Genomic DNA, 55,628 nt, shown 5'->3' on the forward strand with positions numbered 1-55,628 from the left:
CTCCACCTTGGCGGCATTGACTTCTCCGGGCATGATCGTGGTTCTGGTGGGGGCGCCTATCGTGGGAGCTATTCTGGGTATCCTGCTGGCCAGGGGAATGTTCCGCAAGCACTTTGAGAAGGCGGGGATTCTGTAACATGGAGGAGGCGCAGCGCTGTTTGGTGTTCGACCCCAGGGTGGGGCTTGCTCTGCTGGTCTTCGCCAATCTGGCAGCCTTTAGTGAGCAGCCCTTTTGGATGGAAATGACATGGATCGGTTTTCTCCTGCTCCTGATGCTGCTCCATCACTGCTTTGCTATGGCGGGGAAAAGCCTCTTGATTTTCGGGGGAATCCTGTGCCTGCAATACTGGATTCTGCCGGCCGCGCCGGGATGGGCTGCTACCAGCTTCTCTATTTTTGCCAACTATGCCCGCCGGATGATGCCCTGCCTGATGATCGGCTTTCTGATGCTTCGCCGGACGCCTATGCCTTATTTGGTGGCTGGAATGCGGAAGATCCATTTTCCTCAGAGGCTGATCGTAGCCGTCTCGGTGACGCTGCGGTACTTTCCCGCCATTCGGGAAGAGACAGGCTATATCCGGGATGCGATGCGGTTGCGGGGCATCCGGGGATTGGCAAAACTGGAGGGGATCATGGTTCCCCTGATGGTCTCCGCCACCGGCACCGCGGAGGAGCTGTCCGCGGCGGCAGTGACACGAGGGATCGAGGACCCGGCGCCTAAGACCAGTCTGGTGGAGCTGCGGGCCTCGCCGGTGGACGGCGCCGCGTTCCTTGTGGGCGTGGGGTTGACCGCTGCCCTCCTGGCGGTCAAATTGGGGGTGTTTCCATGGTAAAGCTGCAGGATGTATCCTTTTCCTATACAAAAGATGCGGGCACCCTCACCCATGTGGATCTGACCATCAAACCGGGCGAGTGTGTCCTGCTCTGCGGCGCTTCCGGCTGCGGAAAAACCACCATCACCAAGCTGGTCAACGGCTTGATCCCGGCATTTACGGAGGCCTGCACGCTGACCGGACAGGTCCTGCTCCACGGCGCGCCGGTGCGGGAACAGCCTCTTTACCAGCTGGCCCGGCAGGTGGGGTCTGTTTTCCAGAACCCCAAAAGTCAGTTTTTCAATCTGGATTCCGACAGCGAGCTGGCTTTTGGCCTGGAAAACCAGGGTGTGGCCCGGGGCGAGATCCTCCGTCGGCTGGATGATACCACCGACCGCCTGCATCTGAAGCGGTTGAGGGGGCGGAACATCTTTGCCATGTCGGGCGGAGAAAAGCAGCTGCTGGCCTTTGCCTCGGTCTATGCCATGGGGCCGAAGCTCTACATTCTGGATGAGCCTACGGCCAATTTGGATCGGGAAACCATCGAAAGACTCCATGATCAAATCGCATACCTGAAACGTCAGGGGCACACCATTCTCATTGCGGAGCATCGGTTGTACTTTCTGGCGGATCTCATAGATCGGGCTGTCTATCTGCGGGACGGGATCGTGGAGCGGATCTGGAGCGGAGCAGAATTCCGGCGGCTGGCTGAGACAGAACGGATCGCTCTGGGTCTTCGCACGCTCACGCCTACTCAGGTGACTCTACCGGCCGCCCGCGCTGCGGGGGAACAGAATGGATTGTCTGTGGAGGGCCTGTACTGCCGGTACAAGCGGGAGCCGCCGGTATTTCAAAACCTTTCCTTCTCCGCCCGCCCGGGGGAGGTGCTTGCCATCACAGGCGACAACGGCGTTGGAAAGAGTACTCTTTCCCGCTGCCTGTGCGGCCTGATGCCGGAGAGTGCCGGAACGATCCGCCTCAACGGCCGCGTCCTTGGTCCGAAGCAGCGGCAGCGGATCGCCTACTGCGTCATGCAGGATGTGAACCATCAGCTCTTTTCCGACAGTGTGTGGGGAGAGTGTCGGCTGGCTGCGGAAGGGCTCTCCGACCAGCGCATTCAGGAGGTATTGGACCGACTCCATTTGCTTGCGTTCCGGGAAAAGCACCCTATGGCCCTCTCCGGCGGGCAGAAGCAGCGTTTGGCGGTGGCTACCGCCATGCTGTCCCAAAAGCCGCTGCTGGTATTCGACGAGCCCACCAGTGGTCTGGACTATGCAAGAATGCAGGAAGTGGCCTGTTGCGCACGGGAACTGGCGGACGGGGGGCGGGTGGTTCTGGTGGTGACACATGACCGCGAATTTCTCCAGTGCGCCTGTGATCGAGTCCTGGAACTTTGAGAAAGGAGCTGAGCCGCAGTGGCATTGTTACAGGACAGCCAGCCGGATCTGCGCCTCTTGGCCAAGAGCGGTGGGTGCAGCGTTTATCAGCTGCGAAATGAGAGCGGCGAGGGAACCATGACCGTCTACGAGGTGTTCCCCGGCGCTACCATCCTGTATAACGATTTCCACATGGCCTATTGCGACTCCTCTTTTGAGACCCGGCAGGATCTCCTCTGCATCGACTATTGCCGGGAGGGCCGGATGGAATACGCTGTGGGCAACGACGCGTTCTCCTATGTGGAGGCAGGTGACCTGAAAGTGGATCGCCGCCTGAAGCACAAAGGATACTTTTCTCTCCCGTTGTCCCACTATCATGGCATCTCCATGTGCTTTGACCTGTCCATGGCACCCGTGGAACTGGCTCGTCTGGCGGGAGACTATCCTTTGGATCTGGCCGCCATTCAGCGGAAATTCTGCCCGGATGCCCGGCCGCAGGTCATTCATGGCGCACCCTCGGTGGATCACATTTTCCAGGAGCTTTGTGCCGTACCGGAGCGGATCAAAATGCCCTACTTCCGGGTAAAGATTCTGGAGCTGCTGCTGTATCTCGACGCCCTGGAATTGGGAAGCGGAACGGAAAAACCGTATTTTTACCGTTCCCAGGTAGAAACGGTAAAGGCCATCCGCTCCTATCTGGTGGAGCATCTGGAGCAGCATATCACATTGGAGGCTCTGTCCAGACAGTACCAGATACCTTTGACCACCATGAAGGCCTGCTTCAAAAGTGTATATGGCAGTCCGGTGAACACCTATATGCGGGCACTGCGGATGGATCGGGCGGCTCTGCTGCTTCGAAAAGAACCGGAGGCCAGCGTTACAGAGATCGCCGGAGCGGTGGGCTATGATAGCGCAAGCAAATTTGCCGCGGCTTTCCGGGCGGTGAAGGGACAAACTCCGTTGGAATATCGACGGGGAGGCGGGAACCCCGTTCTCTCTTTTCCTGACGAAACGGAGTGATGCCGGCCGGGCGGAGCGGCAAGCACGGGTAAGAACCGATACAATAGGGCATGGTGAGAGATGTCTCACCATGCCCTATTTTTTGAAAGGAGTGGTTTTGTGAAACAACGCAGCTGGCTGGCCATCCTGCTCTCCTTTGCCGGTCCCTGCCGGGGAAAGCTGGTCTTGTCTGTTATATGCGCAATTATCAGCGTGGTGGGGGGCTTTGTGCCGTATCTGGGGGTCTATGAGATCCTTCGCCTGTTTATCCATCAGTCGGCCTCCGGAACGGAGCTTCTCCGATGGGCTGGAGTGTGTCTGGCGGGATATACGGTCAAGGTGGCTTTTTACGCCTTTTCTACTATGCTGGCTCATGTGTCTGCCTACACCATTTTGGAGGGCCTGCGCCGTCAAGTGGCCCATAAGCTGATGCACGCCCCCTTGGGGAGTGTGCTGTCGAAGCCCGTCGGTTCCCTCAAAAGCACCATCGTGGATCGGATCGAGGACATTGAGCCGCCGCTGGCCCACATGATACCGGAATTGAGTTCCAATGTGCTGCTGCCCATCGTGGTGGTGATCGCCCTCTTTGCCATGGATTGGCGGATGGGCCTTGCCTCCCTTGCCACGATTCCGGCCGCGCTGATCCCCATGGCGGCGGGCCTGCGGACTTACAACGAAAAATATGCCGCCTATATGTCGGCCAATGCTCAGGTCAACAGCATTATTGTCGAGTATGTGGAGGGCATCGAGGTGGTAAAGGCCTTCAACCAGAGCGGTGCCTCCTATGAGAAATTCGTCCGGGCAGTGACCAGTTTTCGTGACTTCACGCTGGATTGGTTCCGCTGCACCTGGAAGTCCATGAACCTGTGCCTGTCTATCCTGCCTACCACGCTGCTGGCCACCCTGCCAGTTGGGATCGCCCTGTATCAGACCGGCGTCCTGGACCCGGCCCGGCTGGCTCTGTGCTTGATGCTGGTGCTGGGTATCGTGTCCCCGCTGGTGCAGGCTGCAGCCTTTCTCAATTCCATGAAGAGCATGGAATTTGCCGTCCGGGACACTCGGCATCTGCTGGATCTGGAGGAGCTGCCCGAGGCGTCCGAGCCCGCCCGCCTCTCCGGCAGCGGTATCACTTTGCGGGATGTGTCCTTCTCGTATAGCGGGAAAGAAGAGGACACTGTGCTGCGTCACATTGATCTGGAACTTCCCGCCGGTACCTTCACCGCTCTGGTGGGTCCCTCCGGCGGCGGCAAATCTACGGCAGCCCGGCTTATCGCCCGGTTCTGGGATGTGACGGATGGCCGCATTGCCATAGGCGGTGTGGATATTCGGAATCTCACACTGAAGCAGCTGGCGGATCAGGTCAGTTTCGTGACACAGGACAATTTCCTCTTTGACTGCTCTCTGAAAGAAAACATTCGATTGGGGAAGCCGGACGCCACGGAGGAGGAAGTTTGGGCGGCTGCCCGGGCCGCTCAGTGTGAGGAATTTTTAGAACGGCTGGAGCATGGATGGGATACCCCAGCGGGTGAAGCGGGCAAGCAGCTCTCCGGTGGGGAGCGGCAGCGGATCGCCATCGCCCGCGCGATTCTGAAGGACGCCCCCATTGTCATTCTGGACGAGGCCACCGCCTTTACCGATCCGGAGAATGAGGACAAGATCCAGCGTTCCCTGATGGCGCTCTCCCAGGGGAAAACGCTGCTGGTTATTGCCCACCGGCTGAGCACGATTCAGAACGCCGACCAGATCGTGGTGCTGGAGAAAGGCCGTATTGTGGACAAAGGCACACAGCCGGAGCTGCTCAGCCGATGCCCGCTATATCAAAAGCTATGGCAGGCCCATGTGGGTGCCCAGAATTGGGCAGTTGGAAAGGAGGCTTGACGATGTTTCAGAGTATGAATCGGATTCTGCGTTGGACAAAGGGGTACCACAGACGGCTGTATCTCGGAAGCCTCTGTTCGTTTCTTGCCACCTGGGCCGCCGCCGGGCCGGTGATGCTGGCGGCCTGGGCCCTTGGGCTGGTCATCGAGAGTGCCCAGGAGGGGACGGCGCTGGACGCCAGGCTCCCCTGGCTGTGCCTGGGCGGGATCATCCTGCTGATCGTTCTGCGCTTCGTGTGTGCTTACTGGAAAAACCGGCTCCAGGAGAGTATCGGAACAGAGCGAGCGGCGCAGCAGCGACTGGAACTGGGTGACCTGCTCAAACGGGTTTCCCTGGGGTATTTCTCCAAGAATAACCTGGGCGACATTCTGGCTGCTCTGACCACGGAGCTGAGCACCCTGGAGCTGCAGAGCATGAAGATGGTAGATGCGGTCATCAACGGCTATCTGCAGGTTCTGGTCATCGTTTTGTGCATGGCTTTCTTCTGCCCGGAGGCGGCGCTGGTGGCAGTAGTGGGCGTGCTGCTGTCCGCCTTTGCCCTCCGCGGCATCGGGCGGCAGAGTGCCCGCACCGCTCCGGTGGGACATCGGGCCCAAGAGGCATTGTCCGGGGCGGCCATTGAATACATTCACGGCCTGTCCGTGGTCAAATCCTTCGGACAGGAGGGGGTGTCCTCCCAGCGGTTTTTTGAGGTGTGCCGGGCCAATAAGGACATCCGGATCAAAAACGAGTTTGGCTTTGTGCCCTGGAACTGTCTGCACCTCATTTCCCTGAAGGCCGCAGCTGTTGGCCTGGTGCTCACCGCCGGCTGGCAGACTATGAACGGAACCTTGGAGCTGCCGGTGCTCCTGATGGCTGCCATGTTTTCCTTCACGATCTTCGGCAGTGTGGAGTCCATCAACGACGCCGCCCACATCCTTTCTGTCACGGACTCGGTGCTGGACCGTCTGGAAGAACTGGAGGGAACGGAACTGCCGGATCAGGATGGGAAAGACATCTCTTTGGAGCATTACGACATCTGCTTCGACCATGTCTCCTTCGGTTACGGAACACGGGAGGTGATCCACGATGTTTCCTTCCGGTTGCCGCAGAACAGTGCCACCGCCATTGTAGGGCCGTCCGGCAGCGGGAAGAGCACCCTCTGCGCGCTGCTGGCCCGGTTTTATGATGTGGATCAGGGACGCATCATCGTGGGCGGCCATGACATCCGGGAGATGACCTGCGACAGCCTCCTGCGCAACATTGCCATGGTATTTCAGAATGTGTATCTGTTCCACGACACCATCCGCAATAACATCCGCTTCGGCCGCCCGGACGCCGCTGAGGAGGAAGTGATCGCCGCGGCCAAAGCGGCCCGCTGCCATGACTTCATCATGGCGCTGCCCCAAGGGTACGACACCATGGTGGGAGAAGGCGGCTCCAACCTCTCCGGCGGAGAAAAGCAGCGCATTTCCATTGCCCGGTGTCTGCTGAAGGACGCCCCCATCATCATTCTCGATGAGGCCACCGCCAGCGTGGACCCGGAGAATGAGCATGAGATCCAGGAGGCGCTCTCTGCTCTGGTGCGGGGAAAGACTATCATCACCATCGCCCACCGTCTGGCTACGATCCAAAACGCAGACCGGATTTTAGTGGTGGAGGATGGCCGCATTGCTCAGCATGGCACCCATCAGGAGCTGATGAGCCAAGAGGGAACTTACCGGAACTTTATCGAGATCCGACAGCGGGCTGAGGGCTGGCGGATATAAAATAAGTATGTGGGGAGGCAGATCTGCCTCCCCACATACTGTTTTGGGATGATTCTTTGGATTTTGGCTTTGTATCACTTTCGCTTTGCCATTTTCCTGTACTCCAGCGGGAGCAGGCCGGTGCTTCTTCGAAACAGTTCCGCAAACCGGCTGGATGTAGAATATCCTATCGTTTGAGCAATCTGACCAATTTGCAGATCGGTATGAGCCAGCAGATATTCTGCCTGACTCATGCGGCGCTGCTGTATATACTCTGTGATCGTGCAGCCATAGACCTTCTTGAAGCTGCTTTTGAGCTTTGTCGTACCCATGCAGGCAATTTGTGCCAGGCGTTCTATGGGCACTTCACCAGCGTAATGATCACTCAGATAGGCCGCTACGGTTTGAATCCGTTCCAAATCCTGAGAAACCAGTTTGTGATCTGAAACTGAACGCTTTTTTTGATATTCAACCACCAGAGAGAGCGCCTCGGCTACCTTGCTCTCATAATAGAGTTTAGCTGCAATTCCGGTTCCACGGTAGCTCTGTAGTTCTGATAGAAGCCGGTACATTTCCGGGAAATCTGTTGTTTGGTCGATTTCCCGAAAAGCCTCGATGGGATTCCGATATTCTTCCGGATACTGTTTTTTCAGATAGTCTTCATAATATGCGGGGGTGATCTCGATGCCTATGGATCGAACCGGTATATTTTTGTGGACGATTACTTGATATGGCTTGTATCCGCCCACATAGGTCTTGATACATCCGGCTGACAACCGGCGATACGGAGACAACTCTTCACCGGAGATGGAATCGTAACGGGTAATACTGAGACATTCCGGGAGATCAAATTCCAGCATAAAATCCTTATTGAAAGAGAAGTTGTGTATCTTGATGTCGAACAGATCCCTTTGCCCGTAGGTCCAATAGGAACCTTCGCCAACTTCCGGAGATAGCTTCCAGCAAAGCCCCAGAGGACCATACTGATCATTATCTGGTTCCGGTACAAAACCGTGCTTTTTCAGTAATGGCGCATAGTATTGCTCGATGATACTGGTCATTACAATAGATACGCCTCCCTTGTTTTGCAATGATTAGACGAATTTTTGAAATGATAGGACGAACCTTACTCCAAATGATTGAAAGCAGATTAAACATGGTGTAATTATATATAACGGTTAGCCACATCTAACCAAAGGATAGCATACCTATCTCATAAAGTCAACGCATTGCAAAATAGGAGGATCAACATGAGCAATCAAATCAATCCCGCAAAAAAGAGTCTCACTATCAAGGATCTTGTGACAACCGGCATTTTCAGCGCAATTTTCTTGGTGTTTACCATGATCGGCGGTATTTTCTTTGCACCAAACCCGGTTTTGACATTCTATATGCCGATGGGTGCAGCATTGCTGTGCGGCCCTGTATATCTTCTGATGATCGCCAAGGTGCAGAAGCGGTGGAGCGTCACCATTCTTGGTATCATTATGGGGATCATCTGGTTCGTTACCGGAATGCACTGGGCTTTTTCTTTAGGCTATATCGGAATGGGAATTATCGCCGATCTGGTAGCTGGCGCGGGAGATTACCGCAATAAGGCGGTCAATCTGCTGTCCTATATGCTGATGTCGCTGGGCGGCGTTTACACCTATGTGGTGTTTTTTATTGATCCGCAAGGCTGGGCCAGCACGATGCTGGAAAACGGCACGGAACAGTCCTATATTGACACAATGAGCGCGTCTGCTCCCTCCTGGCTGTTGGCTGTCATCATTATCGGAACGCTGGCGATTGCTGCGTTCAGTGGTTGGATTGGTGGAAAGCTGCTGAAAAAGCAGTTTGAAAAGGCTGGGATCACCGCATGATTGGCGGAGCGTTATCCAGGCGTGGACTGTGGCTGGACCCCAGAACGAAGATATTATTGCTCCTGTTGTGTATCCTTTCTGCCATGATGGCTCCATCCTTATTCTACGAACTGGGTCTTGTGGTGCTGATTGGACTGCTCGGCATTTGTTTTGGAAAGTGGAGGTATGCCTGGAAGGGAGTACTGTTCTATGCGCTGATCGTTCTGCTCACCTTCTGGATTATGGATACCATGACCGGAACTTGGCGCACCATGTTTATCGCTTTTTTAGGGTTGTTCCATAAGGTCTACCCCTGCGGGATGCTGTCCGGCATTGTCATCTCCACTACAAAGGTCAGCGAATTTCTCTCGGCGATGAATCGCATCCATGCACCCCAAAAGCTGGTAATCCCCTTGGCGGTCATGCTGCGTTATATCCCTACTATTCAGGAGGATTGGCGGTTTATCAAGGACGCAATGCGGATGCGGGACGTCTCGCCTTCGCTTAAGGGGTTCCTGACGCATCCCGGAATAACGGTGGAGTGTATCTATGTTCCGTTGATGATGGCGGCATCCAAAGCGGCGGATGAACTGTCCATCGCTTCTATCACCCGCGGCATTGAAAACCCAAAGCCTCGAACTTGTCTGGTGCAGATCCATATCGGGTTGATGGATATTGCGGCAGTCTTTTGCTTTGCAGGCGCACTGGCTGTCGGGCTTTATGGAAAGGGGATGCTGGGATGATCGAGTTAAAGCATGTATCATTTACTTATCAAGGACAAACAGGAGACGGGCTGCAAGACATCAACCTGACCATAGAGGACGGAGAATGTGTTCTGTTCTGTGGCCGGAGCGGCTGCGGAAAGACCACCATCACGAGGCTTGTAAACGGCTTGATCCCACAATTTTACGCAGGAGAGCTGGCGGGCAGCGTACTGGTGGATGGTCAGGAAGTCCGTGATCTTCCCATGCACCAGATTGCCGCAAAGGTTGGATCGGTGTTTCAAAACCCAAGGACACAGTTTTTCAATGTGGATACAGACAGCGAGATCGCTTTTGGTATTGAAAATCAAGCACTCCCAGCTCACCAGCTGAGAGAACGCGTGGATCGGGCATCGGCAGAACTGCACATTGAAAACCTCCGTAATCGCAACATCTTCGAGTTATCCGGTGGAGAAAAGCAAAAGATAGCATTTGCCTCGGTCTATGCGATGAATCCTCAAATATATCTTTTGGATGAACCGTCCTCCAATTTAGATATGCGTTCCATTCAAGAATTGGGAGAACATCTCAAGCTGATCAAATCGCAGGGAAAAACCATATTGATTGCAGAACATAGGTTGTACTATTTGATGGATCTGGTGGACCGGATTGTGTATTTGGAACATGGGAAAATCACACAGGTCTTTACGCCGGAAGCATTTCGGCAGCTGTCGGAGGATACCCGGGAACAAATGGGCCTTCGAGCGATTGATTTGCATCGTGTTCTCCCACCACGGAATCATTCCCTTGCGCCTGTTTCAGATCCTATCTTGGAACTTAACAATGTAGCCCTTCACTATAAGAAGAGGACCATTTTGCACGACATCAACCTTACAGCAGCAAAGGGAGAGGTAATTGGCGTCGTTGGCCACAATGGGGCCGGAAAAACGACCTTTTCCCGTGCTTTGTGCGGGCTTCACAAGGCCTGTGATGGTCAATTCTTTTGGAACGGTCTGTCCATGGATCACAAAGATCGCCTGCGGCATTCCTATATGGTCATGCAGGATGTGAACTACGAGCTTTTTGCGGATAGTGTGGAGTCAGAATGTACATTCGGTATCCGCAATCCGAAACAGACGCTCGTTGACGCAACACTGGAAGAGTTGGCCCTGGCCCCATTCAGAGACCGCCACCCCAATACCCTGTCCGGAGGTCAAAAGCAGCGGGTGGCGGTAGCGGTCAGCATGATTTGTGGGAAAGACCTGCTGGTGTTTGACGAACCGACCAGCGGGCTGGATTTTGACAGCATGACACAGGTCGCAGGTCTGATCCGGCGCCTGTCTGATATGGGAAAAGTCATCTTTATTGTCACACATGATTTTGAATTTGTCAGTCGTACCTGTTCCCGCATCCTCCACTTTGATGAAGGAGAAATGCCCGACGATGTGCCTGTTACCATGGACGCTCTCCCTACATTGAGAGAATTGTTCTCCATTTCAGAAAGCAGGCCGGGACGGACAGAACACAGGAAAAGCCGATTCTGTGCTGCCGATTGCTGACGATTGCAAAAGCCGCATGGCGGAATGTTCCCCATGCGGCCTCTTGGTTTCTATTAAGGATCTTTCCTTTCCATGTCGGTTTTTTCCGTGAAGTAGTTGCAGCATGCTCTGCGGTATTCCGCCGGGGAGCGTCCGGTGTTTCGCCGGAAGATCTCCGCGAAACGGCTGGGATTCTGATACCCAACAATAGCCGCCACCTGGCTCACCGGCAGGTCGGTTTCCCGCAGCAGCCGCCCAGCCTGCTCCGTGCGCTGCCCCTGAATGTACTGGGTAATCGTGCAGCCATACCGGACATGGAAGGCATCCTTCAGCTTGGAAATACTCATGCAGCCAATACGGCTGAGACGTTCCAGCGGCAGTTCATCCGCACAGTGGGCCGTGATGAAGGCTGCCACATCGGCCAGCCGTACCATATCCTCCGCACTGACAGAACGGCGGTTCTTGCGCTTCAGGTGCCGCTCTGCCACCAGCGCCACCGCCTCCGCCACCTTCCCATCATAAAACAAACGGGCGGGAAGCCCCTCCCCCCGGTAGTCGCGCACCTGTTTCAAGAGCTGCACCATTTCCGGGAAGTGTTCTGTCTGATCCAGCGTTTGAAAAGACTCCAGCAGGCTTTGATACTCCTGGGGAAACTGGCGGCGCAGATAATCCCGGTAGTAAGCCGGGGTGATCTCCACGCCAATGGAAACGATGGGGATCTGCCTGTGGATGAGCGCCCGGTATGGTTCCCGACCTCCGATAAAACTTTTGACACAGCCTGGAACAAGACGGCGGCAGGGGGAGAACTCCTCCCCGGAAATGGATTCATACCAGGTGACACTGAGACTCTCCGGCCAATGGAACTCCAGCAGCTGATCCTCATGGAAAAAGAAATCATGGATCTTGATGGTATAGAGATTCTGCTGCCCGTAGGTCCAGAAAAAACCGCCGCCCTGCTGGGAGGTGTGCCGCCAGCACAGCCCCATGGAGCCGTAACGCCGGTTCTCCGGATCTGGAAGAAACCCGTGTTCCTCCATCGCCTGGCCATATTGTTGCTCTAAGTCTTTATTTGCCGCCATAATCTGTCACCACCTCGATCAGCCACATCTCCACCCCAATCAGCCGGAACCGCGCCCAAAGCCTTGCGATACCGCTGTTTTGCCGGTAGGATGGATGTTGGTTAGTATCTGCTAACTAAAATATCACTTCCTGGCGCTCTCGTCAAGCCGGGGGAAGGAGGAACAGACGATGAAAGAAAAACGGCCATCACCGGTGATGCGGCTGCTGCAGTGGGCCGGGCCGGAACGGAAATGGCTGATCCTGTCCGTTTTGTGTGCCTTTGGCAGCGGTATTCTGGTCATCACATCGTATATCGGCATTTACCGGCTGATGGATGCGGTGCTCTCCGGCGCCTGTACCAAAGCAGTTATCGCCGACTGCGCTTTGCTGGTCACGGCGGGCACCGTGGGGAGGCTGGTGCTACTGGGTACTTCGGGTGTGCTGTCTCACAAGGGAGCCTATGGGGCGCTGTTTCGAGTGCGGTGCATGGTAACGGAGCATCTTGCCAAAGTGTCTCTTGGAGCCTTGGACGAGCGGAGCACAGGCGCGGTCAAGACCGTTCTCAATGAGGACATCGAGAAGTTGGAACTGTTTCTGGCCCACAACCTGCCGGAATTTGTGGCCTATCTCACAGGACCGGTTGTGATTTTCCTGTATCTGCTCTCCGTCAATGCCCCTCTGGCCCTGGTCTCTCTGATCCCGCTGCCCCTGGCCGGCATTGTGATGGCGGTCATCTTCCAAAGAATGAAGGGGGTCTTGTCCGATGTCAACCGCTCCCTGGTAGGCTTTAATTCCGTGATGATTGAGTACATCTCCGGTATGCGGCTGATCAAAGCGTATAACATGGGCAGCCGCTCCTTCCAGAAGTTTTCCCATGCCATTGAGGAGGAGAACCGGATCTGGAACCTGGTCACACACAAGACGGCTCCGCCCTATGCCGCCTTTCTGCTGCTGGTGGAGTGCGGAATGGTGCTGATGGTTCCAGTAGGCGGCCTGCTTTTCCTCCGGGGAAGCGTTACCGGCAGCGTATTTCTGCTCTTTGCCTATGTGGGCGGGATGTATCTCACCGAGATCCTGCCCCTGCAAAAACTGGCCACCACCTTTGCCCAGGCGCTCTCCGGTGTGAAAAAGGTGGAGGAGATCCTGGAACTGCCCACCTTTTCCGGTGGCGCGGCCTTTCCGGAGACCTGCGGCATTACCCTGGATCATGTCTCCTTTTCCTACAATGGAAAGACCGATGTGCTCAGGGATTGCTCCCTCACTGTGGCGCAGGGGGAAAAGGTTGCGCTGGTGGGGGTGTCCGGTGCAGGCAAAAGCACCGTGATCCAGCTGATGGCCCGCTCTTACGATGCGACCCAGGGAACGGTCCGCATCGGCGGCAGAGATGTGCGGGAGTTGGACTACGAAGACCTGCTGGACCATATCTCCCTGGTGTTCCAAAAGACCTTTCTGACCCGGGGCAGCGTGCTGGAAAACATCCGCATGAATTCGGGAGCAACACTGGAGCAGGTGCGCGAGGCTGCCAGGCTGGCGCAAATCGATGAGTTCATCCAATCGCTGCCCCAGGGTTATGAAACCAAGGTGGGTACTTTCGGCTCCCGTTTTTCCGGTGGAGAGCGGCAGCGCATTGCCATTGCCCGAGCAATTTTGAAAAACGCTCCCATTCTGATCCTGGATGAAGCCACCTCAGCGGCTGATCCGGAAAACCAGGTGGAGATCGACCGGGCCATTGAAAACCTGTGCCGGGGCAAGACAGTCGTGATCGTGGCCCACCGGCTGGGCGCCATCAAGTTGTGCGACAAGGTGGCAGTGGTGGAGAACAACACCATTACCTGCTGTGGTACCCATGAAGAGGTGCTGGAGAAAAATGAATACTATCGCAGGGCTTGGGCGGATTATCGGGCTGCCCGTGCCATTGCCTATTCTGTGGAAGGGGGTGTGCAGCATGCGTGAGGCAAATGTGTTCCGTAAAAATCGGGCCTTCTATTCCGGTGTGATCCTCACGGTAGTGGAAGGGCTGCTGTCCGGGTGCAGCTACTTGTCCATTTATATGGTTCTGTCCGGGCTGTCTGAGGATAACCTGAGTTCGCAGCGGCTCGGGCTGCTGACTGCATTTCTTGCGGGCATCTTCCTGATTCGACTGGTCATTTACGCCGCCGGTTACACGCAGGTTCAACTGGGCGGAGCTGCTGTTTCCAAAGGGCTGCGGCTTCGGCTGGGTGACAAACTCAAACAGATCCCTCTTTCCCGCTTCACCCAGGGCCAGGTGGGAGAATATGTGAATACCATGACCAGCGATGTGGGCAGCTACGAGAAGATCCTGACCCACTCCAGCGGCAACATCACCAAAAACGCGGTGCTGGCCGCCATGCTGGTAGGCTTTGTATGCAAAGTGTATCTGCCGGCGGGGCTGATTCTTTTCTTGGTCGTAGCGGGATTGATCCCAAATCTGTGGCTCTCCTTCCGCGTTGTGGCCAAATACGGCGTGGCCAAGCATGAGGTCAGCGCCGAGACGGTCAGCAGCATCGTGGAGTACATCGACGGCATCCAGACCTTCCGTGCCTATCATATGGGTGGTGTCCAGAATCAGGCCACTACCGAGGCGATGCGGAGGTTCAGCCGGGTGTGTTATCTGTACGAGGCAAAGGGCATCCCTATTGGCTTCGGGTATAACATTCTCAGCTGGTGCAGTGTACCGGCCATCATGGCACTGGCAGCCGGTCCCTGGGCAACCGGTACGCTGAGCAATGTGGATTATCTCATGGTCTCCATGCTGCCCATTCTGCTGACCAAGCTTACCACTGCCATTTCCATCGATCTCTTTGAATGGAAGCACCTGATGGTCTCTAAGAACAATATCCTCCAGGTGATGGCGGAACCGGAGGAGAGAGGTTCCATGGCGCCCTTCCATCCTGCTGAGCAGAACATCACCTTCCGCTCGGTCTCCTTCTCCTATGTGCCGGGAGAGCCGGTGCTGAAGAAGCTGTCCTTTACGGCGCCGGCAGGAAAGCTCACCGCAATTGTAGGAGACTCCGGTTCCGGCAAATCCACCATTCTCAATCTGATCGCCAAATACTACGAACCGCAGAGCGGCGAGATTTCCATCGGAGGGCAGTCCATTGAGACCGTGGCGGCAGAACGGGTGCTGGAGCAGATCTCCATGGTGGATCAGCAGGTGTTCCTCTTTGACGATACAGTTCGGGAGAATATCCGCCATGCCCGCCCCTCGGCCACAGACCGTGAGGTGGAGGCCGCCTGCCGTGCGGCTGGATGTGACGGCTTTATACAGAAGCTGGAGCATGGCTATGACACCCCTATTGGGGAAAACGGAAACTTTCTCTCCGGCGGGGAGCGTCAGCGTCTGTCTATCGCCCGGGCTATTTTGAAAAACAGCCCCATCCTGCTGCTGGATGAGGCCACTGCCTCTCTGGACATTGAAAACGAGCTGGCGGTCAAGCGGGCGATCCTGGGGCTTTTGTCAGAGCGGAAGACAGTAATCATGATTGCACATACCCTGTCTATCGTCCGAAATGCGGATCAGATCCTGGTGGTAGCAGACGGGAACATTGCGGAGTCCGGCACCCATGAGGAGCTGCTGGCCAGAGGCGGAAAATATGCCGCTATGTGGGCAGCTGAGCAAAGACTGTCCAATTAAGCGGAGATGCTTCCCCGGCACTGACAACGATTCCTTCTCTTCCTATCCCAATAAAGAAATCAAACGGACTGCAAATTGCTGCCCAGTTGATTCCCTTGCCAGAATGTTCATGGCTGCAGACAGAGAAGCGGCCGCTGACAGAATATCCTTGTCAATGACCGCTTTTTGTCATAATTCAGAATTCCGGAATCACGCCATTATAGCGATCCGCCTTTTCCAGAAGCGGCCCTCTGGCGCCCATGGTGAAGGCAATGTCGCTGCTGCGGATGGATAAGAGCCGTAGTCCCGAGAAACGCGAAGAAAGTCCATCAGCGGATTCGTCAGATGAACCTGCCCGTCTGTTTTCACAGAGAGCCAGCAGTGGTAGCGTCCTTTGCAAAAAGAGCCACGCCTTGTACATGGACTCTAATTGTCATCAGCAATCGAAAGGTGTGCCCTGCGGCGATACTCCAGCGGCGGGCAACCGAAGTGCCGGACAAAAACTGCGGCAAATTTGCTCTGATTTTCGTAGCCTACCTGTGCTGCGATCTCCGCCACTCGTAATTCGCTGCTCTGCAGCAATTCTGCTGCCCGGCGCATCCTCACCTCCCGTAAAAATGTGGAGAGGTTTTCTCCAAACACACCGCGGAAGTAATTCTTAAGACTGGTTTCGGCAACCTGGAACCGCTCCGCCAGTTCCCGCGCTGTATGGTTCTGGCTCAGGTCTGCGCACAGAATGTTCCGTGTCTCCCTGGCGATGGCCACTTGGGAGCTGGTAAAATAGCGGACTGCGGGACTGGTTTCAAGAGGCTGGCGTTCTACCTTCCAAAGCAGCAGGGCGGAGAGAAGTTTCAGCAGTCCCACTTCCTCCGAATCTCGAAGCTGCCACAGGTCATCCAGCAATGTCTGCACACAGGCAGGCGTGGGTCCCAAATACAGTCGGCGGGAGGTATGCAGGTGCTCCATGATCCCCTCCGGGCTTACTTCCCCCTCCTGAAACAGTGGATAGGGACGATGGGCCAACAAATCCAGATCCAAAAACAACTCGATACCCTCATAGAGACCGCTGGGGTAGCGATACTCCTCCTGAGCCTGCTGGGTTCCTACGGCCATGTGTCCTTGAGAGAGAAAGGCAAACTGTCCATCCTCCAGCACCACCTCACAGCGCCCCTTCTGGCAGAAGTTCAGCAGCAGGATGTTGGCTGCCTCGTTCTGCGCCAGAGGCCAGACCTGGGTATAGATCCGGTTGAAGGAAAGAATTGCGCCATCCCATAGGGAGAACAATCGCAGGCTTCCGGTTTCCGGGCCGCAGAGGGTCATCACCGCAGCCTTGCCGGCGGATTGAACCTTCACATGGCCCGGGAAACGGCTGGCATCAAAAAGTTGCGTCATATTGGACATGAGCAGCGCCTCCGTTACTTGATCTGGCTTTGATTGTACCGGACCGGCAACGAGCCGTCAATGATTGCTCAGAAACTAAGTGCTGTTTGGAGCCAAAACACCTGTATGGAGTTGGTAGCAGACAAGCAGTTATGCTATCCTGTCTTGTGGTTAGCGATACCTAACGATTACCGACAGGAGGAAATGAAATATGTCTCAATCATTGGAACAGGGAAAACGCAAACTGACTGCCAAAGACGCCATCACCGCCGGCGCACTGGGGGCGGTGTGCATTGCCATCCGCTTTCTTTTTATGCTGGTGGGCGGCGTCAGCCCCTATGTATGGTTTGCTACCCACTTTATTGATGCCATTCTGATCGGGCCGGTGTTCATGCTGATGGTGGCCAAGGTGCGGAAAAACGGCCCCTTCCTGCTCACCAGCCTGATTACCGGCTTGGTGCTGGTGGCCGCCACCTGGATGTTCCCCATCACGGGACTGGTGGGAGGAATTCTGTGTGAGCTGTGCCTGCGAGCTGGACAGTTCCGGAAGAAAGGCTGGCTGATGCTGGGCTTCTTCTGCTTCAATCTGGGCTTTATCGGGGACTTTCTGCCCCTCTGGTTTACCAAAGAAAGCTATTTGGAGTATGCCGCCCAGATGATGGACGCTGGCTATATGGCCACCATGGAGGGCCTGCTGACCTGGCCGGTGTTCGGGGTCATTGTACTGAGCATTCTGGTAGGTTCTGTTCTGGGCTCCTTGCTGGGTATGAAGCTCATGCGTAAGCATTTTGTCAAGGCCGGGCTGGCCCAATGAGGAAGAATATTCGCCCTTCTTTTCTTGATCCTCGAACCAAGATCCTGATCTGGCTGTTGGCCAATGTGGTGGTATTCACCTGGAGCCCTGCGGTTTTCCAGCTCAGTGTCATGGTAGCCTATTTGATTCTCTTTCTGGTAGAACGGAAAGGAACCATGCTGGCAGGGCTGCTGGCGACATATCTGGCTATCCTGGCGATACAGTACTGGCTGTTACCGCTGCTGCCCGGCTCTTTGGCTACGGTCTTTGCAACGGTAACCTACTTCATTCTGGTGTTCCCCTGCATTGCCGGCGGTGCCTATCTGATTGCCACCACCAGCGTCAGCCAGTTCATGGCTGCTTTGGAGAGGATGGGTGCTCCCCGGAGTTTTTCTATTACCCTTGCGGTGACTTTGCGCTTTCTGCCTGCACTTCGGCAGGATTTGCGTCATATCTGGGATGCAATGAATCTTCGAAATATCCGTGGCTTTGAGGAGAAACTGGAGTGCATTTATGTACCAATGCTTATGGGGGCAGCCCAGACAGCAGAAGAACTCAGCGAGTCCGCCACCGCTCGGGGCATCGAATTCCCAGGAAAGATGTCCTCCTGGCGGCCCATCGGATTTCACATCCAGGATGTGGTGGTCACACTACTGTTTTTGGCTCTCTGCGTGGGCGGAATCTGCTGCAAGGGGGTGCTGCCATGATTATCTTTGACCATGTGACCTATGCTTATGAGGGCAAGGAGACGCCAAGCCTTCGGGACTGCACCTTTTCTGTGAAACCGGGGGAACTTATCCTGCTCACCGGAGAGAGCGGCTGCGGCAAGACCACAATCATCAAGCTTGTCAATGGCCTGCTCCAGCATACTGGAGGTGGGACACTGGCGGGAACTGTTATGGTCGGCGGCCAGGATGTGGCACAGACCCCGCTGTGGGAACTGGCGCGGACGGTGGGTTCGGTGTTTCAGAACCCCAAGTCCCAGTTCTTCAATCTGGACACCACCAGCGAGGTGCTTTTTGGGCTGGAGAGTCGTGGAGCGTCCCATGATGAAATGGCACAGGCGCTGGAATCCGCTGTCCAAGTCTGCGGAGTGGGACCGCTGCTGGAGCGGAGCATTTTTGCTCTGTCCGGTGGAGAAAAACAGCGCATTGCCTGCGCCAGCGCCTGGGCCATGGGGCCGGAGCTGTTTGTACTGGACGAGCCTTCCTCCAATCTGGATGGGGAGGGTATCCGCCAGCTCCGGGAGATCCTGAAACAGTTGAAAAAGGGCGGAAAGACCGTGTTGATGGCAGAGCACCGCCTTTGGTACGCTGCGGATCTTGCTGATCGGGTGTTCTATCTGCGGAGCGGGCAGCTGGAACGGGAATATAACGGGAAAGATTTCCTCGCTCTGCCCGAGGAGGAACGCCGCTCCATGGGACTGCGGAGCATTGCGGAGGTACCGGTGTCCTCGCCTGAGCCAAGCCCAGCGGCTGGAGCAGACGGCTTGATGGTTCGGGAGTTGCGGGCGACCTATAACGGTGCGGCTGTATGGGAGGGCGTATCTTTCCATGCGTCCAGGGGACAAATTACCGCCATTACCGGCCAAAACGGGGCAGGCAAGACCACCCTGGCCCGGTGTCTGTGCGGTTTGATGAAGGAACAAAGCGGTACAATTTTTTGGGATGGAAAGCCTTTGAGCCGAACGGAAAGAAGGCGGAAGGCGTTCCTGATCATGCAGGATGTGAACCTCCAGCTTTTTGGAGACAGCGTGCTGGCAGAGATCCGGCTGGGAAATACGGCCACAGAGCAGGAGGCTTTGACAACCTTGGGCCGAATGGATCTGGCTCAGTATGCGGATACTCACCCCATGGCTCTATCCGGCGGGCAGAAGCAGAGGCTGGCCGTTGCAGATGGCTGTCTCAGCGGAAAGGAGCTGCTGATCTTTGATGAGCCTACCAGCGGACTTGACTATGGCCACATGCTGGAGGTGAGCCGACGCCTCCGGGAGTTGGCGGAGCAGGGACTATGTGTGGTGGTTATCACCCATGACGGAGAATTCCTGCGAGAGAGTGGGGCTTGGACGGCGGATTGGCTGCCAAATGACAAGCAGCGATGAAGTGTCCAGGAAATAGCCGCCTATATAACAGAAGGGGGACTGACTATGCCTTTGCACAAATCGGGTGAAGATTATCTGGAGGCCATCCTTGTTCTCCAAAAGAAAAAGGGCATGGTGAGGTCTGCGGATGTGGCTCGGCACATGGATGTGTCCAAGCCCAGCGTGTGCCATGCGGTGGCTACACTAAAAAAGGGCGGCTTCCTACTCATGGATGGAGATCACTTCCTGCACCTGACTGATCTCGGCCGTGAGGTTGCCGAGGATACCTACGAAAAGCATCTCTTTTTTACAGAGATACTTGTGGCAGCTGGTGTCGATCCTGTTACTGCCGAACGGGATGCCTGCCGGATTGAGCATGTAGTCAGCAAGGAAACCTTTGAGCGACTGAAAGCAACTCGTAAACTGAGTGGGAAAGCGGTGATATCATCGGACGAGTCATGATTCTGGAGCTGCACGAAAGAGATACGGAAGTTTTGGAGCAGATCCTGTCTATCCTCAAAAACCACCCTGAGATAGAAAAATTCGAGATTGATGAGGAACCGATGGTGTCGTTCCCTGGTCTTGAGATCTTTCCAAGCAGACGAAAGGTCTTTCGGGATCGCCAGGAGATTCAGCTTACCGCAAAAGAATATCGGATTCTCCTGCTGCTGGCCACCAACAAAGGCCGTGTGCTGACCTACGCACAGATTTACGAACAGGTCTGGGGCGATTTCACTACAGGAAACGAAAACAATACGATAGGTTTTCATATCTGCAACCTGCGCGAGAAGCTGTATCGGGCTAATCCAGATGCCCCGTTCTACATTCGCTCCGTGCGGGAAGTCGGCTATTGTCTGGAAGCATTTACTGAACGACTTGAGTAGCTAACCTGTTGTAAGATTTTTGCGCATTTTCTGTAATTCCAGTCAAAGCAATTACAATATAACGGAAGGCCTGATAATCATTGTTCTCTGAATAATTTTTGTGAACCATTGCAAAATGACCTAAATACAACAAAAAAGAACCGGTCGAGATCTCGTGCATGAGATCTCGACCGGTTTTCTGTTATTGGGGAATTAACTTAGCATTACTTCGACTCTTTGCGGAAGCACATGAACCAGTCCAGGCAATTCAGAAATCTGGACCTACTTTGAGCGGGAAATGCTGGAGCACTTTTCCTTTATCGGAGGGGACAGCAGCAGCGGCACCAAGAATCTGACCGGCTGCATGTTCTTTGTGGCTGTCGGTGTGGTGGGCAAGAAATACGGCCTCTCCGCCAACGGCTGGGGACTGCTGGCGACCACTCATTTTGATTGGACGCCCCTCCTTCTGCGCCTGCTGGCAGGCGGGCTGCTTAGTCGCTGCCCCGGCCTTGTCACAAGAGTGTTGAAGAAAAAGGACAAAAGAAACGCGGAAAACGCTGCGAAGAATCCTGACAGCTTTTTGACGCAGACCATGGAACCCAAAGTGGAGTATTCCATACTTTTCACAATTTCTACTATGATTTGTACCACAAGTCGTAGGTTGAGAGATAGAAGAAAGTGAAATTGACCGATTTGTAAATGGTTTTAGAATTTTTGGGCTAAAGAAGGTATATTTTGGGTTGGAACAGATAAAAAGAATTGCTAATCTATATGTGTTATATGATTAGCCTAAGTTAACTGTACAAGTTGCATTTGAAAAGCGAGGAGGTAATCCTATGTCTGTAGTAAAGGAACAAGACCACCAAAATAATCAGGCTGGGCAAACTGCGATGAAACGTCTGTCCAAGCCAATAAAAGTATGGGTGACAATAGCTCAGGTATTGACAATTTTTTCGGCGCTATTGGCTTTTGTCCCTTATTTAGCCTTAGTGTGGTTAGGCGATATTTTTTTGTCGGTTCAAATGGCAGGAGAACAGCTCCGTGCGGAGCAAGTACATGAAGTTGTTGAACTGCTGATCATGGCATTCCTTTCAAGATTGTTTTTCCATGCATTGTCATTAATTATCACACACTTTGCAGATATGAAGTTGCGTTTTGTCATACGTCAACAAATTGTAAGTCGTTTAAGTCGTGTCCCGCTGGCATGGTTTAGCCAAACGGATTCCGGCAAAATTCGAAATGCAGTGCAGGACGATACGAAGACGGTTCATACAGTAGTGGCCCATGCGCCGGTTGATGTGCTCAATGGCGTTTTGTCGCCGCTGGTGCTGCTTGTTTTTATGTTTGTGGTAAACTGGCGGCTGGCCCTGGTTGGTGTTGCAACCATCCCGCTGTATTTCTTTCTACAAGGACTATCCATGAAAGATATGGGCCCCAAGACTGCGGAAATGAACCGGCATCTGGCTAAGGTTTCTTCCAGTATGATTGAACTGGTAGCAGGCATTAAAGTGGTAAAGGCTTTTGGAAAGACAGGAGAGGCCCATCAGAACTATCAAGAAGCTACAAAAGATTTTTCCCAGGCCTATTGGGAGTGGTGTGCACCGTTGATTGGGCTTTGCTCTGTGGCGGGAGAACTTATTTCAGTTCCATTGCTTTTGCTTATAAATCTCGGTGGAGGGGCATTGCTCTTTGTAGCCGGTTTTGCAAGTCTTCCTCAGGTTCTGGCTTGTACGCTGATTGCAATTGTATTACCGGTAGCAATCAGCTCTGTTGCAAATACAACATGGTCTTATCAGATGGCAGGAGCCGCCGCAGTCCGTCTTTGCAACATCATGGACACTCCTGTCATCCCTGAGACAAACTCTCCAAAACAGCCCAATGGTCTTACGGTACAGGTTCAGAATGTTACATATTCATACGGAGACACCCGAGCATTAAATGATGTCACCCTTACTCTGAAGCCAAATACCATTACGGCTTTGATTGGTCCCTCCGGATCTGGCAAGTCTACCCTTGCTACTCTCATCGCGCGATTCGACGATCCACAAAGCGGTTCCATTTGTTTGGGCGGTGTTGATTTAAGAGATATTTCCTCGCAAACGCTCTATAACAATATTGCTTTTGTGCTTCAAGATCCTATGATTAAATCCTATTAGGAAAACACACTGTCAAAGGGGTGTGTAGCGGGACTTAGCCCGCTACGGCGGGAATTTCAGAAGTGTTAATTTCAATGTACTCGGCAATCTTGCGGAGATCGTCAGCAAATTTGAATTTTACGCTGATATTTCCGTTTTCATAAACCTTGATATGATCGACCAGCTCAACGAGAAGTTCTCGGGAAAGTTGGTCGATATTTTGATGTTTCGTAAATGCCATAAGCGCGGGATGCTCATTCTTTACGCCATTAGCCAGTTCTGCTTGTTCAGCGGTCAATCGGGCCAGTACATCTGTAAGAGCGATGGCCTGCCGTTCATAGTCGGCTTTCATATCCCGGTAATCCTGCTGGGTAATTTCCCCATCTTTCCAGTCCTGATAAAGAGATTGCTTGTAGCGGTTGATTTTCGTCAGCTCTCGCTCTTTCGTGGCAATCAATTCTTCCAAACGGATGGATTGACTTTTTTTGACCGGAGCTGTGTTGATACGGGCAATCATTTCCGAGTAGGAGACAGCCAGATGTACTTGCTGTTGCACTGCAAACAGTACGGCGGCCTCCAGACGGTTATGCTTGATAGAGTGCATTGTGCAGGCCGTCCGGGAACGGTTTTTGTAGGTGGAGCAGGCATAATACACATTGTTGTGATTACCTACACTTCTTGTAATTGCCCGCCCGCAGTCGGCACATTTCAGGAAACCGCTAAACAGGTGGACTTCCCGGCCTTTGGGGGAAGTGCGTGTATCACGCTGTAAGAGAGCCTGTACCTTGTCGAAAGTCTCATAGCCGATAATGGCCTCGTGCGTTCCAGAGATCTCCACCCATTCTTCCCGGGGTACTGTTTCAATCTGATGTACCTTGTAACTTTTCACTCGGCTCCGGCCCTGTGCCAAATCCCCGGTATAAGTTGGATTTACAAGAATGGCATGGATCATACGGGCTCCCCACATGGGATTGTCATATCCTCTTGTAGAAACAGGCAGGCCCTTTTCCAGTTTGTATGCGGATGGGCTAGGCACTCCGTGTTCATTGAGATACAGAGCAATCGCCCGTTTCGATGTTCCTTTAAGGAACAGAGAGAAAATGAGCTTGACCGTTTCAGCCGCCTCGGGATCAATAATCAACTGGTGCTTGTCCTTTGGATGCTTCATATAGCCGTAGGGAGCAAATGCACCGATATACTGGCCGTTGCGCCGCTTGTAGTCAAATACCTGGCGGATTTTCTTTGAAGTCTGATAGCAGTACTGATCGTTCATAACATTTGTGATTGGAACGATAATACTGGAAACGCTGTCCGGGTTAAGATAGCTGTCCACATTTTCCGCGAGACTGATAAATCGGACACCCATCTGCACAAACAGGTTATCAATCAGGCTTCCCGCATCGCTGTAATTCCGGGCAAAGCGGGAAAGGTCTTTTACCACAACACAGTTGATTTTGCCGCTCATTACATCGGCCAGGAGCCGCTGAAAATCTTCGCGGTTGGCATCCGTTCCTGTGTGTCCATCGTCCACATATTCAGAAACGCTTTCAAATTCCTCCAGGTGCTTTTGGTAAAAATCATTGAGCAGGTCGCGCTGGTTTTTCACGCTGTTGCTATCATCTTTCCCTTTTTTCAAATCCTCTTTGGAAAGCCGGATATATTCGCCCAGTCGCCAGCGCCGGATCGTATAAGAGGGAGAGAAACTCTGTTGAAACCCTCTGTTTTTTGTTCTTGACATTGTTCCTCCTTCCCTATCACATTACACTTATATTATAACTCTGTCCCATAGGGACAACAAGGATGGCTCTGCCTCGGGACACTTTGTCTCGAAGCGGGGCGGGCCGTAACCGAGGTTACAGCCCGCTTTTTTGACGGAGCAGAAAGGCCGTCAATGCGTCCTGGAGGGATGGCCCGCTTTCCGCAAATTCAATTTTCACACCAACACCGCCAATGCAGAAACAATAGGGATTTTTCACCGCCTGCATAAACCGGGTGATGCGCTCCTCACGGGAAAGCGCATTATCAAAGGTCATACCGCTCACATCGGGCAATGACCCAGCAGCTACGGTGCCGATGTCAACGCTTTTCATTTGTTCAAGTTCCTGTGCAGTTAATCTCACGGTAAAACCTCCTTGCTTAGATTGATAAAATGACTGCACTTCGGGACACTTTGTCTCAAAGCCGGTCAAAAATTTTTAAGTGCGGGAGCGCCAAGTTCATTTTCTTGACCTGTCATAAGACAACAATACTCGGCGCGACGCTCCCGCTTAAAATGTGTGGCCTCCGCGCTTAGTCGGAGTTGGCCACTATGTTGAGAAGATTATTACCTTCTCTGATAACCAAGACATTTTTGCATCAATTCCAAGTGGGAAAACAAAAAATCAATAGGTCTTTTTCATTCGTTCAAGCCCTCGTTTGATAGACTGTCGAACAGATTCCTCATGCACACCCTCCACCTGGGCAATTTCTTTTATGCTCTTACCGAGAATGATATGGGCGTCAATCCGGCGCCCCTGGATCTCCGGCAAAGAGTTCAGCGCGTTCCAAAGGCGAAGAAAACGCTCCTTCCTCTCCAACAATTCCTCGGGTGTAGGTTCATGCAGGCAAGCCGAAAATTCAATGCCATCATCACAGTCCAAAGAATATTGCGCCTTATGGCGTGTGAGTTTCCGTTGATAATTCCATTCGTATCGGATATTGGAGCGAAGTTCTTCAGCTACTTCGTCAGAAACTTCAATGAAGAAGTCATGCGTATAGAATGGGTAAAAATTTCGCAGGTTTATGGTTTGCATATCCTTTAACACCTCCTTGCTTCCTCTTGTCTAAAATTCTACAAAGCAAGGGGCGGTTTAGCATTAAAACGCGGAGCCTTCAGGTTTCTAAAATTCAAGTTCTATTTTATATTTTGTATTGCGCAAATTCTAAATTAGCAGTATAATTTACTTGGAAACACAATTATTCAAAGAAAGGGGATGGATTTTATGGGCGAGTTAGCAATCGAAAAGAAACGGCAGATTGAGGAAGTAAAAAAGCGGCTCAATGTTGAGTATGACAATTTTGTCATGCGGGGAGGAAATTACCATAGCCTGCTCAAAATACTAAACGATGGGCAGCAATTTGAATTGAATTATGACACTTTGAGAAAGACATTAAGTATGCAGGGCTACACTCTGGATTTCTTTTGTGTTTTGGCGCTTTGCCGCTACTGGAAACTGGACACGGCCTATATTCTGTCTCCGCCGGACAATAAAGAAAAGCCTATGCCTGCGGCTGATGCCATGATGGATTCCATTAAATTCAAGGTGCTGGATGATACGGCATACCTCGGAACCTATTATGGGTATCTATCCTCGAACAAAAAAGGCAATTCTGCTCTGCATAAGATGCGGCTCAAGATAGAAACTTCTCAGGCAGGAAGTTTCACCGCTACTTTAACAATCGAAAGCGATGTTGTTGATAAAGAGGGCATCCGAACATTAAAAAAGGAACTCCACGGAGTTCCGATACTATCAACATTCAATAACAACATTGCAATTACCTTAACGGATGATATTGGGAATTTCTTTTTCCTATACACCAATTACAAGAAATATCTCACCCCCAGAGTGTTCTACCGGAAAGGGATCGCCATCACCTCCGCCGCTACCGATGAGAGAGAGCCTGTCATGCAGACCTTTGTTTTATTTGATCGGCCTATTCCAGAGGAAAAACTTTGCTATATACCGGGTCTGTTGCTCCCACCGCAAGATATTGTCGCCATTTCAGAAGATTCTTTGAACACGCTAAAAGAAGAATACCCGGTAGTTGCCCAGTTGGTAGAAAATTTTCAATATCTGATAAAAGAACATAAAGAAATTGTTTATGACATAAACGAAATCTCTGTTCTAGCGGAAAAATCAGACATGAGCAAGGAAGATCGGTTAAAAGCGCTGACCTTGCTCAAAGAAAAATCTTTAGCCGCCGACAAATTCTTTTTCACATCAAGTCTCAACGAAAGTGTAGATTTTGTCAGAGATTATCTGCTCAAACCGTAAGAACCTAGTGTAAACCGGGAACATCATTCGATGTTCCCGGTTTGTGTATTTAAGTATTAACTTTGGGACAAAGTGTCCCAAAGTGTTTATCCTTGTTGTGTACTTTCTGCCCTCCAATGAAATGTTAATTATTTGCTCGTTAAGCCAGTCAAATAAGAGCGCAAGCAATCAACAGATTGCTTGCGCTCTTATCATACAACGGTATTTTGTTTGTATCCACTCTCAATTATTCATCATCATCCAACTCGCGGAGAGCTTCCTCATATTCTTTTCGATATTGGTCTTTCTTTTCATCCCGCAGGAACTCTCGGCGGCGGTAGGTGTCAGCATCTACGCCATCCACGGGGATGCGAGAGTCATGCCAATCACTATATACAGTGCCGTCCTGAGCGGACGCGATAGCATTGAACCAGTCATCCACCTCTTTCGTTTTTGCCTCATACTGGTGCCGAAGCTTGGCTTCTTTCTCGGCTCGAATCTGACGCTTCGCCTCCTGGTACTCCGCCTCCAATTGCATCTCCTGCATTGCCTTTTCCGCCGCAGCCCGACGAGCAGGAGCAGCTTTTACCCAGGCATCATAATTTGCTTTTTCCTCCTGCCAGAGTTTCTCGTACTTAGCTTCCACATCAGGATTTTTTTCACTATCGGGAAGCCCTGCATACACCAGCCTGTGAAACTTCAGTGCCAAATACAATGTAGTCATCCCATCGCGTTCCTCACTGTGTTTCTCGGCGATCTCCATCAGCCGATCTGCATCCCGCTTAGCCCTGTCATACTGCTGGTAATTCAACCAGAATAGAATGATTTTCGAGTATATCGCTTCGACCTTCTGAATCCACAGGGACGCATAATTCCCGGCAAATTTTGCCACATCCATCCCTGCAGGCCGGTTTATTTTCCACTTATCGGCTTTGAAATCCTCGTACATCAGATCGCCAACCCTCTCTTGGACAAGCCGAAGCGGGATACTGTTGTCCTCTTCCACCTTATCCAATATCTCAAAAGCTGTATCTAAGTCCAGCGGTACCCGGTACTTTTTGCCATCAGGCCCCACCGTCAAGAGCGCTTGTTTGATTTGATACCTGCGATCCTTGTAGCCCTTAGCAATCGCTCGTAAAACTTTCAAAAAACAGATTGCAAAAATAAGTGATGCTCCCACAAAGATGATAGCCTCAAGAGGGCTGCGCTGAAAAAGTAATCCCAGAGAAATAAAGGCATTTTCTGCTTCTTCCCCAAAGTCATAGTGACTCCGATTATATAAGGCAGTATAAGCCAAGTTATAGACAAACCCAAGGGTGTAGCCTACAAATCCCAGCAAAGTAGAAATCCATTTGAGTACCCGCTCTTTATGTGTATCCAACAGGAGGTACCATTCTTCATCTGCCATGACAACTTTAAAAACAATAGCAATCCATGATAAAAAACACCCAAAGAAACTCCACCACCGAGAACCCTGACCACCATTTCCAAGCCAAGTCAATACCCCTATCACTGCCAAAGCCACCAAAGTTAGGCCCCAACGAGAACTATCGAACTTCTCGCTATTCTTTTTTGCTAAAGGGAACACCTGATCCATTATTCCTTCCTCCTTCATTTTCTTTCTCAGCAAAACTCTTGCCGTTAAGAACTGGCTTACGGAAAAATATTATCCATTTTTATTTTTCACTTTACCCTAAATTATAAAACATTATAAAGCTAAACACAAGTATCATGGAGTATTTTGCTTTTCAGTTCTGCAATTTAGGGTCAAAAACATATTTATTACGATTATAACATATTTTAGTGGATTATTAAAGAGATATAAACGTATATTTTTGGAGCAATCGACCACAATTTTCCGATAGACTTTTCTTGGAGGTAGTGGCGTATGGTTGATCCAAGTTTTGTGCGTAACCGCATCACACAGTTACGGTTAGAAAAGGGCGTATCAGAATATCAAATGAGCTATGATCTGGGCCACAGCAGAAGTTATGTGTATAACATTTCTTCCGGCAGATCACTGCCGCCTATGACGGAATTTTTACAGATTTGCGATTACTTCGGTATCACGCCCGCCCAATTCTTTGACACTTCATCGAAAAACTCTGCATTGATTGAAACAACTATTGCTGAATTAAAGAAACTGAACGATGATGACATTATGTTGATTTTAGGTAATATCCGTCGTTTGGCGAAAGACAGCAAATAATCTATGGAGTTTATGCAATCAGCCAGTCGCCCAAAGCGGCTGGCAACTTTCTTTTCAACACTTTGAAAACCCGGTACTATGTTGCGGGTTGCACGTTTTGGCAAGCAATTCGGGTGTGGCCACACTCCGAAATTTTCACAGGCCGCAGGCCCGTGAAAATGCTTGTTGGGGAGCTCCCCAAACCCGCTGGACTTCGGGACAAATTGTCCCAAAGTCCCGGCGCAAGCGCCTGTTGGATGCGGCCCGGGCTAACGCTCCTGGGCCTTATTTTCCCGCCCGTCCGTATGGCCGAGCAGATAATCAATGTTTGCCTTGACCGCAACGGCCTGCCGCATATCCGCCTGGGCCTTGCGATATTCCGCATAAAGGGCCTTTTTCTTTTCGGAGAGCTCCCGGCGCTCCTTTTTCAGCGCGTCCATTTTCGGGAGCTTCGCCCCGCCTAAAAGATCATTCATGGCAGCTTTCGCCGCCCGGTATGCGGCCAGCTCCGCTTCATGCTGGGCCAAATATTTTCTGCTGTACCGGGCCGCCTTATAGCCATCGAACACGGGCCGGGTTTTTGCAAAATCCACCGTAGCGCCCATGAGCTGTACTGTATGGGAGAGGGCCGCTTCGGTTTCCCGAAGCTCCCCAGCCAGGGCGTGAAAGCGATCCACCGCCGCCTCGGTACTGGCCGCCAGTTCCTCATAGTCTGTGAGCTTGTGCTCCTGGAGATATTGGAGCGCGGCGGCCATCTGTTTGAGGTTGTAAACTTTGGCCCACCGCGCATAGGCCGGGCTCTTGCCCTGTGCCATGCGCTCTTGAATGTCGATAATCAGATTGACACGCCGGGGCGGAGCCGGGCCGTCCTTCGGGATCTCCGGGATAGGACGCTCCCCGGCAATCACCGCCCGGATGTCATCGGGATCAAAGCCTGGGCCCAGGACAGAAGCCCGCAGGCGGGTGTACTTATCCTGCCCAGGAGCCAGGAACGAGATCACGCCGCCCCGCCCATGCTTCACCGCAAAGCCGGACTCCTCCATAAGCCGCAGAAAGGCCGCAAAGTCGACAGGCTTTTTTCCCAGAGTCTCCACGATGGCCAGCCGCACCCGCTGTTGTGCGGTGGGCGGCTTTTCCCCGATCCACTGGCCATAATGGAGAAAGCGGCCCTTGCTGTGCTGTTTCGGATTTTGGATAACAGACAGCTCGTGCTCAATGCACACCCGGTCAGAGAGCCGCCGCAGAGCAAAGGATGAACCGATGAAGTTATGAAACTTCCGGGAGCAGTCCTGGGCCGTGGAATTAAAATAAATATGGTTATGCGGATGCCCCTTGTCAATATGGGTACAGACGAAAAACTGGTACTTGCCTTTTGTCCAGCGCATGGCTGTTTCATAGCCGATTTTGTTTGCCTCCTCCGGCGTGACCTCGCCAGGAGGGAACGCCTGCCGGATCTGAAAGAACAGGGCCCCGCGCTCCACGGCCCGGCCCGTTTCCGCCTGGTACTGGCTTTTCGTCAGAAGAAACTCAGCGGGGGCCGATGACGGATCGCAGAGGTAGGCAGACACAGCCCCTATCTTTTTCGGATTGAGCCCATAGGCAAACCGATCCTCCATCGTCTGGACAGCCGTTTTTCCAGCCGCTACCTTGTAGGGCCGGATGTAAGTTGTAGCGATAGCCGCGCCCCCTTTCTGAAAAAATACGGCGGCTGGAGCACAGCCGCCGCAAAGGACTTCGGGACAAATTGTCCCAAAGCGTTATTCCGCAATAAAGGTCTTTAACGAGTAGGTAAGATCATCCAGCTTGCAGACCAGCCACTCGGCTGCGGCGGGCAGCCCGAAAGGAGAAAGCAGAAAAGCAAGCACCAGCCCGGTGATCCCCCATTGTGGATTGCTCTGAATGAACAGCTCGAACAGGCCGCACACCGCAAGGACAAGGGACAGGATGCCAAGCACCCAGGACGCGAGGGAAACGCTGAAATTGAGAACTGCGACAATCAGCGTAAGAGCCAGCACAGCAGGAGCCGCGATGATTTTCAGAATGATCCGCATAGCTTGATACCTCCTCATTTTTGGTGACGGTTTATCCTTATATAATCATTATACCTCTGTCCCGGAGGGACAACAAGGATGCCTCCGGCTTTCAGCACCTCGGGACAAAGTGTCCCGAAGTAGTGAAAGCCGGGGAACGGCAAAACCGCTCCCCGGCAGGACTAACGCTCCACAATAGCAGACAGCTTTTTCAAAAGATCGGACAAGGGCCCCCACAGCTTTTCATAGTCCCGTTGCAGAGCTTTCATTTCCTCAGGATAGATCCCGCCGTAGGTGTTGGCCTGGATTGCCACTTGATTGAGATTGTTTGAGCACCGCCGCTGGAGCGACACCAGCTCCCGGACGGGCGAAAGGTCAACATGGAGCACATACCCATTCAGCGCCATTTTCCGCATATAGGCCCCCATGTTTCGGATGCCCGCCTCGGCCATGCGTTCCCGGATCAGCGCCTGCTCCTCCTCCGACACCATTACATGGAGATGGATCGGGCGGCGGCGTTTCTTTGTCATCGTTCCTCCCGTTCCAGACTTCGGCTGGCCCGGGGCGGCTCTTTTACCTTGTCTAACGGCTTTTTCCGCTCCCGGGGGCTTGCGGGGATCGGGGCATGAAATTCCCGGTAAAGCCGCATCGCCTCCTGGTCGGCAAGTTCCTGTATGCGTGTTTTTTCCATGATCGGCACCTCCTTAAAAAGCAGGCACTTCGGGACAAATTGTCCCAAAGCGCCACAGCGTAAATGTTGACAGCATCCGGGCCGAAACAGGGCAGGCCATACTCTGATACGGCCCGCCCCAAAACAGGCCCCGGAAAGCCTTGATACAAGCGGGTTTTAAGGGGCCTAATTGTCAACACCCCAGCCCCGCTTTTTCCGCATATATTCCCTCTGCTGGCGGCGGTGGGCTTTCTTTGCACAGACCGCCGAGCAGTACGCCTGCCGCCGATCCGGGGGAACGGGCCCGCCGCAGACCGGGCAGACCTTAAAATCCGGCCTGGGCCCCTCGGTCAAGAGGGCCGCCGCCAGCGCCGGATCAAGGGGCAGGACGGCCTCCCGGAAATAGCGGCAGTAAGCACCCGTCCAGCATTTCCCCAGCATATAGCACTCACAGTCCAGCGGCAGGCACCCGCACTCCCGGTCATAGTTGGCGCACCACTTTACCACAAGGGCGCGGATGGCCGCTTTCTCCTCCCGGGTAAGTTCGCGGGGCATGGCCTCACCTCCCGCCAGCCGGGGCTTTCAAAAGTTCCCGGTAGCAGGACACACAGCCGATGCCCCGCCAGTAGGGACACCCGGAGCACCGGGAGCCCCTGGGCGGCTTCGGCGTGGCCGGAGCCTGGAGACGGGGCTTCTGCTTCATCATTGTTTCAAAGGGGCTGTTGGTAAATCTCATTTGTCAGCCTCCTCTCCGTCATCGTCCTCCTCGTCCCAGGGCGGGCCATCATCATCCTCGTCCCCGTAGGGTTCCCCGCCGTCATAGCCATCCAGCTCCCCGCCGTAGTCCTCCTCGGGTTCAGCGGCTTTTTCATGTTTCGGGCGGTAAATCTTAAAGTACCAGCCAGCCCCGCCGCCGATCACCGCCACGGCCAGCACCAGTAGAAGCATCCCCATATTGCCGCCCGTTTCCGGCTCGGCCTCCTCCGGGACGGGTTCCCCGGTTTCCTCCGTTTCCACGGGTTCCGGCTCAACGCCCGCGCACTCGGTCATATTGACAGCGCAGACCGGGCAATCCGTATTGACAGCCCCCGCCGCGCATTTTTCAGAGCAGGAGCAGGCGGCCTGTTCCACCCCGGCAGCCTCCGCCGCAGCCAGCAGATCGGCCTCGTCTGTCATGCTCAAAAAGTAGGTTTCATACTGCTCGCCTTCCTCGTCCACGGGCTTGTCATAGTCAATGACAATGTAAAAGGTGTTCCCGCCCGCCGTCTGCACCGTGATAAACTGCTTGTTAGTGTGCTCGTCATAGAGCAGATCGCGGGTAACAAGGTTTCCCTCCTCCGAGAAGCCCTCGCCCGGTTCGATGGCGGGCTCCGGTTCCGGGGCCGTGGTTTCCTCGGTCATGGTGGGATCACCATAGTTTTCGCCCTCACCGCCGTCTGCATAGGCAAAGGCCGGGACAGCCGAAAAGCCGCATAAAAGAACGGCGGCACAGAGCGCCGCCGTCAGAGACTTCCATCGTTTCATATTCAATTTTCCTCCTTCCCGCCGGGTTCAGACTTCGGGACACTTTGTCCCAAAACCCCATCGCCCTTCAGCTTTTCAAACAGGAGCGGGAGCTCCGCAAGGGGGATGCTCATGCCCCGCACGATGTCCACGATCTCGCTGTTTTCCGCCTCCAGCTTTTTCTGCTCCAGTTCTTTCAGTCGGGCCTGTTGTTCACTGATTTTGGCCTTGACCTTATCAATCTCGGCCTGGATTTTCATGCTTTTTGCCGTTGCCATAGATAACCTCCAATCATGGTAAACGCCCGTAGGCGTAGAAATGAGACTGCCAGTAACTTGTATTTAGGTTTGCGTAACCGATGGGATCTCCACAGTGGAGCATCCGCCCGTCACCCACATAAATCCCACAATGGCTCACCCCCGGCGTATCATAAGTGCCTTTGAAAAAGACCAGATCGCCGGGTTGCGGATTGCTGGTCGGCGTACAGATGTTATAGAGCCCCTGGGCCCCCAGGCGGCCCACATTCCAGCCGGAATGATTGATCACCCAGGACACATAGCCGGAGCAGTCAAAGGATGTGGCCGGGCTGGAGCCGCCCCATACATAGGGATAGCCGATATATTTCTCGGCCTCGGAGAGAATGGCGGCAAAGGTTTCGTCATCCAGATACTCCCGGGGCACCTCGTACCCCTCGGGCGTTTCAGTGTACTTGCCGACATACTCGGAGCCTGGGAACAAATCCGGGCGGTTTCCCAGCGTTGCCATATAGATGGCATACTGGGACATCTGATCCTCGCTCAACAGGTAGACAGGCAGATGGGACAGGTTTTTGTTTTCCAGCGTCACATAGCAGATGTAGTAATTGTAGGGGACTTCCACCTCGTAATCGTTGCCCTCGCTGTCGGTGTGGGTTTCCGTCCGGTAGCGCACCTCCACCACCACATCCTCGGTCAGAATGTACTGGCTGTCAAAGAGCGTTTGCAGAGAGCCCTCCACCTGGTCAAGCGTCCACTGGCCCTCATGGAGCGAGCACAACAGGGAAAGAAGCACATAGGGATCATGCTCGATCTCGTCCAGGTCGAAGTGGTACTCGTCATAGTCGTGGGTGCTTTCGTAGCTGTCCAGATAGTCGGATAGCTCCGCCTCCAAGTCACAGTAAGCGGCTTCGGCCCCCAGCAGATCCCCGTCCTCGCAAGGATAGGTGCTGGCCCCCACCGCGCCGATGGTGCTGTTTCCCAGCGTAACAAGGGAAGAAGAACAGGACTGCATCACCAACACAAGCAGGACGCAGGCCAGAGCCAGCAGACAGCCCACGGGATGGCGTTTCACAAAACCCACCGCCCGGGCCGCCAGCTTTTCTGTGGTAACAGCCGTTTTCCCGGCGGCCTGGGCCCCGTATTTGGCCGCCTCCTTTGCCTGCTTCTGATACCTCTTGCGGAGACGCCGCTTCTGCCAAAACCGGGACAAAGCGTTTTTGGAGAGCTCCGGGTGCTCCTGTGCGGCGGTGTGAAAATGGTAATCTGCCGTAGCCTTGATATATTTGGACTCGGCCTTACGAACCGCCTTTGCCGGGTGCTCCCGGATTTTCCGTTTCACAAACCGGGAGCCATGCCGCAGGGCAGACTCGCCCACAAGCTCAGAGCGGTGGGCCCCTTCGATGCCCACATTCTCATGCTCGTTTTCGTAAATCTTCCCATGCACAAAGCTGTGGGCGGAGCCGCTGGCCACCCGGCCCACACGCCTCACCGGGCCCGGCTTTTTGGGCGGCTTCTGTTTTGCCAGCTTTTCCTTTGCCCGATCCAGCTTTTCCCCGCGCTTTTCCATGCGGAGTTTGGATGCCGCCGCTTTCTCCTGGTTGCTTTTCTGCCGGAATTTTGACTTTGGGACACTTTGTCCCGAAGTACCCCCGGCGCTTCCTTCGCCAGCCCCGCCTGGATCGGCGGCCCCAGCCGCCTCCCTGGGTTCGGGGCCCGCGCCGTTATTCGGTTTTCGCTTCATTTTTCACATCCTCCGGGCGGGTGGTCAGCAGGTTATAGATCTCGCCTTTCGGGAACCGATCCACAAAGGGGATGGTCACATTCCCATAGAACAGCAGGCCCTCGCCGGAATTGGAGTGGGTGATGTAGGAAAGCTGATGCTCGGAAATGCCGAGCTGTTTTGCCAAAATCGTCCGGTCACTTTGGGCCTGGGACAGCAGGATCATAAAATCCGTGTTGTCGAGAATGTTCTCAATCTCCCGGCTGGCCAAAAGGTCTTTCACATTCTGCGTAAGTGCGCTGGGGACACATCCTTTTTTTCGGAGCATCTTCCAGACCGCCACGAAATAGCTGGCGGTCAGAGGATCGCGGAGCAGGACATGGAACTCGTCAAAGTAGCACCAAGTCGCCACGCCCTCCCGGAAGTTGGTGTCCACCGCCTGGGAGACAAACTCGTTTGTGATGTGCATGGCAATCTTGCGGAGGTTTTCTCCCATGTTCTTGAGCACGATGCACACCACCCGGCTGTCCGTTTTTACATTGGTGGGATGGTTAAAAAGATTGAGGGAGCCCGTACAGTAGAGCTCCAGGGCGGTTGCCACCCGGCGGGCCTCCGGCTCCGGCTGTTTGAGAAGCTCCTCGTACAAGTCCTGCAAGAGCGGCGTTTTTTCCGTGGCAATCCCCAGGGCCTGTTCCCGGTAGACCAGCCGCACACAGCGGTCAACCACCGTCTTTTCGATGGGCTGTAAGCCGTCCTTGCCGCCTACCACCAGCTCGCACAGGGAAAGCAGGAAATCCGCCTTCATGGAGAGCGGGCTTTCCCCGGCGGTCATGTTAAGCTCCACATCCATCGGGTTTAAGTGGTGGGGGCTGTCCGGGGCAATCTCGATCACCTGGCCGCCCAGCCTGCGAACCAGCGGGGCATATTCCCCCATTGGATCGACAATCAAAATCCGATCCTGGGGGATGGCAAGGAACACATTTAAGAGCTCCCTTTTTGCGGCGAAAGATTTTCCAGAGCCGGTAGAGCCGAGATACAGCCCGTTGGCCGACTTCAGCTTTTTGCGGTCAGCCATGATGACATTGTGGGAAAGGGCGTTCATGCCGTAGTAGAGGGCCTGCCCAGCCATCCGCAGCTCCCTTGTCATAAAGGGAATGAAAATCGCCGTGGAGCTGGTCGTCATGCCGCGCTGGATCTCCACCTCGTTATAGCCGAGAGCCAGCGAGGACACAAAGCCCTGTTCCTGTTGCCAGTCAAGACGCTTTAAGGAGCAGTTGTATTTCTGCGCGATGCCGCCCACGGTAAACACATCGTTTTCCAGCCGCTGGCGGGTGGGGGCAAAGTTTACCACCGTGAAAGTGAGCAGGAACATCCTCTCGTTGCGGGACTGGAGGTCAGCCAGAAGCTCCGCCGCGTCCTTGCTGAATGTGATAAGGTCGGGTGGCAGGATGTCGGGATCATACCCGGCCCGCACCGCCTTACGCTGTTCCTCCACCTTCATTTTTCCGATGTCAGAGATTTTGCCCTTAATGGTCTTAATGGCCTTGAGCTGATCCACCGTCTGAATATGGAGCGTGACCGTCATTTCCGCATCCATCTCCAAAATCTCCGCAAGGAGCTTGTCAGAGAGCTCGGACGCTAAAATCTGCAAGTAGGACACCGCGCCCCAATACTGGCCGATCCGAAATGAGCGGGACTGCCTAAAGTCGAAGCTGTCCGGGGCGATAAAGTCCTTTGTGCCGAGCCCGGTCTGCGGAATGTCCTTCCACGAAAAGCGGAACGGCTCCCGGTTTCCCGGGTGCATCTGGCTATAAAGCAAGGTCAGCCTTGCCCGCCCGTCCATCGGCTCACAGGGAACACCCAGCCGCTTGAAGTTTCCCATCACATCGGCCTCCACGCGCTCCAGGCGGGGGCGGGCCTCCGCGATCCCTTCGGCGGGTATGCCGAAAGTGATGTATTTGGAGCGTTCAATGCCGTTGTTGCTTTTAGCGATCTGATTTTTCAGCATCCCGGTAAATTCCCCCCGGACGCTGTTAAAATCATCATCCGCCTGGGGAATGTTTACCTTGTAGCGGCTCCTGGAATGGGAACGGCGGTTGATAAAGGAAAGCTGGAACGGCAGAGTGCTGTCAAAGTAGTTGAGGAATGAGCTCCAGCCGCCGAAAATCGCCGTCTGATCCTCGGTACTTGCCACGGAATAATTGATGTCCTCATATTCCACGGTCTTTGTATAGAGCCCGCCGGGGAGCTTGCACACCCCGTCCGGGTGCATTGCCAGATAGGGGATCGTCTGCTGGACGGACAAGGCCGCCCGGCTGTTACCCCTTCCGGGACTGTTTTTGCTTTTTGCCTTTCGCAATCGCATCCTCCTTTCTCACAGCGCCCCGCCCGGTAAACGGAGCGTAAATGTTTTCTGTCTGATAGTGCCGAACCCCGGGCCGCAGGAATTTGGCCCGGATGATGTTATGAACCACTTTTTCAAAGGGGAGCCCGTCTTTTTCATACATCGCCAGCAGGAACGCCGGGAGCATGACCGCCAGCATAAGGAACATGGCCCCGGTATTCCCCAGGGGCTCCCGCGCCAGCAGGTAGGACGGGATGCCGATGGCCGCCGCCCCGCCAAAGCAGATGAGCTGGCGCTTTGTCAGATTGAACGCCATTTTCGTTTTGATTTTGGATAAGTCATTCGGGACATTTACATAGGGCATGAGAAACCTCCTTTCTCGCCCCGGAGACTTCGGGACAATTTGTCCCAAAGTCCGGGACGGTGCTTTCCACCTCGTTTCCCCACACATCCCAGCCGGGCGGCGTCTGTCTTGCGAACAGCTCCACCCGGGGCAGATCGCCCATAAGGGCAACAATCTTTTCCCGGGCCTCATCCGGCTTTTTGCTGTGGGCTTCAATGGGGGAAATGATAAACTGGTGGATATTGGCCGCCTGCCGCTTCGGATGCCCTTTTGTTGCCAGCAGGCAGATCTCCGCATTTCCCCGCGTCCAAAAGCCCAGGCCGTAAAACCAGCTATCAGCTTTTCGGTTTTTCTTCAGCCAGACGAAAGCCACGGACTTATACTGAAAGCCCCACGCCTTAATCAGCCGCAGGGCCTCGGGGAGCTGGGGGAAAGTCGCCCACAAAAAAAGCGCGCTGTCCGGGGCGGCCAGATCCGCCACCGGGAGCGCACATAACTCGTCAATCCCCATTGTGGGATAATGATTTTCCGCCGCCCCCTGTACCTTGCTCCGCTGGTACTGCCAGGGAGGATCGGCGTAAATGATAGAATATCGTCCGATAGTTACACTCCTTTCTCCCCAGCCTCCACCGCCGAGCGTGCCACGCGGATGCGCTCACTGGCGGCGGCGTAAAAGGCCGGGGCCGTTTCAAAGCAGACGAAGCGGCGGCCCGCATTGAGGGCGGCAACAGCGGTTGTGCCGGAGCCCGCGCAGATGTCGGCCACCAGCTCGCCGGGCCGGGTATAGGTCTTGATAAAATACTCACACAGCTCCACGGGCTTTTGCGTGGGATGGATGCCGCCCGTTACGGTGGGAACAAACAGCACATTTCCCGGATAGCGCCGCCCATCGCTGGACTCGGAGCTCTGCCGCTCAAATTTCCCATAGTTCGGGCTGGTTCCGCTGCGGGCATGAACACGGCTGTACGGCTTGCCGTAAGTAAACTGCGGATTGTAAAGCGGGGCTTTCTGATAGAACACTAAAATATTCTCCGACTTTTTCAGCGGAGCCCGGTTTGCATTGAGAAATCCTGTCCCGCGTTCTTTGTACCAGATCCACTCATAGCGGAGCATGGAGAGGTTGGAGGCCCCCAGCACCTTGTCATAGGGGCATTGAGCAAAGAATAGCACCGCGCCCTCTGGCTTGACCGCCCATTTCACCGCCTCCCACAGCTCCGGGAGCGGCAACGGCACATCCCAAAAGTTGCGGGTAGTGCCGTAGGGTGGATCGGTCAAAAGCATATCCACCGAATGACGAGGGAGGGAACGCAGGCCCTCGATGCCGTCCATCAGAAACAGTCCCTCCGGGCAGTCAGGGGACTTCGGGACACTTTGTCCCAAAGCCGCCTTATCGGTCATGCCTTGCCTCCTTGCCCTTTGCCGGGACAGTGCGGGCGGCGTTTTCACGGGCGGCCTGCGCCCGCCCTTCGGCTAACTGCTGGGCAATCGTCTTTGCGTCATCCCTTCCACCCAGCAATTCCCGCTTTTGTAAAATGGCCTCCGTTTCCGCCATAAAGCGGGCAACATCCGCCTCGTTAAAGTCCTCCGGCGCTTTTCCATACCACAGGCGCGTCCCGTCGGGCCCATATCTTCTCGGCATATAACACCCCTTTCTTTAATGAGCACCAAAGATGCTTTTTGAAATCGTTCCGGTTTTGAACAACATAAAGCAGAGCAGAACCGTATAGCCCACGGCTCCCCATATTGCGCCGATGGGATCTCCGCCTGTGGCGATCCCTTGAATGAGCACCGCATAGATGCCCACGCACAGCAGGATCAAAAGCCCCTGGAAACCGATGGCGAACAGGGACTTCAGATAATTCTGCCCCATACTCCCCATTTCCCGGTTGGACAGGGTAGCCACCGGGATGGGCGCTAAACTGGTCAGCATATATATTTCCAGCATACGGCCATAAATCAGAACGAAAATCACGATATTCAGCGCGGTCATGGTAAAACCGATAAAGATCGACTGGAGCCACAGGCCCAAAAGGGAGCCCAGCCCCATTGTTTCCAGCGTGGCCTCCAAATCCGCCAGCATATCCGGCGAAATGTCCGTAGAACCCTGGATCACCCCTGCCGAGCTTGCAATCACGCTCTGCGACACATCAAAAATCGCGTTGACGATATTGAATGTGTTGGAGAGGATAAGGATGGCCGCCGCCGTTTTGAAAATCCACTTGAAAAACATCCAAGTGTCGATGTCGTGTAAATTATTGCGGTCTATGAGCATTTGAATGAGCTCGTACACCGCCACATAGGTTAGGACTAACCCGGCAATCGGTAAAATTACCGTTTCGGAAATCTGGCGGATAAGGGAGAAAACCCCGGCGTTCCATGCCGCCGGGGTTGTTCCCACCTCTCCCGCAATCTCCCCGACTCGGGCGTTTACCGTATCAAACAGGCCGCTCAGATTGCCTAAAATGCCTTCAATGAGCAGGCTTTTGAGCCAGTCGGTCAGCCAGTCGGTGAGAAATCCCATAAGCCGTTACCTTAAAACAGGCCGGACAGCAGAGGGATCAGCGTAGTGCCGAGCAGGATGATGCCGCCGCCCGCCATGAGCTGCTTCATGCCCTGGCTTTTGGAACCTGGATTGTCGGAACCATAACCTTCCAGGAGGTTGACAACGCCCCACACGCCCAAACCAGCGCCCAGCGCAACAACGAGAGTCTGCAAAGTATCAATAGCGGAAGAAAAGAACTGCATAGAGCCTCCATTTCTCCGGGTGTTCCCCGGCCATGAAAAAAGCCGCCATCACTGGCGGCAGGTTACAGCTTCGGGACACTTTGTCCCAAAGCCCATTTATGCAAAGGCGTCTGGATCGTCGATGTCGTCATAGTTGAGGATGTCCTCGTCCTCTTCCGTGAGCGCATCGTCCGGCACAGCCACCTCATACATCTCACACGCCTCGTTAAGTCCGGGCCGCCTGCGGCGGTTGATGAGCTTGTCGAGGTCAAAAGCGTTTTTCTGTTTGTCGGCCTCAGCCGTGTATTTATAATTCGGGTGCTTTTTCAGATCATACTTCGGGGAGTAGAACGGGGGCAGGCCCCTAAGCTGTAAAATGCACTTATCCCCGGGCATGGTAGCCAGCTCGCTGGGTGTCATCAGCTCCCGGCCCACCCGCTGGTTATTTTGACTGTAGCTTTCCGACTGCCCACGGGAGCGGCTGTCGGTCTGCATGGAGATGGTGGCTTTCCCCAGCCAGTTTTCCGATATTTCCTTGATGGTGCTGGCCTCACGGCCTCCCAGGAATACCACGCTGTCCATATTTCCGAGAATTGTCTCCGCGTGTTTATCGTAAATGGCCTTGCACTGCGCCAACTGCTGATAAAAGAGCGTCAGCGATACCTCGCGGGAACGGATTACCGCGCAGATTTTTTCGAGCTGGGGCACCTGTCCCGTGTTGGCCGCCTCGTCCCACAGCACCCGTACATGGTGGGGCAGGCGGCCTCCGAAAACATTGTCGGCCCGTTCACACAGAAGATTGAACATCTGCGAAAAGGCCAGCGCCACAAGAAAGTTATAGGTCTGCGTGGTGTCCGAAATGATAAAGAACACCGCCGTTTTCCGATCCCCGATGCGGTCAAGCTCCATCTCGTCATAGGACATAATCTCTCTAAGCTGGGGGATGTCAAAGGGCGCGAGGCGGGCCCCGCAGGAAATCAAGATCGATTTTGCGGTTTTGCCGCTACTTAACTTATATTTGCGGTACTGCTTGACCGCAAAACAGTCCGGCTTGCGCTTTTCCAGCCCTTTGAACATATAGTCCACGGCGTTTAAGTAGTTTTCATCGTCCTCCTTTACTTCCATGCCGGAAATCATATCTACCAGCGTATTCATGTTACGATCCTCGGCGGGGCCCTCGAAAATGATATAGGCAATCAAAGCGCAGTACAAAAGCGTTTCCGCCTTCGTCCAAAACGGATCGCCCTCCTTGCCCTCGCCTTTGGTATTGGAAATCAGCGCATCCACAAATTTAAGGATGTCGGCCTCATTCTTGATATAGGCCAGCGGATTATAGTGCATGGATTTTGTGAAATCAATGGAATTGAACACCTTGATCCGATACCCGCGCCGCTGTAAGAAAGAGCCCACCTGGGAGAGCACCCCGCCTTTCGGATCGACGCACACATAGCTGCATCCGCCGTTTTTATCTGCGCTGGCCTGCAAAATCTGCGGCGTGAGCCAAAAGCGGGTTTTGCCCGAGCCGGACGAGCCGATCACGCAGGCGTTGAGATTGCGGGCGTTGGCCGGGTTTTTCGGTCGGGTGTTCATGGTAAGGAACTCCGTCCCGGTCAGAATGATGTTGTTTTCAAACTTCGGATCGACAAAGGGCTTGATGTCTTTTTCGGTGCCCCAGCGGGCCGATCCGTATTCTTCATCCCGTCTAAATTTCTTTGCGTTCTTGCTTTTGAAGTAGATCAGCAGGCGGAAGCCCACAGCGCCCACAATGCCGATGAGCCAGTCAAAGGGAGCAAGCCCCGGCGCAAAGTCGGCAAAGGCCGGGCCGATGGTCTGCCCCAGCCCCATGAGCTTATGGGCGAAATCCGCGCCAGCGGCCAGACGGTAAGCCGTCCCCAGCTTTAAGCAAGCCCACAGCACAAACAGATAGGGGATGTTGGGGAGTACATATTTTTTGATGCTATCTGTCCTCACGAACCGCCTCCTTTACCCGTTCCCGCTTGCGGGGCTTTTCCTTCGCAAGCTGATCCGCCGCCTGTTTAAGCTGTTCCCGGATGGGGATGCGGCGGGATTTGGATTTACTCAGCACCTTCCGCGAGTATTCAGAAAAGCAGGCGGTGATCGCATCCGCCTGCCCAGCTTTGAAAAACAACAGGTATTTGTCCGGCCCGGTTTTATAAAAGGCATAGTCCACATTCCACTTCCGGGCCACCCGGTCAAATGCCTTCGTGTCCCCGGAAAGCTCAATGCTGTTTGTAGCCGCGCCGTGTCCCATGAGCTTTTTCACGCTCTGCCTGCCGTGGGGCGTCTGGTGTTCCCAGTAAGCCTTGCGGATCTTGCGTCCCACAGCCCCCAGCACATAGGCAAGGCCCCGCGCCGTTAGCTTGCTTGCCCGGACAGAAATTGCTATGGTACGCCGGGAAACATCTTCATCAATCAGTTATACCGCCTCCTTTCCTGCGGCCGCCTCGGGACAAAGTGTCTCGAAGTGCCGTCTATCGTTCCTCACGCTCCTTATGGGAAAGTTTCCGATAGCCTTCCAAAGAGGAACCGTCAATAATCTCTTTGAAGGCCGCCATCTGTTCCCGGATAGAAAGTTTCGGGTAGGAGAAAACCCTGTGCTCGGCGGGAATGTCCTTTGTATCGTGGTAAAATTCTTTGAAGTTCCCACTGATCTGGACAATATAGCCGCCGGGGGCAAAGTGGCCGCCCTCGTTGATGGAAACATCCCGCCCGTATGCCTCATAGTCAAAGTAATCTTTCAGATCTTCCGGGATCGGCAAGTCCTCCGCAAAGTAGCGGCCTAAATCCTCCTCATTTTCAATGTCGGGATAAAACTCGTAACAATCCAGATTTTGCGTGAGGTTGATGAGGTCAGCTACGCTGGAAGTGTGCCCGCCGCTGTCGATCACAGCCTCGAATTTCTCCAAATCGCTCTGATCCAGTTCGGAAAGTAGGCAGGCCAGATGGTTGAGCTCGTCAAGATTTTCGTATTCCGTCAGATAGTCATAGAGCCCCAGCACATCACCGTCAAAGCTGGTAATGAAAAACTCCTCATACCGCACACCATCCACACCGATGCGCTTTAGGAGCGCCTGCACCTCCTCCGTGGTAGTGGGGAATTTCAGCGTTTCTCCTACAAGCTCGCCCTCGTTATATTTCCCCAGGTTCGTGATGTAGGCTTCGAAAAGGGCCGCCATCAGCGGCGGCCCTGTCCCTTGACGGTAAGGATGCCCTCAAGGGTGGTAGCAGTAATCCCCAGCCGCTGGGCAACGGCGATGTCGTTTTTCATGGCCTCTGTCATGATATGGCCGCAGACCACCAGTACATGGGAGCGGCGGAGCAGGTCGCGGCTCATGTCAATGCCGCTTTTGTGTTCCTCCGGCACTGCATCATTGAGGAACAAGGGCAGATACAGGGTAGGACAGATGGGCGAAAAGCCCGCCTCATACACCGCCCGGCAGTAGCGGGCCGCCTGTTCTGCGTTTTCACTGTCACCGCCAAGCCATCCGGCGGTAATATAAGCAAGTGGCCGTTTCATTGTCAAAACCTCCGTTCTTTGAAGAAAGATACTTCAGCCCAATCCCCCCGCCCTTTCCCAGTCATGGGAAAGGGGGCGGCTCTGGAGGATATATGCCCCCGCCGCGCCGCTGGAAGTAGCACAGCCGGGGCAGACCGTCAAGGGCAGGCCGCCGCAAGCGGCGGTGCGTTGCACCCTTGACGGCCCACTCCCGGCTGTGCAGGAATATAGGCGGCGACGGGGGATATATCACCACAGAGCCCTCTGCAGGAGGGGCGGGGCCCCTCGGGACAATTTGTCTCGAAGTGTGGTCGGGTTACTTGTCTTTTTCCATCTTTTTCGGAGCCTTTGCCAGCTCGGGCGGCTGTTTCTCCTTCCACTCGTCCAGCAAAGTCATGATCTGCTCCTTCATTTTGGCGGGAGTGGCCTCCTTGCCAAAATATTTCTCCAGTTCGGCCATCGAAATAATCACGCCGCGATCCTCCTTTTTCTTTTCGCTTAATATGCCGTCAATCACATCGCCGTTGAGCTTGCCTTCCTTATCCAGCTCCCGGAGCTGTTTTGCCTGGGCCAGAGAGGGGGACGCCTGTTCCCCGTCAATGGAAACGGCAATCAGCCTTTGATTTTTCGGCTTGATATAGGAAAGCTCCACCGCAGGCATGAAGCCCATCTTTTTATCGTCCACCTTATCCATGAGCTCCGGGACAAGGTGGTTAAGGCGCAGATACCGCATGACCTTTTTATAGTTCATGCCATGCGCCTCGCCCACGATTTCAACCGAGCGTTTCCCCACATCGCCCTCGGCCACATTTTTCAGCCGGGAGCCCTGGTGCTTGATGTCCTCTACCTCCAGATCCAAAAGGGCGGCCAGTTCGCTGGGGAGCGTCTGATCCCTCTGTTTGTTGCTGTCCTTCATGGCCTCCACCGCCTCGTGGTCGGTCATATCCCGGACAATAAAGGGCATTTCCTCCAGCCCAGCCAGCTCGCTGCCACGGCAGCGGCGATGGCCTGCCACAATCTCATAGCCGTTTCCGTCCTTTTCCGGGCGGGCAAGGCCGGGCACCATAACGCCGTTGAGCTTGATGGATGCCACGGTTTCCTGCATTTTGGCATCGTCCCGCACCTTGAACGGATGGGGGCGGAATGTATGGAACGGATGGAGTTCGGAAAGTTTCAGATAGACCAGCTTTCCCTCCTCCACAGGGCGGGGCGGCACAGTCGGCTCCGTCACACCCTGCTCCGGGGGAGCGGCCTCCTTTGCGGGCTTATCCTTTCCGGCATCCGGGGGAGCAGGAGCTTCGGGAGCTTTCCCGCCACTTCGGGACAAATTGTCTCGTTGTGACGGCTGGGCCTTGTCGGGGGCCGCCTTGTCAACCTTAGACGGACGGCCCTTGCGGGGCCCGGCCTTTTTGGGCTCTTTTTCAGCCTCCGGCCCGGGGCGCTCTGTCTTATCAGACTTAGGGGGACGGCCACGGCGCGGCTTTTCAGCTTTCTCGCTTTCAGCGGCAGGACGCTCCGGCGCAGAAGCCCCGGACTCCTGTTCACGGGATGCCTCTGCCTTTTCCACCTCGGCCCTGGCCGCCTGCCGCTTTTCTGCCATGAGCGCGTCAATCTGCTCTGCAGAGATTACCACATCACCGGGCTCGGCAGGCCCGGCCTGTTCCAGCGGGTGCCCGGGAACAGCGGCCTCCCCGTGAGCCGGATCAGCCATAGCGGGCGCGGGGGCCTCTTTGGTTTTCTGCGCTTCGGGGCCTGTGTTCAGTTTTTCATCTGCCATTCACTAACCTCCTTTTCGTGAAAGTTGCACAATTTTGCAGCTTAAATTTCTGTAATTATTTTTCTGCCTCCTTCCGGTCTATCCACGCAAAAAAGCCGCCCAAGATAGCACCTGGACGGCTTTCTGCGTAATGTGATAGATCAAATATTATTTTTTTCGGATTGTAGGCTCCGAAAAGCCTTGTATTTACAGCGTTCCTAATAAGAAACAATCATATGCTTATGAACGCCAGTATCCGACGCAATATATCGCTTGCAAAACCGGATGCAACAATGGATGATGTGCGCAGGGCGGCAAAAGTGGCCCAAATCGATGACTATATTATGTCTCTGCCAAAGGGATATGATAGTGTATTGGGAACGGATTGTTTGCTTTCGGGAGGCGAAAGTCAAAGGATCAGTATTGCACGTGCGATTTTAGCAGATGCACCGATCTTAATCATGGACGAAGCTACGGCCTTTGCTGATCCGGATTCTGAATTGGAAATTCAAAAAGCTCTCAGCACATTGATTCAAAACCGAACAGTTTTGGTCATTGCACACCGCCTAAATGCTATTTTAGGTGCAGATCAAATCGCGGTGATGGAGAACGGGAACATCGTTGCAGTTGGAACGCACCAAGAACTGCTGCATCATCCGCACTATCAGGCTCTACTGAGACAAGGCGGTTTCCCTGATGATAAGGAGGGAGAGGAAAATCATGAATAAGTCAAAGCGGCTTTTGCCAAGGTTTCATCGGTATATGGTTAATGATGATAGAAAAATGCACCAAAAGGGAACCGGCCTTTGTATTCTCTCAGGAATTTTGATCGGGTTGGCACTTGGCATAATGATGCCGGCTGCCATGGCTTTGCAAACGATGAATCCGCAGTGGGGTCTGTCTTTTAGGGACTGGGTAATTGTACTTGCAAGTGTGGCTCTTCTCGCTTCTGTTTTTTCTTTTTGGGGGACAAAGCTCAGTTATGCTGCCGGCTTAGGCTTTATGAAGAATGTGCAAAAAATCGTTGGCAATAAGGTAGCACGCTTACCATTGGTCTTGAAATCTCCGTCCACCAGACGGTCGATCCGCGCCTCCACCTGGGGCGTGGTGGCTTCCTGCTGTTTCTTTTTGGTCGCTGCCATGGTTATCAAGCTCCTTTCACTCACATGGATGGGGTTGTCATGCCGGCAGATTCGGCAGGATCTTCCCGCCGGATCTGTTCCAGGCTTTCTCTTGCCCAGTCGGGCAGATGTTCTTCCTTGAGAATGCCGATGAAATCGCTCCGGTTCCACCGGGTTCGCTCCCCGTCACCGAGGCAGGTGGCGTATACCGCTCTGCCCGCGGCGTTGGGGGCGCAGCCGAAGCCGCCGGTCGCCAGCCAGAGCTGATTCTCCGGCGCCCAATAGGACTCCTTCAGCGTGAACGGACTCATGACCAGCACCTTGCCCTCCAGCTCCTGCCCGGTCATATCGTCGCAGTGGGAGCGCACAAACATCCCAAGCGCATCCTGAGAGTCGCGAAACTCATTTACGAAGATGTCCAGAACACCGGCGTGACTTTCCACCATAAACTCATAGTTTCGGTCGCTGTGGGGGATAAAGGTCGCGGCGGCCCACTCCTTGTTCCGGCGGCTGAAGCGCCCATCCTCCGGTTTCAGCTGAATGGTGGCGGCCAGCACCCATCCCACACGCTTGAAGCCAAAGTCCTCGATGACGCCCCTGGCGCAGTCGTGATTCAGGTGCATCCCATCAAAGCCCCTGCGGATGGCCTCCTCGATGGCCTGCTTACAGGCGATGTTCTCCAAGTGGCTTGCCCGCCAGAGAGCCACCTCGTTTTGCCGTTTGGCCTCGGAGAGGGAACTGAGGTAGAGGTAGGCGTGATCCTTAGTCATCGTCCTCGTCCTCATCCAGCTCCATGACTGCCTTGACCAGCTTCTCGAAACCGGCCCTGTCGATACCGAGCTGTTCCAGGCTCTTGTCCAGCTCGGCCGCCCACTTGGTCTTGCGGTCGTCGGATACCACCAGAACAGCGCCGTCCACGCTGACCACACGAAGGTTGTCGTGCAGGATGCCGGCATCCGCAAAGGCCTCTGCGGGAATGGGCAGCATATCCTCGCCGCAGCCAGAGCAGCCATCGCACGGGTCCGCATCGTCCTTCTGATCCTCCCATCCGGCCAGCATATCCTCCCACAGGCTGTGGGCCAGCCGCATCAGCGCCATCATAGCGGCGGCTTTCTCCACCGGCTCCATCTCCTGCTTGAGCAGGACCATGGCGTTTTCCAGGGTGTGCATCTCCAGCGTTTCCTCCTGCTCGAGGCCGCTCAGGGTGAGGGCCGCCGGCTGGATGACGGCCTTGCCGTCGTTGGTGTACTTGATAAAGGTCATCTTCTTTCCTCCGTTTTATGAGATTTTGTTTCCGGTTCGTGGATCAGCGTGTAGCGCCCGTCATCCTCATCTGCGGCAGACAGGTTGAAAATGCTGAGCTGCCAATGCCTTGCGGAGTTGTAGAGACGGGGATCGTAGTTGGTGATGACGATCTCCTCGTATTCGCTTCCGGCTTTCTGGGACATACTGTTGGGGCGTGTGGTGTAGAAGATGTAAAACTCCTTGTACAGATCTACGATGAAGGGACAGTAGTTGTAGGAAACCATCACATACCCATGGCACTCCAGAAGCGCATCGTGGAGGCGCTGGTGGCCTTCCTTGGGAAAGCCCACCGCATAGCAGTCCTCTGCATCGTAGTAAGGCGGGTCACAGTAGAAGAATGCGTCTTCCCGGTCATATTGGCGGATGAGGTCGACGCAGTCCTTGTTCTCCACCACAACATCGGCCAGCCTGCGGGAACACTCCCAGACCAGATGGAAAAAGCGGCGGATGTCGCAGGATTTTCCAGCGAAGGATTTTGCGCCGCCGCTGAAGCTGTACCGGATGAGCTTGAAATAGTCTGAGGCTCGCCGCACATCTCCGCGAGGCGCCCGTTCCAGCATCATCCTTCGGATGGTTTTGGCATCCGGCGGTTCCAGATATCGCTGGGTCAGCTCCATCTCCTCGTCCAGATAGTCATCGGTGAATTCCTCACGGGAGAAGAACTTATACAGCACATTGAAGTCATCACGGGTGTTCAGCGGCAGGAAGCCAAGTTCCAACAGGAGCGCCATGGTTCTGTTTTTGACACAGCAGAACAGATTGGTCAGGTCGCCGTTGAAATCGTTATAAACCTCCATGCATCCCTGCTGGATCGGGCGGCTCAATGTCACTGTCCCGCTGCCGCCGAACACATCGATAAACCGGGAATAGCGCGAGGGGGACAGCTTATGGATCAGCCAGAGCAGCTTGCTTTTGCCTCCCACCCAGGGGATGAAGCTTTTCAAGCAGTATCACCTCCCTCCAGGGGGAGGGATATCTGGCCGCTGTCGGTAAATTGCTCCAACGCTTTGGTGAGGCCACGCTCGGCATGGGCGATCTTCTTGATCCTGCTTCGGAGCTGCCGGATCGTCCTCTGCAGTTCCTCCTCGGTGTCGGCGTAATAATAGCCGGAATCAGAGCTGCAAATGGGGATGCCATCCCCGCGCAGGCAGTTGATCGTGCGGCGAAGGTCAGGTCCGCGAATCTGAAAAGCGGCCTCCAGCTCACGGCTGGGGACGACTCTCAGCTCTCCGCGGTGATACTCCTTCAGGTGCTTGGCGATAGGGTTGTCCGTCGTCATGAAGACTCCTTTCCGGGACAGTTACCCGGAAAGAGCGCAAAAAAGCAGGGGCCGTCAGTCCCTTTCGGGTAACGGCCCCTGTGGTGTTATGAAGTTTGTTGTGCTGCTCTGTTCACCTCCATCCAGCGTGGGAAGATATTCTACATCTGCATGGTCTGACCGGTATCCGGCTGGCTATACTCAAAGTTGAGTTCCGTGCCATTCCAGGATACAAACCCATGTTCTGCGGCGGACAGGCCCATGCGCTTCATTTTATAACAGGCATATTCTTCAGCGTCAAAGCAGGCGGCGAGCAGTTCGTCTTTGGGATAGATGCCATCCCGCATTGCCAACTCTTTTCCGTAATCGGCAAGATCCATATCACGGGGCATGAAGTGATAGCAGCGGAGATTTTGGGCTAAATCCAGGGCGTAATCCAGGCGGTGGCAATCCTCCAGCTCCATAACCGCCATAAATTTATCCAACCATCTGGGTTCTCCTTGTCCCTGCTCGCTCCAGATGTAACCAAAGTCGATGGCATGGCGGATGAGCTGGGCGGCGGAGTCATACTGGGAGGGGATGTCTTCCAGTTGGGGCAGACAACAGTCCACCTCCATGGCGATGCACTCGGTCAGGGACTCCGCTTCCAGCTCATCCAGCGCCAGAAGCAGCTCGTCCGGATGGGCGGCGTCTATGTACTCGTCAGTGTCCGGGAAGCCCACCCACACGCCGTCCATGTTGGTTCGGCTGGCCAGCTTGACCCGGATCGCAAAATCGCCTTTGTCGGGATTCATCGAAGGGTCACTGTCCAGAAACGGATCGATTAAAGAGGTGACCTTGATAAAGTGCCCGTCGCAGAAAGTGTTTCCGCCCTTTTGGCGGTAAGCCGCTCCCACTTTCCCCGGGTCAAGAAACTCCCGCGCTTGATCAGAGGGGCGCTGGATCTGTTCCATGATGAATTTGCCCAGCTGAACATCATCCCCGGCCCCATAGAACAGATCATAGTGATCCAATTGACTTGCAATCAGCATCACATCGCAGGTCATCCTCGGCTGCTCGATCTGCATTGCTCCGCGGAACAGAAGGCTTTCTTTTACCGTCATGTTCTCGAATCGCCGTTCCAGCCAGTCGTGTTGGGATTTGGTCATTTCAAAACCGTCCAGAAGATCCAGGAGTTGCCTGGTTTGCCGACTCGCCATCACATCATCTCCATTCCGGCATTTTCTGCCTGTGTTTCTTCATTGCGGATCGGCTCGCCATCACTGCGCTGAACCAGCCCGTAGGGGGTCAGCAGAGCGTTGTGTGCTGCCATGACATCCTGACCGTAGTTGTAGAGGACGACGTGCTTCTGCAGAATGGGCCGGGAATGCTCGTCCACAATGAAGCGAAGCTCCTCTATGGCCACCTCCTCGGGGTTTCGCTGATCAGGCTCGAGCAGGTAGTCATCCAGATTTTCCGCAATCTGGACAGCGGCAGCGATATCGTGACAATCCGCCGCAAGGATAACTGCCTTGAATTTGGAAAGTTCTCCTTGTTTGCTCAGCTCCTTGAAGCATTTGGCCAACTCGTTCAGTCCATGGATATCGTCGCAGGCCATGTTTTCCAGAAGCGCAGGCATCACACTGTCCTCCACCTGGAAGACCATTTCCGACCAGGAGGCGCCTCCGCAAGCCTCCAGCACGGCATCCAGCCGTTCCTGCGTGGCTGGCAGATCCAGGCACATCATGTTATCCGACTGCTCATTGGAGTGGAAGGGATACCTGCCGACCGTCAGGCGGATGCCGTATTCCGGCGCTTCGGGAATCAAGGCCAGGCTGTCATATACCTGCTTCAGCTCAGTGTGCTGCGTGACATACCCGCCGCTTGCGAAAACGCCGCCCTCCTCAAACCTGGCTTTTCTTCCGAGCATCTCAAAGTCAAGATACTCGAAGATGGAATCCGGAACTTTTTCCAGGGCAGGGATGAAATCGTTCTCCGCATAGAACCTGCCGAGCTGTTCGTCCGTCGTGGCGTTGACCACATGACAGCAGTCTGCGCTGTAGGCCAGGTCGATCATGGTGGCAACGCTGATGGGACCGTATTTTTTGGCCACCTCCATGTTGAACAGCCCTTCGAAGGCCGTTCTCTCTCTGCCGTTCATCTGTCCCAGGCAGGTTGCCAGCGCATTGAGCTGATACAGATCGCATTCATGGGTCAGATGGACATGGAGGAACTGAAAACCATGGTGTTCAAGGAATTCCCACCTCGGCTTGTCGCCCAATGTCATTTGGAGCTTGTCCAGTGCGTCCGAAAGGCCATAGTAGGTAGCCGGAAGCTCCAGATCGCACCACCGATCCGTTTTTCCGCCGAACAGCTCCACACGGAACACTTCATTCAAGGGTCATCCCTCCCATTTGGGGCCTGTAGTCCTCCTCATATTTGGCGGGATCGGCACCGGGGACATCCCAGCCACACATACTGCCCACTTCCATAGCTTGGCGCTGGATGGGGCTGACTCCCAGTTTTTCATTCATCTTATCCGCCAGCTCCACATTTTGCTCCTTGTCACCGGTGTCCCAATCGGAGGGGTAGTAGCCGGACTCGCCCCGGCGGATACAGATGAGGTCACCGGTGGACTTGAGAGTGGAGAAGCATATCTCCGGCAGCCCCTCCGCCACTCTGGGCGCGAAGCGTTCTGCCTCGGTCTGGATATCCCAATCATCCTCCACGCTCCACAGATGGACATACAGCTCATCGTCGCCGGCGCAGATCTCCCGCTGTTCGAAGCCCTCGCCCCAGCCATCCGACGCCTGTCCGGAGATATACTCTTTCAGGGTGGTCAGTTCCTCCGGGGTGAGGGTGCCAACCACGCGGCACTCGGCAACACCCCAAAGCTGGCCGTTCCGATCCTCGACGGTGAACACGACAGATTTGACCTTCTGGTTGACGCTGTCATCCTCGCCATACCAGTGCATGATGCCGCTCTCGGATTCCTCCGGCATCCGGTTGTTGATCAGGGCTCTGAGGATCTCACCCTCATAGCACCGCAGCATTCTTCCGTCCAGCAGCGTGCAGTCATCCTCCATCTCTCCATACTCGTTGCGGGTGTAGAGATCGGCGGTCAGTGGCATATACAGCTTCAGCGTGGTGGGCTCAGGCGGGAGAACAGAGAAGCTGTCCTCTCCGATGGTCAGCGCCAGGGTTCTGCCATTGTCCCACTTCATGTGGAACTGCCCGGCATCGTCGATGTGGTCCAGAATCCCCGTGCTGCCCGGCTCCAGCGGGGCATAGGGGTCTTTCATCTCTCTGAGCTTGATCCTTGAGCCTGCGGGAAACTGTTCCCGCAGGAAGCTCAGCCATTCTTTGGGTACTGACATTTACATTCCTCCCATCTTCATATCTCGGTTGGAGCCGTTTTCATAGTCCGCCAGGGACTGCGGATTCTCCTCGCCATACAGGTCGAAAAGGATATCGTCCACCTGCTTGCGAACAACCGGGTCATCCGTCAGCGTCTCATAGCGGAAGCCCGTGACCGAATGCTGAGGCAGTTCCTCCTGGATGCACCGGAGATATTCCTGCGCGTCGGTGTAGTCCATCCGGCTGCCATCGGCGAAGGTCACTCGTCCTACTGGTTTGCCTTGTGCCATCTGCTGTTGGCGCAGATCGTAGCAGTAGAGGTAGCCCTGATAATCCCCAGGAGAGGGAGTGCAGCGGAGGCAGTAGCGATAATGCTCAGTTTCCACGATATAGCCAAAGCACCGGCCATCCTCCGTGATTCCGCCGCCGTTCCGATAGCAGTAGCTTCTCATCGAAGCCAGATCCTTGAGCGGCCCATCTGCCCGAAGCGCATCCACGACTTCCTGAAGTTCACCCTTGAATTCCTTGGTGTTGAACTGGTCATCGTTGTGGGGCCACCATGTGTGGTAGAATCCTTTTCCGGAAGATCCAAAGTCCATCCGGACATGGCCAACCGTGCCCAGCGCCGCATCCTCGGTCTCCTTCATCTGGGAATAGAAAAGGCCCGCCTCCTCATGGGAAGCGGGCCTGATGTGAATCGGTGTATTTACTTTTACATTCTGCTTCATGGTATTTGCCTCCGTATCCGTACAGAGATGGTAAATTTGCCAGTCAGGATGTCCCATCCTACCCAGAGTTACTCGCTGGAATGCGATGGAGATGTCATCATCGTTGTAAGATCCATGATGGAAATCCGATGTGTTGATAACATCTTCCTTAATATCTGCGGCAAATCTTTCATCAAGGCTGGAGAAATATGTCCCAAAAGTCTTGTGAAGATATTCGTTGATGTCACTCTCCAACTGTTCCGATAAAGAAATGGCCATTTGCTTCACCTCCTCATGCGGAACAATACCACAGCTCAGCGGAAATAGCTATGACCAAAAGGCGTCCTGCCGGAGAAGTGGAGATAGCCGGCGACAGCAGCAGCTCCCAGTGCTGCCAGAGATGCTACTGTGATCATGATTTTCTTCTTCATTTACATTCCTCCCAATCATCGGATCATGTCGTTCAGGTCATTTGCATATCAAATCCCGGCTCCGGTGACTCCATGATCTGTTCCAGGTGCCGCGGGTCTACGATGACCTCGCTTTCATTCCTGCCTGTGAACAGGGCCAGGATGTGTTCCTTCCGAATCTGCGCCTCATACACCGTTCCCTCCTCACCGAAGCGGTGGGCGAACCAGTCTGCCGTTTTCCGATCCAGTGTCCAGGACAGCGCCCTGATATTTTTGGCGTTGTAGGGGGTAACGCCCCGATAGACCGTCACCGTATCCTCCAGCGCCTGGTGTGCGGCGCGCTCCTCCTCGTCCATCAGGAACTCCGGAGGGACGGATCGGAACAAGGCCACCAGTTCTCGTTTGCTCACATTGCAGTCCTGATTGGGGCATTCCTCCTGGGTCCAGGCGGTGGATAAGAGCTGTCCCAGATCCTTCTCTGAGAGAGCGGAGGCGGCAAATTTGATAAAAGTCAGATAATAGGGCGGGTTGAGCAGTACGAAGATCTGATGGACATTTTCGGCGCTGTCGATCTGCTCTCCAACCTTTCTGCGCCACCTTGTGCAGTCATCCGAATTGTTGATCAGGTCGACCATGGAGAGGCTCCCATCCTCATTCCGAAGCGCGGAGATCCCGGAGTTTGTGAAGGGGTGGCTGACGATCACCGGGGAGAGGGCCGTTTCCTGGATCTGCACATCGAGGAGGGTGTGCGCCACCAGCTTTACGCGGAGCAGATCGGTTTCACGGGGCGTCAGGAAAGGCCTCCCATCTCCATCGCCTGGGTTTCCTCAGCGAAGGGGCTGTTGCATCGGCGGATCAGGCCAAACTCGGTTCGCCGGACTCCTTCCTCCGCCATAGTGTCTTCACCCAGCTTCTCAAAATCCATATATCCGTCGATGGTATCGATCAGCTCGTCATCAGCACCGATGCGCCGAAGGACTGCTTGCCCGTATTCGTAAGTGTCCTCCGGAATGCGCTCATAGTCGTCCAGATTCATGGCACAGCGGAGAGCCTCCTGCATAGTCCCCGGCTGCTCCACAGAAAGAACCGACAGATATTTCAGCAGTTCACCATCTTCACACTGCATCCCCTCAATGGCCCAAGCCAATTCGTTTGCATCTTCCACGCAGACCCCTGTAGTGGGAATGTGCTCGTCCATATAGGGAACGGAAAACGACACCTTGGTTACGGCTGCCTCTGCAAAACAATCGATTCCCAGTGTTCTTTTTACTCGCTCCAATTCTTCCTTCGTTGCCGGAAGGCAGATACTCACTTGCGCTTGGGAAGAGGAGAGGTCAAGCTGGATCTTCGATTTTTTCTCTCTGACAAGCTCATCATCCTGCTTGCGGAGCACATAGCCTGCATAGGTATAGGCACCGCCATGCTCGGCATAGTATTCTGCGCCGATTTTTGCGAAGTCCAGATAGGGCCAGGCTGCTTCGGGGAATCTGGGGTCACCTTGAATCTGACCGGCAACAGCGACATATCGGCCAAGCGTCACATCCGAGTTTACATTAGGGATGAGAATGTAGTCCGACACCTGTACCGCCACACGAATCATATCGTTCAGA

Annotated in this window: 60 protein-coding genes (2 of these 60 running past the window's edge); 21 read left to right on the top strand and 39 right to left on the bottom strand. The window is 54.2% G+C overall.

All coding sequences use genetic code 11. The features are described 5' to 3' along the window. The 6 genes in view from B5G03_RS02925 to B5G03_RS02950 are tightly spaced (at most 60 nt apart) and all read left to right on the top strand, a layout consistent with a single transcriptional unit that may run on beyond the window. Window positions 1-136 carry the final stretch of an MptD family putative ECF transporter S component gene (locus B5G03_RS02925; RefSeq protein WP_087180283.1) on the top strand. 464 nt of this gene lie to the left of the window's left edge, so the window shows 136 of its 600 coding nt (coding positions 465-600); its start codon lies off the left edge, out of view; its stop codon occupies window positions 134-136. 1 nt (window position 137) lies between these two features. Next, on the top strand, window positions 138-833 hold the full coding sequence (locus B5G03_RS02930; protein WP_087180284.1) for an energy-coupling factor transporter transmembrane component T: 696 nt from the start codon (window positions 138-140) through the stop codon (window positions 831-833). Then, a complete protein-coding gene (locus tag B5G03_RS02935) occupies window positions 827-2,209 on the top strand; it encodes an ABC transporter ATP-binding protein (RefSeq protein ID WP_087180285.1) in 1,383 nt (460 codons plus the stop codon). The genes B5G03_RS02930 and B5G03_RS02935 overlap by 7 nt, the downstream gene beginning before the upstream one ends. A gap of 18 nt (window positions 2,210-2,227) precedes the next feature. After that, on the top strand, window positions 2,228-3,208 hold the full coding sequence (locus B5G03_RS02940) for an AraC family transcriptional regulator (protein ID WP_087180286.1): 981 nt from the start codon (window positions 2,228-2,230) through the stop codon (window positions 3,206-3,208). A 60-nt stretch (window positions 3,209-3,268) separates the two neighbouring features. Continuing rightward, window positions 3,269-5,065 carry an ABC transporter ATP-binding protein gene (locus B5G03_RS02945; RefSeq protein ID WP_087180287.1) on the top strand — a complete coding sequence of 599 codons (1,797 nt, stop codon included), beginning with the start codon at window positions 3,269-3,271 and terminating at the stop codon, window positions 5,063-5,065. Between the two features lie 2 nt (window positions 5,066-5,067). Then, the gene (locus B5G03_RS02950) at window positions 5,068-6,813 is read left to right on the top strand and encodes an ABC transporter ATP-binding protein (RefSeq protein ID WP_087180288.1); all 1,746 of its coding nucleotides are present in this window, start codon (window positions 5,068-5,070) and stop codon (window positions 6,811-6,813) included. 74 nt (window positions 6,814-6,887) lie between these two features. Here the strand turns inward: B5G03_RS02950 and B5G03_RS02955 are convergent, their stop codons facing one another. Further along, window positions 6,888-7,853 carry an AraC family transcriptional regulator gene (locus tag B5G03_RS02955; protein WP_087180289.1) on the bottom strand — a complete coding sequence of 322 codons (966 nt, stop codon included), beginning with the start codon at window positions 7,851-7,853 and terminating at the stop codon, window positions 6,888-6,890. 189 nt (window positions 7,854-8,042) lie between these two features. Here B5G03_RS02955 and B5G03_RS02960 point away from each other — a divergent pair, with 189 nt between their 5' ends. The 3 genes from B5G03_RS02960 to B5G03_RS02970 are packed head-to-tail and all read left to right on the top strand — an operon-like array spanning window position 8,043 to window position 10,893. Next, complete coding sequence (locus B5G03_RS02960) at window positions 8,043-8,654, top strand: MptD family putative ECF transporter S component (RefSeq protein WP_087180290.1); 612 nt, start codon at window positions 8,043-8,045, stop codon at window positions 8,652-8,654. Next, window positions 8,651-9,376, top strand: coding sequence for an energy-coupling factor transporter transmembrane component T (locus B5G03_RS02965; RefSeq protein ID WP_087180291.1), 726 nt, complete (start codon window positions 8,651-8,653; stop codon window positions 9,374-9,376). The genes B5G03_RS02960 and B5G03_RS02965 overlap by 4 nt, the downstream gene beginning before the upstream one ends. Next, window positions 9,373-10,893, top strand: coding sequence for an ABC transporter ATP-binding protein (locus tag B5G03_RS02970; RefSeq protein ID WP_087180292.1), 1,521 nt, complete (start codon window positions 9,373-9,375; stop codon window positions 10,891-10,893). The genes B5G03_RS02965 and B5G03_RS02970 overlap by 4 nt, the downstream gene beginning before the upstream one ends. A 53-nt stretch (window positions 10,894-10,946) precedes the next feature. On the opposite strand, the gene B5G03_RS02975 is transcribed toward B5G03_RS02970, so the two are convergent. Next, window positions 10,947-11,951, bottom strand: coding sequence for an AraC family transcriptional regulator (locus B5G03_RS02975; RefSeq protein WP_087180293.1), 1,005 nt, complete (start codon window positions 11,949-11,951; stop codon window positions 10,947-10,949). A 169-nt stretch (window positions 11,952-12,120) separates the two neighbouring features. Here B5G03_RS02975 and B5G03_RS02980 point away from each other — a divergent pair, with 169 nt between their 5' ends. Beyond that, window positions 12,121-13,884 (top strand): ABC transporter ATP-binding protein, encoded by a 1,764-nt coding sequence (locus tag B5G03_RS02980; RefSeq protein ID WP_087180294.1) that lies wholly within the window; start codon window positions 12,121-12,123, stop codon window positions 13,882-13,884. Next, window positions 13,877-15,586: an ABC transporter ATP-binding protein gene (locus B5G03_RS02985; protein ID WP_087180295.1), complete on the top strand. Its 1,710-nt coding sequence runs from the start codon at window positions 13,877-13,879 to the stop codon at window positions 15,584-15,586. The genes B5G03_RS02980 and B5G03_RS02985 overlap by 8 nt, the downstream gene beginning before the upstream one ends. Window positions 15,587-15,991: 405 nt before the next feature. Here B5G03_RS02985 and B5G03_RS02990 read toward each other — a convergent pair whose 3' ends face one another. Continuing rightward, window positions 15,992-16,966 carry a helix-turn-helix domain-containing protein gene (locus tag B5G03_RS02990; protein WP_087180296.1) on the bottom strand — a complete coding sequence of 325 codons (975 nt, stop codon included), beginning with the start codon at window positions 16,964-16,966 and terminating at the stop codon, window positions 15,992-15,994. Window positions 16,967-17,156: 190 nt separating this feature from the next. Here B5G03_RS02990 and B5G03_RS02995 point away from each other — a divergent pair, with 190 nt between their 5' ends. The 7 genes from B5G03_RS02995 to B5G03_RS03025 all read left to right on the top strand — a co-directional run bounded on the left by B5G03_RS02995 (window position 17,157) and on the right by B5G03_RS03025 (window position 22,837). Further along, window positions 17,157-17,759: an MptD family putative ECF transporter S component gene (locus B5G03_RS02995; protein WP_077138554.1), complete on the top strand. Its 603-nt coding sequence runs from the start codon at window positions 17,157-17,159 to the stop codon at window positions 17,757-17,759. Further along, window positions 17,756-18,445 (top strand): energy-coupling factor transporter transmembrane component T, encoded by a 690-nt coding sequence (locus tag B5G03_RS03000; RefSeq protein ID WP_058964282.1) that lies wholly within the window; start codon window positions 17,756-17,758, stop codon window positions 18,443-18,445. The genes B5G03_RS02995 and B5G03_RS03000 overlap by 4 nt, the downstream gene beginning before the upstream one ends. Beyond that, a complete protein-coding gene (locus B5G03_RS03005) occupies window positions 18,442-19,839 on the top strand; it encodes an ABC transporter ATP-binding protein (RefSeq protein ID WP_087180297.1) in 1,398 nt (465 codons plus the stop codon). Before B5G03_RS03000 ends, B5G03_RS03005 begins: the two co-directional genes overlap by 4 nt. Before the next feature lie 45 nt (window positions 19,840-19,884). Continuing rightward, on the top strand, window positions 19,885-20,280 hold the full coding sequence (locus B5G03_RS03010) for a metal-dependent transcriptional regulator (RefSeq protein WP_087180298.1): 396 nt from the start codon (window positions 19,885-19,887) through the stop codon (window positions 20,278-20,280). Further along, window positions 20,277-20,702 (top strand): winged helix-turn-helix domain-containing protein, encoded by a 426-nt coding sequence (locus B5G03_RS03015; protein WP_087180299.1) that lies wholly within the window; start codon window positions 20,277-20,279, stop codon window positions 20,700-20,702. The genes B5G03_RS03010 and B5G03_RS03015 overlap by 4 nt, the downstream gene beginning before the upstream one ends. Window positions 20,703-20,979: 277 nt before the next feature. Further along, window positions 20,980-21,363, top strand: coding sequence for a hypothetical protein (locus B5G03_RS03020; RefSeq protein ID WP_206423596.1), 384 nt, complete (start codon window positions 20,980-20,982; stop codon window positions 21,361-21,363). Between the two features lie 154 nt (window positions 21,364-21,517). After that, window positions 21,518-22,837, top strand: coding sequence for an ABC transporter ATP-binding protein (locus B5G03_RS03025; RefSeq protein ID WP_242962270.1), 1,320 nt, complete (start codon window positions 21,518-21,520; stop codon window positions 22,835-22,837). A 34-nt stretch (window positions 22,838-22,871) separates the two neighbouring features. On the opposite strand, the gene B5G03_RS03030 is transcribed toward B5G03_RS03025, so the two are convergent. The 3 genes from B5G03_RS03030 to B5G03_RS03040 form a co-directional block, all read right to left on the bottom strand. Next, the gene (locus B5G03_RS03030) at window positions 22,872-24,554 is read right to left on the bottom strand and encodes a recombinase family protein (RefSeq protein ID WP_087180300.1); all 1,683 of its coding nucleotides are present in this window, start codon (window positions 24,552-24,554) and stop codon (window positions 22,872-22,874) included. Between the two features lie 115 nt (window positions 24,555-24,669). After that, on the bottom strand, window positions 24,670-24,936 hold the full coding sequence (locus B5G03_RS03035; RefSeq protein WP_087180301.1) for a DUF6870 family protein: 267 nt from the start codon (window positions 24,934-24,936) through the stop codon (window positions 24,670-24,672). A 261-nt stretch (window positions 24,937-25,197) separates the two neighbouring features. Then, entirely contained in the window at window positions 25,198-25,608 is a 411-nt protein-coding gene (locus B5G03_RS03040) for an RNA polymerase sigma factor (protein ID WP_087180302.1), read from the bottom strand. A gap of 189 nt (window positions 25,609-25,797) precedes the next feature. Here B5G03_RS03040 and B5G03_RS03045 point away from each other — a divergent pair, with 189 nt between their 5' ends. Continuing rightward, a complete protein-coding gene (locus B5G03_RS03045; protein WP_087180303.1) occupies window positions 25,798-26,850 on the top strand; it encodes a hypothetical protein in 1,053 nt (350 codons plus the stop codon). A 226-nt stretch (window positions 26,851-27,076) separates the two neighbouring features. Here the strand turns inward: B5G03_RS03045 and B5G03_RS03050 are convergent, their stop codons facing one another. Further along, window positions 27,077-28,426, bottom strand: coding sequence for a hypothetical protein (locus B5G03_RS03050; protein ID WP_087180304.1), 1,350 nt, complete (start codon window positions 28,424-28,426; stop codon window positions 27,077-27,079). Between the two features lie 291 nt (window positions 28,427-28,717). Between B5G03_RS03050 and B5G03_RS03055 the strand changes: the two genes are divergently transcribed. Next, a complete protein-coding gene (locus B5G03_RS03055; RefSeq protein WP_087180305.1) occupies window positions 28,718-29,038 on the top strand; it encodes a helix-turn-helix domain-containing protein in 321 nt (106 codons plus the stop codon). Window positions 29,039-29,286: 248 nt separating this feature from the next. Here B5G03_RS03055 and B5G03_RS03060 read toward each other — a convergent pair whose 3' ends face one another. The 21 genes from B5G03_RS03060 to B5G03_RS03150 form a co-directional block, all read right to left on the bottom strand. Further along, window positions 29,287-30,633, bottom strand: a complete 1,347-nt coding sequence (locus B5G03_RS03060) for a relaxase/mobilization nuclease domain-containing protein (RefSeq protein WP_087180306.1) — start codon at window positions 30,631-30,633, stop codon at window positions 29,287-29,289. A 141-nt stretch (window positions 30,634-30,774) separates the two neighbouring features. Next, window positions 30,775-31,068, bottom strand: coding sequence for a CD1845 family protein (locus B5G03_RS03065; protein WP_087180307.1), 294 nt, complete (start codon window positions 31,066-31,068; stop codon window positions 30,775-30,777). 161 nt (window positions 31,069-31,229) lie between these two features. Beyond that, window positions 31,230-31,577: a plasmid mobilization protein gene (locus tag B5G03_RS03070; protein ID WP_087180308.1), complete on the bottom strand. Its 348-nt coding sequence runs from the start codon at window positions 31,575-31,577 to the stop codon at window positions 31,230-31,232. Next, complete coding sequence (locus B5G03_RS17560) at window positions 31,574-31,738, bottom strand: hypothetical protein (protein WP_164496664.1); 165 nt, start codon at window positions 31,736-31,738, stop codon at window positions 31,574-31,576. Before B5G03_RS17560 ends, B5G03_RS03070 begins: the two co-directional genes overlap by 4 nt. A 165-nt stretch (window positions 31,739-31,903) precedes the next feature. Then, window positions 31,904-32,272, bottom strand: a complete 369-nt coding sequence (locus tag B5G03_RS03075) for a cysteine-rich VLP protein (RefSeq protein WP_087180309.1) — start codon at window positions 32,270-32,272, stop codon at window positions 31,904-31,906. Window positions 32,273-32,276: 4 nt separating this feature from the next. Further along, complete coding sequence (locus B5G03_RS17565; RefSeq protein ID WP_164496665.1) at window positions 32,277-32,453, bottom strand: hypothetical protein; 177 nt, start codon at window positions 32,451-32,453, stop codon at window positions 32,277-32,279. Next, window positions 32,450-33,241, bottom strand: coding sequence for a DUF4366 domain-containing protein (locus B5G03_RS03080; RefSeq protein WP_087180310.1), 792 nt, complete (start codon window positions 33,239-33,241; stop codon window positions 32,450-32,452). The genes B5G03_RS17565 and B5G03_RS03080 overlap by 4 nt, the downstream gene beginning before the upstream one ends. Window positions 33,242-33,243: 2 nt before the next feature. Continuing rightward, window positions 33,244-33,498, bottom strand: coding sequence for a DUF4315 family protein (locus B5G03_RS03085; protein WP_087180311.1), 255 nt, complete (start codon window positions 33,496-33,498; stop codon window positions 33,244-33,246). 13 nt (window positions 33,499-33,511) lie between these two features. After that, entirely contained in the window at window positions 33,512-35,218 is a 1,707-nt protein-coding gene (locus tag B5G03_RS03090; protein WP_087180312.1) for a C40 family peptidase, read from the bottom strand. Next, window positions 35,199-37,562: a VirB4-like conjugal transfer ATPase, CD1110 family gene (locus B5G03_RS03095; protein WP_206423597.1), complete on the bottom strand. Its 2,364-nt coding sequence runs from the start codon at window positions 37,560-37,562 to the stop codon at window positions 35,199-35,201. The genes B5G03_RS03090 and B5G03_RS03095 overlap by 20 nt, the downstream gene beginning before the upstream one ends. Next, a complete protein-coding gene (locus tag B5G03_RS03100; protein ID WP_032741782.1) occupies window positions 37,516-37,905 on the bottom strand; it encodes a PrgI family protein in 390 nt (129 codons plus the stop codon). The genes B5G03_RS03095 and B5G03_RS03100 overlap by 47 nt, the downstream gene beginning before the upstream one ends. Further along, window positions 37,880-38,485 (bottom strand): MT-A70 family methyltransferase, encoded by a 606-nt coding sequence (locus B5G03_RS03105; protein WP_087180313.1) that lies wholly within the window; start codon window positions 38,483-38,485, stop codon window positions 37,880-37,882. Before B5G03_RS03105 ends, B5G03_RS03100 begins: the two co-directional genes overlap by 26 nt. Before the next feature lie 2 nt (window positions 38,486-38,487). After that, the gene (locus B5G03_RS03110; protein ID WP_087180314.1) at window positions 38,488-39,282 is read right to left on the bottom strand and encodes a DNA-methyltransferase; all 795 of its coding nucleotides are present in this window, start codon (window positions 39,280-39,282) and stop codon (window positions 38,488-38,490) included. Further along, window positions 39,272-39,523 carry a hypothetical protein gene (locus B5G03_RS03115; RefSeq protein WP_087180315.1) on the bottom strand — a complete coding sequence of 84 codons (252 nt, stop codon included), beginning with the start codon at window positions 39,521-39,523 and terminating at the stop codon, window positions 39,272-39,274. The genes B5G03_RS03110 and B5G03_RS03115 overlap by 11 nt, the downstream gene beginning before the upstream one ends. 15 nt (window positions 39,524-39,538) lie before the next feature. Then, window positions 39,539-40,405, bottom strand: a complete 867-nt coding sequence (locus B5G03_RS03120) for a VirB6/TrbL-like conjugal transfer protein, CD1112 family (protein WP_007055142.1) — start codon at window positions 40,403-40,405, stop codon at window positions 39,539-39,541. A gap of 11 nt (window positions 40,406-40,416) precedes the next feature. Beyond that, a complete protein-coding gene (locus B5G03_RS03125; RefSeq protein ID WP_002578752.1) occupies window positions 40,417-40,629 on the bottom strand; it encodes a Maff2 family protein in 213 nt (70 codons plus the stop codon). A gap of 96 nt (window positions 40,630-40,725) precedes the next feature. Continuing rightward, window positions 40,726-42,579 (bottom strand): VirD4-like conjugal transfer protein, CD1115 family, encoded by a 1,854-nt coding sequence (locus B5G03_RS03130; RefSeq protein ID WP_087180316.1) that lies wholly within the window; start codon window positions 42,577-42,579, stop codon window positions 40,726-40,728. Then, entirely contained in the window at window positions 42,566-43,045 is a 480-nt protein-coding gene (locus B5G03_RS03135; RefSeq protein ID WP_481808403.1) for a PcfB family protein, read from the bottom strand. Before B5G03_RS03135 ends, B5G03_RS03130 begins: the two co-directional genes overlap by 14 nt. Before the next feature lie 55 nt (window positions 43,046-43,100). Beyond that, window positions 43,101-43,805: an antirestriction protein ArdA gene (locus tag B5G03_RS03140; RefSeq protein WP_087180318.1), complete on the bottom strand. Its 705-nt coding sequence runs from the start codon at window positions 43,803-43,805 to the stop codon at window positions 43,101-43,103. Further along, window positions 43,805-44,146 (bottom strand): DUF7768 domain-containing protein, encoded by a 342-nt coding sequence (locus B5G03_RS03145; RefSeq protein WP_087180319.1) that lies wholly within the window; start codon window positions 44,144-44,146, stop codon window positions 43,805-43,807. Before B5G03_RS03145 ends, B5G03_RS03140 begins: the two co-directional genes overlap by 1 nt. Window positions 44,147-44,441: 295 nt before the next feature. Further along, entirely contained in the window at window positions 44,442-45,902 is a 1,461-nt protein-coding gene (locus B5G03_RS03150; RefSeq protein WP_087180320.1) for a ParB/RepB/Spo0J family partition protein, read from the bottom strand. A 221-nt stretch (window positions 45,903-46,123) separates the two neighbouring features. Between B5G03_RS03150 and B5G03_RS03155 the strand changes: the two genes are divergently transcribed. Beyond that, complete coding sequence (locus B5G03_RS03155; RefSeq protein ID WP_242962271.1) at window positions 46,124-46,609, top strand: ATP-binding cassette domain-containing protein; 486 nt, start codon at window positions 46,124-46,126, stop codon at window positions 46,607-46,609. Window positions 46,610-46,861: 252 nt separating this feature from the next. Here the strand turns inward: B5G03_RS03155 and B5G03_RS17315 are convergent, their stop codons facing one another. From B5G03_RS17315 to B5G03_RS03210, 11 genes are all read right to left on the bottom strand, one after another. Next, window positions 46,862-47,023, bottom strand: a complete 162-nt coding sequence (locus B5G03_RS17315; protein ID WP_162613317.1) for a hypothetical protein — start codon at window positions 47,021-47,023, stop codon at window positions 46,862-46,864. A gap of 20 nt (window positions 47,024-47,043) precedes the next feature. Beyond that, the gene (locus tag B5G03_RS03165) at window positions 47,044-47,772 is read right to left on the bottom strand and encodes a DUF3849 domain-containing protein (RefSeq protein WP_087180322.1); all 729 of its coding nucleotides are present in this window, start codon (window positions 47,770-47,772) and stop codon (window positions 47,044-47,046) included. Next, window positions 47,765-48,265, bottom strand: coding sequence for a hypothetical protein (locus B5G03_RS03170; protein WP_087180323.1), 501 nt, complete (start codon window positions 48,263-48,265; stop codon window positions 47,765-47,767). The genes B5G03_RS03165 and B5G03_RS03170 overlap by 8 nt, the downstream gene beginning before the upstream one ends. Further along, on the bottom strand, window positions 48,262-49,251 hold the full coding sequence (locus B5G03_RS03175) for a DNA adenine methylase (RefSeq protein WP_242962272.1): 990 nt from the start codon (window positions 49,249-49,251) through the stop codon (window positions 48,262-48,264). Before B5G03_RS03175 ends, B5G03_RS03170 begins: the two co-directional genes overlap by 4 nt. Next, the gene (locus tag B5G03_RS03180) at window positions 49,248-49,586 is read right to left on the bottom strand and encodes a hypothetical protein (protein ID WP_087180324.1); all 339 of its coding nucleotides are present in this window, start codon (window positions 49,584-49,586) and stop codon (window positions 49,248-49,250) included. Before B5G03_RS03180 ends, B5G03_RS03175 begins: the two co-directional genes overlap by 4 nt. Window positions 49,587-49,726: 140 nt before the next feature. After that, window positions 49,727-50,713: a hypothetical protein gene (locus tag B5G03_RS03185; protein ID WP_242962273.1), complete on the bottom strand. Its 987-nt coding sequence runs from the start codon at window positions 50,711-50,713 to the stop codon at window positions 49,727-49,729. Between the two features lie 50 nt (window positions 50,714-50,763). Next, window positions 50,764-51,942, bottom strand: coding sequence for an antirestriction protein ArdA (locus tag B5G03_RS03190; RefSeq protein WP_087180326.1), 1,179 nt, complete (start codon window positions 51,940-51,942; stop codon window positions 50,764-50,766). Then, entirely contained in the window at window positions 51,935-52,921 is a 987-nt protein-coding gene (locus B5G03_RS03195; protein WP_087180327.1) for a DUF4314 domain-containing protein, read from the bottom strand. Before B5G03_RS03195 ends, B5G03_RS03190 begins: the two co-directional genes overlap by 8 nt. Further along, on the bottom strand, window positions 52,922-53,629 hold the full coding sequence (locus B5G03_RS03200) for a hypothetical protein (RefSeq protein WP_087180420.1): 708 nt from the start codon (window positions 53,627-53,629) through the stop codon (window positions 52,922-52,924). It lies immediately after the preceding gene. A 442-nt stretch (window positions 53,630-54,071) separates the two neighbouring features. After that, window positions 54,072-54,653, bottom strand: a complete 582-nt coding sequence (locus B5G03_RS03205) for a hypothetical protein (RefSeq protein ID WP_242962274.1) — start codon at window positions 54,651-54,653, stop codon at window positions 54,072-54,074. A 155-nt stretch (window positions 54,654-54,808) separates the two neighbouring features. Continuing rightward, on the bottom strand, window positions 54,809-55,628 hold the 3' portion of the coding sequence (locus tag B5G03_RS03210; RefSeq protein WP_087180329.1) for a DUF6329 domain-containing protein. It continues 302 nt past the right edge of the window; 820 of the gene's 1,122 nt are visible here — the last part of the coding sequence; its start codon lies off the right edge, out of view — the gene reads right to left on this strand; it ends in the stop codon at window positions 54,809-54,811.

The organism is Gemmiger sp. An50 (assembly GCF_002161595.1).
Classification (GTDB): domain Bacteria; phylum Bacillota; class Clostridia; order Oscillospirales; family Ruminococcaceae; genus Allofournierella.

What these genes read in the sequence shown, in the direction of transcription:
- B5G03_RS02985 (WP_087180295.1), top strand. Translation starts at nt 13,877, where the DNA reads ATGCGTGAGGCAAATGTGTTCCGTAAAAATCGGGCCTTCTATTCCGGT.
- B5G03_RS03055 (WP_087180305.1), top strand. Translation starts at nt 28,718, where the DNA reads ATGGTTGATCCAAGTTTTGTGCGTAACCGCATCACACAGTTACGGTTA.
- B5G03_RS02965 (WP_087180291.1), top strand. Translation starts at nt 8,651, where the DNA reads ATGATTGGCGGAGCGTTATCCAGGCGTGGACTGTGGCTGGACCCCAGA.
- B5G03_RS02955 (WP_087180289.1), bottom strand. Translation starts at nt 7,853, where the DNA reads ATGACCAGTATCATCGAGCAATACTATGCGCCATTACTGAAAAAGCAC.
- B5G03_RS03205 (WP_242962274.1), bottom strand. Translation starts at nt 54,653, where the DNA reads ATGGTCGACCTGATCAACAATTCGGATGACTGCACAAGGTGGCGCAGA.
- B5G03_RS03070 (WP_087180308.1), bottom strand. Translation starts at nt 31,577, where the DNA reads ATGACAAAGAAACGCCGCCGCCCGATCCATCTCCATGTAATGGTGTCG.
- B5G03_RS02945 (WP_087180287.1), top strand. Translation starts at nt 3,269, where the DNA reads ATGTCTCACCATGCCCTATTTTTTGAAAGGAGTGGTTTTGTGAAACAA.
- B5G03_RS03140 (WP_087180318.1), bottom strand. Translation starts at nt 43,805, where the DNA reads ATGGCGGCCCTTTTCGAAGCCTACATCACGAACCTGGGGAAATATAAC.
- B5G03_RS02995 (WP_077138554.1), top strand. Translation starts at nt 17,157, where the DNA reads ATGTCTCAATCATTGGAACAGGGAAAACGCAAACTGACTGCCAAAGAC.
- B5G03_RS03015 (WP_087180299.1), top strand. Translation starts at nt 20,277, where the DNA reads ATGATTCTGGAGCTGCACGAAAGAGATACGGAAGTTTTGGAGCAGATC.
- B5G03_RS02970 (WP_087180292.1), top strand. Translation starts at nt 9,373, where the DNA reads ATGATCGAGTTAAAGCATGTATCATTTACTTATCAAGGACAAACAGGA.
- B5G03_RS03150 (WP_087180320.1), bottom strand. Translation starts at nt 45,902, where the DNA reads ATGGCAGATGAAAAACTGAACACAGGCCCCGAAGCGCAGAAAACCAAA.
- B5G03_RS03170 (WP_087180323.1), bottom strand. Translation starts at nt 48,265, where the DNA reads ATGACCTTTATCAAGTACACCAACGACGGCAAGGCCGTCATCCAGCCG.
- B5G03_RS03030 (WP_087180300.1), bottom strand. Translation starts at nt 24,554, where the DNA reads ATGTCAAGAACAAAAAACAGAGGGTTTCAACAGAGTTTCTCTCCCTCT.
- B5G03_RS03005 (WP_087180297.1), top strand. Translation starts at nt 18,442, where the DNA reads ATGATTATCTTTGACCATGTGACCTATGCTTATGAGGGCAAGGAGACG.
- B5G03_RS03200 (WP_087180420.1), bottom strand. Translation starts at nt 53,629, where the DNA reads ATGAAGCAGAATGTAAAAGTAAATACACCGATTCACATCAGGCCCGCT.
- B5G03_RS03010 (WP_087180298.1), top strand. Translation starts at nt 19,885, where the DNA reads ATGCCTTTGCACAAATCGGGTGAAGATTATCTGGAGGCCATCCTTGTT.
- B5G03_RS03025 (WP_242962270.1), top strand. Translation starts at nt 21,518, where the DNA reads ATGTCTGTAGTAAAGGAACAAGACCACCAAAATAATCAGGCTGGGCAA.
- B5G03_RS17315 (WP_162613317.1), bottom strand. Translation starts at nt 47,023, where the DNA reads ATGGCAGCGACCAAAAAGAAACAGCAGGAAGCCACCACGCCCCAGGTG.
- B5G03_RS03095 (WP_206423597.1), bottom strand. Translation starts at nt 37,562, where the DNA reads ATGCGATTGCGAAAGGCAAAAAGCAAAAACAGTCCCGGAAGGGGTAAC.
- B5G03_RS02980 (WP_087180294.1), top strand. Translation starts at nt 12,121, where the DNA reads ATGAAAGAAAAACGGCCATCACCGGTGATGCGGCTGCTGCAGTGGGCC.
- B5G03_RS03155 (WP_242962271.1), top strand. Translation starts at nt 46,124, where the DNA reads ATGAACGCCAGTATCCGACGCAATATATCGCTTGCAAAACCGGATGCA.
- B5G03_RS03195 (WP_087180327.1), bottom strand. Translation starts at nt 52,921, where the DNA reads ATGTCAGTACCCAAAGAATGGCTGAGCTTCCTGCGGGAACAGTTTCCC.
- B5G03_RS03040 (WP_087180302.1), bottom strand. Translation starts at nt 25,608, where the DNA reads ATGCAAACCATAAACCTGCGAAATTTTTACCCATTCTATACGCATGAC.
- B5G03_RS03100 (WP_032741782.1), bottom strand. Translation starts at nt 37,905, where the DNA reads ATGCCCTATGTAAATGTCCCGAATGACTTATCCAAAATCAAAACGAAA.
- B5G03_RS02975 (WP_087180293.1), bottom strand. Translation starts at nt 11,951, where the DNA reads ATGGCGGCAAATAAAGACTTAGAGCAACAATATGGCCAGGCGATGGAG.
- B5G03_RS03020 (WP_206423596.1), top strand. Translation starts at nt 20,980, where the DNA reads ATGCTGGAGCACTTTTCCTTTATCGGAGGGGACAGCAGCAGCGGCACC.
- B5G03_RS17565 (WP_164496665.1), bottom strand. Translation starts at nt 32,453, where the DNA reads ATGAGATTTACCAACAGCCCCTTTGAAACAATGATGAAGCAGAAGCCC.
- B5G03_RS02930 (WP_087180284.1), top strand. Translation starts at nt 138, where the DNA reads ATGGAGGAGGCGCAGCGCTGTTTGGTGTTCGACCCCAGGGTGGGGCTT.
- B5G03_RS02950 (WP_087180288.1), top strand. Translation starts at nt 5,068, where the DNA reads ATGTTTCAGAGTATGAATCGGATTCTGCGTTGGACAAAGGGGTACCAC.
- B5G03_RS03060 (WP_087180306.1), bottom strand. Translation starts at nt 30,633, where the DNA reads ATGGAGGATCGGTTTGCCTATGGGCTCAATCCGAAAAAGATAGGGGCT.
- B5G03_RS17560 (WP_164496664.1), bottom strand. Translation starts at nt 31,738, where the DNA reads ATGGAAAAAACACGCATACAGGAACTTGCCGACCAGGAGGCGATGCGG.
- B5G03_RS03125 (WP_002578752.1), bottom strand. Translation starts at nt 40,629, where the DNA reads ATGCAGTTCTTTTCTTCCGCTATTGATACTTTGCAGACTCTCGTTGTT.
- B5G03_RS03000 (WP_058964282.1), top strand. Translation starts at nt 17,756, where the DNA reads ATGAGGAAGAATATTCGCCCTTCTTTTCTTGATCCTCGAACCAAGATC.
- B5G03_RS03145 (WP_087180319.1), bottom strand. Translation starts at nt 44,146, where the DNA reads ATGAAACGGCCACTTGCTTATATTACCGCCGGATGGCTTGGCGGTGAC.
- B5G03_RS02960 (WP_087180290.1), top strand. Translation starts at nt 8,043, where the DNA reads ATGAGCAATCAAATCAATCCCGCAAAAAAGAGTCTCACTATCAAGGAT.
- B5G03_RS03110 (WP_087180314.1), bottom strand. Translation starts at nt 39,282, where the DNA reads ATGACCGATAAGGCGGCTTTGGGACAAAGTGTCCCGAAGTCCCCTGAC.
- B5G03_RS03075 (WP_087180309.1), bottom strand. Translation starts at nt 32,272, where the DNA reads ATGCCCCGCGAACTTACCCGGGAGGAGAAAGCGGCCATCCGCGCCCTT.
- B5G03_RS03045 (WP_087180303.1), top strand. Translation starts at nt 25,798, where the DNA reads ATGGGCGAGTTAGCAATCGAAAAGAAACGGCAGATTGAGGAAGTAAAA.
- B5G03_RS03085 (WP_087180311.1), bottom strand. Translation starts at nt 33,498, where the DNA reads ATGGCAACGGCAAAAAGCATGAAAATCCAGGCCGAGATTGATAAGGTC.
- B5G03_RS03065 (WP_087180307.1), bottom strand. Translation starts at nt 31,068, where the DNA reads ATGCGGATCATTCTGAAAATCATCGCGGCTCCTGCTGTGCTGGCTCTT.
- B5G03_RS03185 (WP_242962273.1), bottom strand. Translation starts at nt 50,713, where the DNA reads ATGACCAAATCCCAACACGACTGGCTGGAACGGCGATTCGAGAACATG.
- B5G03_RS02935 (WP_087180285.1), top strand. Translation starts at nt 827, where the DNA reads ATGGTAAAGCTGCAGGATGTATCCTTTTCCTATACAAAAGATGCGGGC.
- B5G03_RS03050 (WP_087180304.1), bottom strand. Translation starts at nt 28,426, where the DNA reads ATGGATCAGGTGTTCCCTTTAGCAAAAAAGAATAGCGAGAAGTTCGAT.
- B5G03_RS03080 (WP_087180310.1), bottom strand. Translation starts at nt 33,241, where the DNA reads ATGAAACGATGGAAGTCTCTGACGGCGGCGCTCTGTGCCGCCGTTCTT.
- B5G03_RS03120 (WP_007055142.1), bottom strand. Translation starts at nt 40,405, where the DNA reads ATGGGATTTCTCACCGACTGGCTGACCGACTGGCTCAAAAGCCTGCTC.
- B5G03_RS03090 (WP_087180312.1), bottom strand. Translation starts at nt 35,218, where the DNA reads ATGAAGCGAAAACCGAATAACGGCGCGGGCCCCGAACCCAGGGAGGCG.
- B5G03_RS02990 (WP_087180296.1), bottom strand. Translation starts at nt 16,966, where the DNA reads ATGTCCAATATGACGCAACTTTTTGATGCCAGCCGTTTCCCGGGCCAT.
- B5G03_RS03165 (WP_087180322.1), bottom strand. Translation starts at nt 47,772, where the DNA reads ATGACTAAGGATCACGCCTACCTCTACCTCAGTTCCCTCTCCGAGGCC.
- B5G03_RS03180 (WP_087180324.1), bottom strand. Translation starts at nt 49,586, where the DNA reads ATGACGACGGACAACCCTATCGCCAAGCACCTGAAGGAGTATCACCGC.
- B5G03_RS03115 (WP_087180315.1), bottom strand. Translation starts at nt 39,523, where the DNA reads ATGCCGAGAAGATATGGGCCCGACGGGACGCGCCTGTGGTATGGAAAA.